This is a genomic window from Rhodococcus triatomae, assembly GCF_014217785.1.
In the GTDB taxonomy this organism is placed as follows: Bacteria; Actinomycetota; Actinomycetes; order Mycobacteriales; family Mycobacteriaceae; genus Rhodococcus_F; species Rhodococcus_F triatomae.
Genome location: NZ_CP048814.1, coordinates 805,255 through 860,814, shown reverse-complemented (window position 1 = coordinate 860,814; position 55,560 = coordinate 805,255). Strand labels below are relative to the sequence as shown.

The 55,560-nt window shown below is 69.4% G+C and carries 58 protein-coding genes (2 of these 58 cut by a window edge); 39 read left to right on the top strand and 19 right to left on the bottom strand.

The window, feature by feature from the left end:
• A protein-coding gene (gene xseA, locus G4H71_RS04045; RefSeq protein ID WP_072737871.1) for an exodeoxyribonuclease VII large subunit crosses the window boundary here: on the bottom strand, positions 1-829 show its 5' portion. The gene continues 407 nt to the left of window position 1, outside the view; 829 of the gene's 1,236 nt are visible here — the first part of the coding sequence; it begins with the start codon at positions 827-829; its stop codon lies beyond the left edge, outside the window.
• Complete coding sequence (locus G4H71_RS04040; RefSeq protein ID WP_072738045.1) at positions 826-1,416, bottom strand: lipid droplet-associated protein; 591 nt, start codon at positions 1,414-1,416, stop codon at positions 826-828. The genes xseA and G4H71_RS04040 overlap by 4 nt, the downstream gene beginning before the upstream one ends.
• An 88-nt stretch (positions 1,417-1,504) precedes the next feature.
• Between G4H71_RS04040 and G4H71_RS04035 the strand changes: the two genes are divergently transcribed.
• A complete protein-coding gene (locus G4H71_RS04035) occupies positions 1,505-2,515 on the top strand; it encodes a 4-hydroxy-3-methylbut-2-enyl diphosphate reductase (RefSeq protein ID WP_072737870.1) in 1,011 nt (336 codons plus the stop codon).
• A 35-nt stretch (positions 2,516-2,550) separates the two neighbouring features.
• On the opposite strand, the gene G4H71_RS04030 is transcribed toward G4H71_RS04035, so the two are convergent.
• On the bottom strand, positions 2,551-3,519 hold the full coding sequence (locus G4H71_RS04030; protein ID WP_074700585.1) for a DUF6542 domain-containing protein: 969 nt from the start codon (positions 3,517-3,519) through the stop codon (positions 2,551-2,553).
• A 185-nt stretch (positions 3,520-3,704) separates the two neighbouring features.
• Between G4H71_RS04030 and G4H71_RS04025 the strand changes: the two genes are divergently transcribed.
• Together G4H71_RS04025 and G4H71_RS04020 are read left to right on the top strand one after the other, a co-directional pair.
• Positions 3,705-4,877, top strand: coding sequence for an exonuclease SbcCD subunit D (locus tag G4H71_RS04025; RefSeq protein WP_072736698.1), 1,173 nt, complete (start codon positions 3,705-3,707; stop codon positions 4,875-4,877).
• Positions 4,874-7,855: an AAA family ATPase gene (locus G4H71_RS04020; protein WP_072736699.1), complete on the top strand. Its 2,982-nt coding sequence runs from the start codon at positions 4,874-4,876 to the stop codon at positions 7,853-7,855. The genes G4H71_RS04025 and G4H71_RS04020 overlap by 4 nt, the downstream gene beginning before the upstream one ends.
• 42 nt (positions 7,856-7,897) lie before the next feature.
• Here the strand turns inward: G4H71_RS04020 and G4H71_RS04015 are convergent, their stop codons facing one another.
• The gene (locus G4H71_RS04015) at positions 7,898-9,028 is read right to left on the bottom strand and encodes an AI-2E family transporter (RefSeq protein WP_083342836.1); all 1,131 of its coding nucleotides are present in this window, start codon (positions 9,026-9,028) and stop codon (positions 7,898-7,900) included.
• Between the two features lie 267 nt (positions 9,029-9,295).
• Here G4H71_RS04015 and G4H71_RS22850 point away from each other — a divergent pair, with 267 nt between their 5' ends.
• From G4H71_RS22850 to mihF, 8 genes are all read left to right on the top strand, one after another.
• Positions 9,296-9,916, top strand: coding sequence for a CD225/dispanin family protein (locus G4H71_RS22850; RefSeq protein WP_072736701.1), 621 nt, complete (start codon positions 9,296-9,298; stop codon positions 9,914-9,916).
• Positions 9,917-9,966: 50 nt separating this feature from the next.
• Positions 9,967-11,046 carry a redox-regulated ATPase YchF gene (gene ychF, locus G4H71_RS04005; RefSeq protein WP_072736702.1) on the top strand — a complete coding sequence of 360 codons (1,080 nt, stop codon included), beginning with the start codon at positions 9,967-9,969 and terminating at the stop codon, positions 11,044-11,046.
• Position 11,047: 1 nt separating this feature from the next.
• Positions 11,048-11,194, top strand: coding sequence for a hypothetical protein (locus G4H71_RS04000; RefSeq protein ID WP_246442580.1), 147 nt, complete (start codon positions 11,048-11,050; stop codon positions 11,192-11,194).
• A 150-nt stretch (positions 11,195-11,344) separates the two neighbouring features.
• The gene (locus G4H71_RS03995) at positions 11,345-11,605 is read left to right on the top strand and encodes a type II toxin-antitoxin system Phd/YefM family antitoxin (RefSeq protein WP_072736703.1); all 261 of its coding nucleotides are present in this window, start codon (positions 11,345-11,347) and stop codon (positions 11,603-11,605) included.
• Positions 11,606-11,860 (top strand): Txe/YoeB family addiction module toxin, encoded by a 255-nt coding sequence (locus G4H71_RS03990; protein WP_072736704.1) that lies wholly within the window; start codon positions 11,606-11,608, stop codon positions 11,858-11,860.
• A gap of 177 nt (positions 11,861-12,037) precedes the next feature.
• A complete protein-coding gene (locus G4H71_RS03985; RefSeq protein WP_072736705.1) occupies positions 12,038-12,367 on the top strand; it encodes a hypothetical protein in 330 nt (109 codons plus the stop codon).
• A 173-nt stretch (positions 12,368-12,540) separates the two neighbouring features.
• Positions 12,541-12,846 carry a hypothetical protein gene (locus G4H71_RS03980; protein WP_139183102.1) on the top strand — a complete coding sequence of 102 codons (306 nt, stop codon included), beginning with the start codon at positions 12,541-12,543 and terminating at the stop codon, positions 12,844-12,846.
• A gap of 308 nt (positions 12,847-13,154) precedes the next feature.
• Positions 13,155-13,466: an integration host factor, actinobacterial type gene (gene mihF / locus G4H71_RS03975; RefSeq protein ID WP_072736707.1), complete on the top strand. Its 312-nt coding sequence runs from the start codon at positions 13,155-13,157 to the stop codon at positions 13,464-13,466.
• A 239-nt stretch (positions 13,467-13,705) separates the two neighbouring features.
• Here the strand turns inward: mihF and G4H71_RS03970 are convergent, their stop codons facing one another.
• Positions 13,706-15,115: a DHA2 family efflux MFS transporter permease subunit gene (locus G4H71_RS03970; RefSeq protein ID WP_072736941.1), complete on the bottom strand. Its 1,410-nt coding sequence runs from the start codon at positions 15,113-15,115 to the stop codon at positions 13,706-13,708.
• A gap of 307 nt (positions 15,116-15,422) precedes the next feature.
• Between G4H71_RS03970 and G4H71_RS03965 the strand changes: the two genes are divergently transcribed.
• Positions 15,423-16,385, top strand: a complete 963-nt coding sequence (locus tag G4H71_RS03965) for an alpha/beta hydrolase (protein ID WP_072736708.1) — start codon at positions 15,423-15,425, stop codon at positions 16,383-16,385.
• Here the strand turns inward: G4H71_RS03965 and G4H71_RS03960 are convergent.
• From G4H71_RS03960 to G4H71_RS03950, 3 genes are all read right to left on the bottom strand, one after another.
• Positions 16,294-17,214 (bottom strand): PE-PPE domain-containing protein, encoded by a 921-nt coding sequence (locus tag G4H71_RS03960; protein ID WP_072736709.1) that lies wholly within the window; start codon positions 17,212-17,214, stop codon positions 16,294-16,296. The genes G4H71_RS03965 and G4H71_RS03960 overlap by 92 nt on opposite strands.
• A 74-nt stretch (positions 17,215-17,288) precedes the next feature.
• On the bottom strand, positions 17,289-17,927 hold the full coding sequence (locus tag G4H71_RS03955; protein WP_072736710.1) for a YdcF family protein: 639 nt from the start codon (positions 17,925-17,927) through the stop codon (positions 17,289-17,291).
• A 122-nt stretch (positions 17,928-18,049) separates the two neighbouring features.
• A complete protein-coding gene (locus G4H71_RS03950; RefSeq protein ID WP_072736711.1) occupies positions 18,050-18,991 on the bottom strand; it encodes an SMP-30/gluconolactonase/LRE family protein in 942 nt (313 codons plus the stop codon).
• 34 nt (positions 18,992-19,025) lie between these two features.
• On the opposite strand from G4H71_RS03950, the gene G4H71_RS03945 reads away from it, so the two are divergent.
• From G4H71_RS03945 to G4H71_RS03935, 3 genes are read left to right on the top strand one after another with little or no spacing between them, the layout of a single operon-like run.
• Positions 19,026-19,193, top strand: a complete 168-nt coding sequence (locus G4H71_RS03945; RefSeq protein ID WP_307718297.1) for a DUF4287 domain-containing protein — start codon at positions 19,026-19,028, stop codon at positions 19,191-19,193.
• A gap of 34 nt (positions 19,194-19,227) precedes the next feature.
• Positions 19,228-19,833, top strand: coding sequence for a mismatch-specific DNA-glycosylase (locus G4H71_RS03940; protein ID WP_072736713.1), 606 nt, complete (start codon positions 19,228-19,230; stop codon positions 19,831-19,833).
• 43 nt (positions 19,834-19,876) lie between these two features.
• Positions 19,877-20,227: a hypothetical protein gene (locus G4H71_RS03935; protein WP_072736714.1), complete on the top strand. Its 351-nt coding sequence runs from the start codon at positions 19,877-19,879 to the stop codon at positions 20,225-20,227.
• Positions 20,228-20,363: 136 nt separating this feature from the next.
• Here the strand turns inward: G4H71_RS03935 and G4H71_RS03930 are convergent, their stop codons facing one another.
• Complete coding sequence (locus tag G4H71_RS03930) at positions 20,364-22,061, bottom strand: fumarate hydratase (protein WP_072736942.1); 1,698 nt, start codon at positions 22,059-22,061, stop codon at positions 20,364-20,366.
• Positions 22,062-22,357: 296 nt separating this feature from the next.
• On the opposite strand from G4H71_RS03930, the gene G4H71_RS03925 reads away from it, so the two are divergent.
• The 4 genes from G4H71_RS03925 (at position 22,358) to G4H71_RS03910 (ending at position 25,748) form a co-directional block, all read left to right on the top strand.
• Positions 22,358-23,044, top strand: a complete 687-nt coding sequence (locus tag G4H71_RS03925; RefSeq protein ID WP_246442809.1) for a CPBP family intramembrane glutamic endopeptidase — start codon at positions 22,358-22,360, stop codon at positions 23,042-23,044.
• Positions 23,045-23,153: 109 nt separating this feature from the next.
• Positions 23,154-23,681: an OmpA family protein gene (locus G4H71_RS03920; RefSeq protein WP_083342763.1), complete on the top strand. Its 528-nt coding sequence runs from the start codon at positions 23,154-23,156 to the stop codon at positions 23,679-23,681.
• A gap of 276 nt (positions 23,682-23,957) precedes the next feature.
• Positions 23,958-24,869, top strand: coding sequence for a restriction endonuclease (locus G4H71_RS03915; RefSeq protein ID WP_072736715.1), 912 nt, complete (start codon positions 23,958-23,960; stop codon positions 24,867-24,869).
• Positions 24,870-25,034: 165 nt separating this feature from the next.
• On the top strand, positions 25,035-25,748 hold the full coding sequence (locus G4H71_RS03910) for a DUF1906 domain-containing protein (protein WP_072736945.1): 714 nt from the start codon (positions 25,035-25,037) through the stop codon (positions 25,746-25,748).
• 28 nt (positions 25,749-25,776) lie between these two features.
• On the opposite strand, the gene G4H71_RS03905 is transcribed toward G4H71_RS03910, so the two are convergent.
• From G4H71_RS03905 to G4H71_RS03895, 3 genes are all read right to left on the bottom strand, one after another.
• The gene (locus G4H71_RS03905; protein WP_072736716.1) at positions 25,777-26,268 is read right to left on the bottom strand and encodes a nuclear transport factor 2 family protein; all 492 of its coding nucleotides are present in this window, start codon (positions 26,266-26,268) and stop codon (positions 25,777-25,779) included.
• Between the two features lie 79 nt (positions 26,269-26,347).
• The gene (locus G4H71_RS03900) at positions 26,348-26,716 is read right to left on the bottom strand and encodes a hypothetical protein (RefSeq protein ID WP_072736717.1); all 369 of its coding nucleotides are present in this window, start codon (positions 26,714-26,716) and stop codon (positions 26,348-26,350) included.
• Between the two features lie 109 nt (positions 26,717-26,825).
• Positions 26,826-27,584 carry an Rv1157c family protein gene (locus tag G4H71_RS03895; RefSeq protein ID WP_072736718.1) on the bottom strand — a complete coding sequence of 253 codons (759 nt, stop codon included), beginning with the start codon at positions 27,582-27,584 and terminating at the stop codon, positions 26,826-26,828.
• Between the two features lie 283 nt (positions 27,585-27,867).
• Between G4H71_RS03895 and G4H71_RS03890 the strand changes: the two genes are divergently transcribed.
• A complete protein-coding gene (locus G4H71_RS03890) occupies positions 27,868-29,196 on the top strand; it encodes a mannosyltransferase (protein ID WP_371842143.1) in 1,329 nt (442 codons plus the stop codon).
• On the opposite strand, the gene G4H71_RS03885 is transcribed toward G4H71_RS03890, so the two are convergent.
• Complete coding sequence (locus G4H71_RS03885) at positions 29,141-29,428, bottom strand: 4a-hydroxytetrahydrobiopterin dehydratase (RefSeq protein WP_072736719.1); 288 nt, start codon at positions 29,426-29,428, stop codon at positions 29,141-29,143. The genes G4H71_RS03890 and G4H71_RS03885 overlap by 56 nt on opposite strands.
• Positions 29,429-29,474: 46 nt before the next feature.
• Between G4H71_RS03885 and G4H71_RS03880 the strand changes: the two genes are divergently transcribed.
• The 8 genes from G4H71_RS03880 (at position 29,475) to G4H71_RS03845 (ending at position 38,130) form a co-directional block, all read left to right on the top strand.
• Positions 29,475-29,906 (top strand): (deoxy)nucleoside triphosphate pyrophosphohydrolase, encoded by a 432-nt coding sequence (locus tag G4H71_RS03880; protein WP_072736947.1) that lies wholly within the window; start codon positions 29,475-29,477, stop codon positions 29,904-29,906.
• A gap of 206 nt (positions 29,907-30,112) precedes the next feature.
• Complete coding sequence (gene typA, locus G4H71_RS03875; RefSeq protein ID WP_072736948.1) at positions 30,113-32,008, top strand: translational GTPase TypA; 1,896 nt, start codon at positions 30,113-30,115, stop codon at positions 32,006-32,008.
• A 280-nt stretch (positions 32,009-32,288) separates the two neighbouring features.
• On the top strand, positions 32,289-34,079 hold the full coding sequence (locus G4H71_RS03870; protein WP_072736949.1) for an ABC transporter family substrate-binding protein: 1,791 nt from the start codon (positions 32,289-32,291) through the stop codon (positions 34,077-34,079).
• The gene (mshB, locus tag G4H71_RS03865; RefSeq protein WP_072736720.1) at positions 34,076-34,975 is read left to right on the top strand and encodes an N-acetyl-1-D-myo-inositol-2-amino-2-deoxy-alpha-D-glucopyranoside deacetylase; all 900 of its coding nucleotides are present in this window, start codon (positions 34,076-34,078) and stop codon (positions 34,973-34,975) included. The genes G4H71_RS03870 and mshB overlap by 4 nt, the downstream gene beginning before the upstream one ends.
• A 143-nt stretch (positions 34,976-35,118) precedes the next feature.
• Positions 35,119-35,277, top strand: coding sequence for a hypothetical protein (locus tag G4H71_RS03860; protein ID WP_169847116.1), 159 nt, complete (start codon positions 35,119-35,121; stop codon positions 35,275-35,277).
• Positions 35,278-35,390: 113 nt separating this feature from the next.
• Positions 35,391-35,762: a hypothetical protein gene (locus G4H71_RS03855; RefSeq protein ID WP_083342834.1), complete on the top strand. Its 372-nt coding sequence runs from the start codon at positions 35,391-35,393 to the stop codon at positions 35,760-35,762.
• A 31-nt stretch (positions 35,763-35,793) separates the two neighbouring features.
• A complete protein-coding gene (locus G4H71_RS03850) occupies positions 35,794-37,266 on the top strand; it encodes a catalase (protein ID WP_072736722.1) in 1,473 nt (490 codons plus the stop codon).
• A 24-nt stretch (positions 37,267-37,290) separates the two neighbouring features.
• Positions 37,291-38,130 carry a uroporphyrinogen-III synthase gene (locus G4H71_RS03845; protein ID WP_072736723.1) on the top strand — a complete coding sequence of 280 codons (840 nt, stop codon included), beginning with the start codon at positions 37,291-37,293 and terminating at the stop codon, positions 38,128-38,130.
• Positions 38,131-38,264: 134 nt separating this feature from the next.
• Here G4H71_RS03845 and G4H71_RS03840 read toward each other — a convergent pair whose 3' ends face one another.
• The 3 genes from G4H71_RS03840 to G4H71_RS03830 are packed head-to-tail and all read right to left on the bottom strand — an operon-like array spanning position 38,265 to position 41,049.
• Positions 38,265-39,020: a uracil-DNA glycosylase gene (locus G4H71_RS03840; RefSeq protein WP_072736724.1), complete on the bottom strand. Its 756-nt coding sequence runs from the start codon at positions 39,018-39,020 to the stop codon at positions 38,265-38,267.
• Positions 38,996-40,552 carry a PH domain-containing protein gene (locus G4H71_RS03835; protein WP_072736725.1) on the bottom strand — a complete coding sequence of 519 codons (1,557 nt, stop codon included), beginning with the start codon at positions 40,550-40,552 and terminating at the stop codon, positions 38,996-38,998. Before G4H71_RS03835 ends, G4H71_RS03840 begins: the two co-directional genes overlap by 25 nt.
• Positions 40,549-41,049 (bottom strand): PH domain-containing protein, encoded by a 501-nt coding sequence (locus G4H71_RS03830; RefSeq protein ID WP_072736726.1) that lies wholly within the window; start codon positions 41,047-41,049, stop codon positions 40,549-40,551. Before G4H71_RS03830 ends, G4H71_RS03835 begins: the two co-directional genes overlap by 4 nt.
• A gap of 140 nt (positions 41,050-41,189) precedes the next feature.
• Here G4H71_RS03830 and G4H71_RS03825 point away from each other — a divergent pair, with 140 nt between their 5' ends.
• The 9 genes from G4H71_RS03825 to G4H71_RS03785 all read left to right on the top strand — a co-directional run bounded on the left by G4H71_RS03825 (position 41,190) and on the right by G4H71_RS03785 (position 50,627).
• Complete coding sequence (locus G4H71_RS03825; RefSeq protein ID WP_072736950.1) at positions 41,190-41,372, top strand: Rv3202a family protein; 183 nt, start codon at positions 41,190-41,192, stop codon at positions 41,370-41,372.
• 106 nt (positions 41,373-41,478) lie between these two features.
• Complete coding sequence (locus tag G4H71_RS03820; RefSeq protein ID WP_072736951.1) at positions 41,479-44,037, top strand: bifunctional FO biosynthesis protein CofGH; 2,559 nt, start codon at positions 41,479-41,481, stop codon at positions 44,035-44,037.
• A 5-nt stretch (positions 44,038-44,042) separates the two neighbouring features.
• Positions 44,043-44,804, top strand: coding sequence for a hypothetical protein (locus G4H71_RS03815; RefSeq protein WP_083342760.1), 762 nt, complete (start codon positions 44,043-44,045; stop codon positions 44,802-44,804).
• A 54-nt stretch (positions 44,805-44,858) separates the two neighbouring features.
• Positions 44,859-45,182 (top strand): ferredoxin, encoded by a 324-nt coding sequence (gene fdxA, locus G4H71_RS03810; RefSeq protein ID WP_072736727.1) that lies wholly within the window; start codon positions 44,859-44,861, stop codon positions 45,180-45,182.
• Positions 45,183-45,187: 5 nt separating this feature from the next.
• The gene (dapC, locus tag G4H71_RS03805) at positions 45,188-46,288 is read left to right on the top strand and encodes a succinyldiaminopimelate transaminase (RefSeq protein WP_072736728.1); all 1,101 of its coding nucleotides are present in this window, start codon (positions 45,188-45,190) and stop codon (positions 46,286-46,288) included.
• A 125-nt stretch (positions 46,289-46,413) separates the two neighbouring features.
• Complete coding sequence (locus G4H71_RS03800) at positions 46,414-47,220, top strand: chymotrypsin family serine protease (RefSeq protein WP_072736729.1); 807 nt, start codon at positions 46,414-46,416, stop codon at positions 47,218-47,220.
• A gap of 74 nt (positions 47,221-47,294) precedes the next feature.
• Positions 47,295-48,938: an L-glutamate gamma-semialdehyde dehydrogenase gene (gene pruA, locus G4H71_RS03795; protein WP_072736730.1), complete on the top strand. Its 1,644-nt coding sequence runs from the start codon at positions 47,295-47,297 to the stop codon at positions 48,936-48,938.
• Between the two features lie 5 nt (positions 48,939-48,943).
• Positions 48,944-49,885 (top strand): proline dehydrogenase family protein, encoded by a 942-nt coding sequence (locus G4H71_RS03790; RefSeq protein ID WP_072736953.1) that lies wholly within the window; start codon positions 48,944-48,946, stop codon positions 49,883-49,885.
• A 70-nt stretch (positions 49,886-49,955) separates the two neighbouring features.
• On the top strand, positions 49,956-50,627 hold the full coding sequence (locus tag G4H71_RS03785) for a rhomboid family intramembrane serine protease (RefSeq protein WP_139183133.1): 672 nt from the start codon (positions 49,956-49,958) through the stop codon (positions 50,625-50,627).
• A gap of 48 nt (positions 50,628-50,675) precedes the next feature.
• Here the strand turns inward: G4H71_RS03785 and G4H71_RS03780 are convergent, their stop codons facing one another.
• On the bottom strand, positions 50,676-51,050 hold the full coding sequence (locus tag G4H71_RS03780) for a hypothetical protein (RefSeq protein WP_139183101.1): 375 nt from the start codon (positions 51,048-51,050) through the stop codon (positions 50,676-50,678).
• A gap of 120 nt (positions 51,051-51,170) precedes the next feature.
• Between G4H71_RS03780 and G4H71_RS03775 the strand changes: the two genes are divergently transcribed.
• Positions 51,171-52,571, top strand: a complete 1,401-nt coding sequence (locus tag G4H71_RS03775; protein WP_072736732.1) for an acyl-CoA synthetase — start codon at positions 51,171-51,173, stop codon at positions 52,569-52,571.
• A gap of 32 nt (positions 52,572-52,603) precedes the next feature.
• Positions 52,604-53,629 carry an NADPH-dependent curcumin/dihydrocurcumin reductase gene (curA, locus tag G4H71_RS03770; protein WP_072736733.1) on the top strand — a complete coding sequence of 342 codons (1,026 nt, stop codon included), beginning with the start codon at positions 52,604-52,606 and terminating at the stop codon, positions 53,627-53,629.
• A 61-nt stretch (positions 53,630-53,690) separates the two neighbouring features.
• On the opposite strand, the gene G4H71_RS03765 is transcribed toward curA, so the two are convergent.
• Together G4H71_RS03765 and G4H71_RS03760 are read right to left on the bottom strand one after the other, a co-directional pair.
• Positions 53,691-54,650: an acyl-ACP desaturase gene (locus G4H71_RS03765; RefSeq protein WP_072736734.1), complete on the bottom strand. Its 960-nt coding sequence runs from the start codon at positions 54,648-54,650 to the stop codon at positions 53,691-53,693.
• 157 nt (positions 54,651-54,807) lie between these two features.
• Positions 54,808-55,560: the 3' portion of an amino acid permease gene (locus tag G4H71_RS03760; protein WP_139183132.1), read on the bottom strand. Its footprint extends 567 nt past the window's final position; only the last 753 of its 1,320 coding nucleotides appear in the window; its start codon lies beyond the right edge, outside the window; its stop codon occupies positions 54,808-54,810.

Below are 55,560 nucleotides of genomic sequence, written 5' to 3'. Positions count from 1 at the left end.
CCTGCTCGGCGGCCGCGTCGGGGACCAGGAGCTTGGCGGCGTCCGTGGGTGTCGCCGCGCGCAGGTCGGCGACATGGTCGCTCAGCGGGCTGTCCGGCTCGTGACCCACCGCGCTGACCACCGGTGTCCGGCACGCCGAGACGGCCCGGCACAGCGCCTCGTCCGAGAACGGCAACAGATCCTCGACGCTGCCGCCGCCGCGGGCCAGGACGATGACGTCGACGTGCGGGTCGGCATCGAGTTCGCGGAGTGCCTCGAGCATCTGCGGCACCGCTGCGGGGCCCTGGACCGGGGTGTTGCGGATCTCGAAACGTACTGCGGGCCATCGTCGCCCGGCGACGCTCAGCACATCGCGTTCGGCGGCACTCGCGCGGCCGGTGATCAGGCCGATCGTGCCGGGAAGGAACGGAACGGGCCGTTTGAGCCGGGCGTCGAACAGGCCTTCCGCAGCGAGGAGCGCCCGGAGCCGTTCGATCCGGGCGAGGAGCTCGCCGACCCCGACCGCACGGATCTCGGTGACACGCAAGGAGACCGACCCGCGACCGGTGTAGAACGACAGCTTGCCGAACAGGACGACCTGGCTACCCTCCGTGAGCGGCACCGGCAGCGACTGCAACAACTGCGGCGAGCACGTCACCGACAGGGACATGTCCACCGACGGGTCCCGCACCACCAGGAACGCCGTGCGGGTTCCGGGACGGGAGTTGATCTGGGTGATCTGTCCCTCCACCCAGATACTGCCCAGGCGGTCGATCCACTGGGCGACCTTCGCCGAGACGGACCGGACCGGCCACGGATGCTCGGCCGAATTGGGAGCGGGTGAACTCACTTGGCCTTGGCGGTGGTGATCCGGTTCGTGATCATCGTCTGGAACGGTGCCCGCGCCAGCGTCGTGTCCTCGAACTCGAGCAGGGCCGTGAGGTCCTCGACGGACAGCGTCTTCAGGCGAGCCCGCAACTGCGCGAGAGTGAGTGACTCGTAGTCGAGATACGTGACGATCTCGGGCGTCTCCGCCGCGGGTGTCGCGCCGTTGCCCTCGTCCGCCGAGGGCGCGTCCTCCGGGCTGAGCGAGTAGAGCGCGAAATGGCCCGGCGACTTGTCGGTGGCCGGCTCGTCACCGCTCGTGGTGACGGACGCCGTCGCGTCGGCCGGGGCGGCGGCGTCCGCGCCGTCCTCGTCGAAGACCGCCCACTCCGGCTGCTCGGACTCGCGGGTCCAGTGCAGCAGCTCGAACGCGTGGTCGCCCTTGATCGCGAGCGCGGTCATCGTCTGCTGGACCCGCATCGTGGTCTGCAGGACCTGGCTCACGGCCGTCATCGGCATGGTGGCCGCGGTGGTGGGCAGTTTTCTGGCCTCTTCGACCGCGGTCACGGCGATACCGGCCGCGACGCGGGCCGCGAAAGGTGGACGGATCATGGTCACAGCCTGCCCGACGACGGGCGTTTTGGGTAGTTGACGGGCCGTGTGCTGCTCGGCTCCGGGGTCGGCCCGTACCCTGGGAGGCATGACTTCGGCTGTTCCCCTCAACGTCGGTATCGCCCGTACGGCGGGCTCCGGTCCCCGTACCGGTGCCAAGCGCGTTCTGCTGGCCGAGCCACGCGGCTACTGCGCGGGCGTCGACCGCGCCGTCGAGACGGTCGAGAAGGCGCTCGACAAGCACGGCGCGCCCATCTACGTGCGCAAGGAGATCGTGCACAACCGGCACGTCGTGGAAACGCTCACCGAGCAGGGCGTCGTGTTCGTCGACGAGACCGACGAGGTACCCGAGGGCGCATTGCTGGTGTTCTCCGCGCACGGGGTCTCGCCCGCGGTGCACACCGCGGCCGCCGAGCGGAACCTGCGGACCATCGACGCCACCTGCCCGCTGGTCACCAAGGTGCACCAGGAAGCCAAGCGGTTCGCTCGCGACGACTACGACATCCTGCTCATCGGCCACGAGGGCCACGAGGAGGTCGAGGGCACCGCCGGTGAGGCGCCCGACCACGTCCAACTCGTCGACGGCCCCGATTCCGTGGACGACGTGACCGTCCGGGACGAGTCGAAGGTGATCTGGCTGTCCCAGACCACGCTCAGCGTCGACGAGACGATGCAGACGGTCGCCCGGCTGCGTGAGCGGTTCCCGAGCTTGCAGGATCCGCCGAGCGACGACATCTGCTACGCCACCCAGAACCGGCAGGTCGCGGTCAAGGCGATGGCCCCGGAGTGCGATCTGGTGATCGTCGTCGGCTCACGCAACTCGTCCAACTCCGTGCGGCTCGTCGAGGTGGCGTTGGGGGCGGGAGCGAAGGCGTCCTACCTGGTCGATTACGCGCGCGAGGTGGACCTGGCCTGGCTCGAGGGTGTGCACACGGTGGGCATCACCTCCGGTGCCTCGGTGCCGGAGATCCTGGTCCGCGGCGTGGTGGATCTGCTCGCCGAGCACGGTTTCGCCGACGTCCAGTCGGTCACCACCGCGAACGAGACGCTGGTCTTCGCGCTGCCGCGCGAACTGCGCGCCGCCCGGCGTTCCGGGTAGCGGTTCCCTGGAAGAGGTTCCCGGGTGGCGGGCGGTCAGCGACCGTCCGGCTCGAACGGTGACTCGCGCCGATCCCGATACCGCACCCGGGGGACCGGATGGGCGGGGACGTCGTCGAAGGGCCGCTCGTCGAACGGCGAACGATCGGCACGGGGATCCGGTCGCAGGCGCGGCTCCGGAGCCCGGCGCGGTTCGGGCGCCCGGCGCGGTTCGGGCGCACGGCGCTGGTCCGGCGCACGACGAGGATCTCCCGGCGCCCCGGGAACCGGGGGGCGCGGTGTCCGCCGCGGCTGCGGCCTGGGGCCGGCGTCGACGGGCCGCCGAGGGTCGTCCACCGGCCGCCGGGGGGCGTCCACCGGGGGAGCGGGTCGGCGCCGCGGCCGGGCCGGTACCTCGGCAGCCGGTTCCTCCTCGCGTACCCGCCGCGACGTGCGGGTGGCCGTCGCCCGGGCGCTCTCGCGAGTGGACGAGGAGCGGGACGTGCCGCGCCGGTCCGCCGAGGAACGCCGCTGCGCCGGCTCGCGTCGATCCGAGTTCCTGCTGCCGGAGCGGCGGCTGGGCCCGGTGCGCCGCCCACCGAGCAGGAAGAGCCGGGAGCCCCCGATCGCGAGAGTGAGCACCGTGGTGACGAGCATCACCGGAAATCGGTCGACGAGCGGGTAGGCGATGTTGATCGCGAGATCCCGCAACGCGAGACTCGATCCGTCCGCGAGGACGAACTGCCCGATCGGGACGCCGGCGAAGAGGATCAGCGGTGGTTGGACCATCGCGGTGAACAGCGCCCGGTTCGCCGCGACCAGAACGGCCAGGATGCAGCCGAGCACGTAGAACGCCGAGAACGTCGTCGTCAGCTCGTTGCCCCGGACCGCGTCGATGGCGAATCCGACGGCGCTCAGGCCCGCCGCGACCGCGACCACGCCCCACCACGGGAGCCCGGGTACCCCCGGGAGCGTCGACCGGCTGTCGAGTGGCACCCCCGAACGGGCGCGTTGGTTAGCTGACACGCAAACGACAGTAGCGGCAACGAGGGCCGCTGATCCGTCGGCGTGCCGGGAGAACGGGGGAGTGTCGTCCGATTCGTCCCGACTCGGCGGCCGCGGCCGTCCGCGTTCCGGAATGCGGGAGAACCGTCCGACGCGCCCGCGCGGTCCCCGAGCCTGTCGGTCCCGTGCTCTACCGTTCTGCAACCATGAGGATCTTGCACACCAGCGACTGGCACATCGGCCGCACGTTCCACGGTGTCGATCTCCTCGCAGATCAGGAGCAGATTCTCGGGCACATCGCCGCAGTGGTGGCCGAGCGCGGTGTCGACGTCGTCGTGGTCCCCGGTGACGTGTACGACAGGTCGATCCCCAGCGCCGATGCGGTGGCCGTGTGCCAGCGTGGGTTCGAGGCGATCCGCAGGGCGGGTGCGGTGATCATCGCCACGTCCGGCAACCACGATTCGGCCACCCGGCTGGGCGCCGGTTCCGCGTTCACCGCGGCCGGCGGCCTGCATCTGCTCACCCGGGTGTCCGCCGTGGCCGATCCGGTGGTTCTCCGGGACGATCACGGGCCGGTCCTCTTCTACGGCATCCCGTATCTGGAACCGGAGATCACCCGCGCCGAGCTGGGGGTGCCCACGGCGCGATCGCACGCCGAGATCCTCGATGCGGCGATGAGCCGGGTGCGTGCCGACCTCGACAGTCGCGAGCCGGGCGCCCGCTCGATCGTTCTCGCGCACGCCTTCGTCGTGGGTGCGGAGGCCACCGGCTCCGAACGCTCCATCTCGGTCGGCGGGGTCGAGACGGTGCCCGCGTCGTCGTTCGACGGGGTCGACTACGTGGCGCTCGGGCACCTGCACTCGCCGCAGACGCTCCGTACGGGCGTCCGCTACTCGGGTTCACCGTTGCCCTATTCGTTCGGCGAGCGCACCCATCGCAAGGCGGTCCTGGTGGTCGACGTCGACCAGGAGGGCCTGCGTGGTGTCGAGCAGGTGGATCTGCCGGTGGTGCGCGGGCTCAGCCGGATCACCGGCACGGTCGAGGAGTTGCTCGCCTCAGACCGGTATGCCGCAGTGGAGGACGACTACGTCTCCGCGGTGCTCACCGACCGGCAACGTCCGGTCGATGCCATGCGTACGTTGCGCAGGCGGTTCCCGCACGCGGTGCACCTGGAATGGCAGCGACCCGAGGGTGACGACCTGCTCCGGTACCGCGAGAAGGTGCACGGGCGCAGCGATCTGGACATCGCACGGTCCTTCCTCACCGACGTGCGTGACGAGCCGACGGACGCCGACATCCGCTGGGTCGAGGAGGCCCTCGCCGCGGCGGCGCGGGTGGGTGAGGTCGCCGCGGAGTCGGCGCGGGCGGAGACGGCGTGAGGCTGCACGCGCTCGAGATCACCGCGTTCGGCCCGTTCGCCGATACCGTCCGCGTCGACTTCGACGCGCTGGGTGCGGACGGGCTCTTCCTGCTGCACGGTCAGACCGGTGCCGGAAAGACGACGGTTCTCGACGCGGTGGCCTTCGCGCTGTACGGAACGGTGCCGGGCGCCCGGCGGGAGGGCAAGCGGCTGCTGTCGGACCATGCGCCCACCGGAAGCGTCCCCACCGTGTCGCTGGAGGCGACCATCGGCGGGCGGCGGCTGCGGGTGATCCGCAGCCCGGAGTACAGCCGGCCCAAGAAGCGGGGCACCGGTTCGATCGTCGAGAACGCGAAGGCGACGCTGACCTGGTTGGACGGCGCCGGGGAGAATCTGTCCCGCATACCGGACATCGCCGAGGAGGTCGGCCGGCTCGTCGGAATGAATGCGGACCAGTTCTTCCAGGTGGTGTTGCTGCCGCAGGGGGAGTTCGCCCGCTTCCTGAGGGCGGACAGCGACGAGCGGGGGGTGCTACTGGAACGGCTGTTCGACACCACCCGTTTCGGCAGCGTGGAGGACTGGTTCGCCCAGCGCCGCAAGGACAGCGCGCGGGCCCTCGACGAGCGGTTGCGCGAGATCGAGGTGATCACCGCGAAGGTCGCGGCGACGGCGGGGCTCGAGGCCGGCGCCGATGCCGATCCATTGCGGTGGGCGGAGAAGTTGATCGACGAGTGTGGGACGGCCCGGGACGCCGCCGCAGCCGCACTCGCGGATGCGGGTGCGCACGCGCGCGCCGCCGACGCCGCGCTGGCCGAGGCCCGGCGGGTGCACGACCTGCAGACGCGTCGGGACAGGGCCACCGCCGAGCTCGAGCGGCTCGCCCGGACCAGTGACGACCGAGAGGCGATGGCGGCGGAAGCCGCGGCGGCGCGGGCCGCGGTGCCGGTCGCGAAGGCGGAGGCCGACGCCTCGCGGGTACGCACTCGCGCACAGGCGGCGCGCCGGCGAGTCGAGGAGGTCGAGGCCGAGCTGTCGGGCGTTCCCGGTGCGGGCAGTCTTCTGGGCACTCTCTCCTGGCCGCCCACGGAGGAGTCCCGGGTTCGGATCCGGCAGACGGTCCGGCAGTGGCAGGACGAGACGGTTCGCCTCGACGCTGCCGTCGCCGAGGCCGAGGAAGCCGACCGGATCGACCACGAGATCCTCGAATTGTCCTCCCGCCGTGGGAAGCTCGGTGTCGAAGCCGATCGGGTCGAGGACGGACTGTCGCGGATTCCCGACACGCTCGAGAAGGCCCGGCGCCATCTCGAGGAAGCGGAGAAGGCCGCCGCCCTCCTGCCCGGGTTGCACCGCGACCGTGACCGCGCGGCGGAGGCGGCCCGGGCAGTGGTCGAGTGGCGCACCCGGGTGGCGGAGGCCGATGCGACGAGCGCCGTAGTGGAGGAGCGTCGCCAGGGCTGGAACGACGCGCGCGAGCACTGGCTGGATCTGGTGCAGCAGCGGATCGACGGGATGGCGGCCGAGTTGGCGGCCACCCTCGAAGAGGGGTCGCCGTGCGCGGTGTGCGGGGCCACCGAACATCCGGCACCGGCGGGAGGCGACGCCGCACCGGTCACCGCGGACGACGAGAACCGGGCCCGTGCCCGGGAACGGGAGGCGGAAGCCGCGTGCACGCGCGCCGTCGACGCGGCGGCCGCGGCGCGACGCGCCGTCGATCAGGTGGCCGAGCGCGGCGGTGATCGCGACCCGGAGACCGCGCGGGAAGAGCTCGAATCCGCCACTGCCGCCTACGAGCGAGCCGAGGAGGAGGCCGCCGCTGCCGACAGCCGCGCGAACGCGGTGGCCGCGGCCACCGCCGAGCACACCCGGCTGACGGAGCGCCGAGCCGCGATCGCGGTGGAGGTCGCTGCCCTGTCGGAACAGGTCGACGCGCGCCGCGAGCGGGTCGAGGCCGTTCGTGAACGCCTCCGAGGTGTCGCCGGCGACGACCCGTCCGTGTCCGCGCGGAGGGCGCGGCTCGAGCGGCTCGCCCACCTGGCGTCGACGCTCGGGGACGCCCGCGACGACGCACATCGCCACGCGGAAGCCGCCGAGGAACAGTCCGCGCAGGTCCGCGCCGCTGCGGCGGAGTCCGGGTTCGAGTCGGTCGAGGAGGCGCTCGCCGCGGTGCGTGAGCAGGAGCGGCTCGAGCACGTCGAACACACACTCGCTGCCGCCCGCGATGCCGAGGCGGCGGCCCGAGCGGTGTTGGCGGAACCGGATGTCCGGTCCCTCACCGACATTCCCCCGGTCGACCTCGACGCGGCGGTAGCGCGGCAGAATGAGGCCGACTCCGTCGAGGCGGCGGCCATCGCCGCCGCCGCCGAGTGCGACCGCCGGCTCGCTGATCTGGAGCGTTTCGTCGCACAGTTGCGGCGCGCGCTCATCGCGGCCGAGCCGGTACGGGCTACCCACGAGCAGTTGGCGGCGTTGGCGGAGGTCATCGCCGGGCGGGGTGCGAACACCCGGAAGATGTCGTTGCGTTCCTATGTCCTGGCGGCGCGCCTGGAGGAAGTCGCCGCGTCCGCGTCGGTCCGGCTGCGCCGGATGTCCGGCGGGCGTTACGAGTTCGTCCACTCGGACGAGGCCGGTGCACGCGGGAAACGCGGCGGCCTCGGCCTGGACATCCGGGACGACTTCACCGGAGCGGTGCGCTCGGCGAAGACGCTGTCCGGCGGAGAGTCGTTCCTCGCGTCGCTCGCGCTGGCGCTCGGCCTCGCCGATGTGGTCGCCGCCGAATCCGGGGGAGTCGTGCTCGACACGATGTTCATCGACGAGGGATTCGGCACCCTCGACGCCGACACCCTCGATTCGGTGATGGGCGTGCTCGACGAGCTACGGGACGGGGGCCGTGTCGTCGGCATCGTCAGCCACGTGGACGAGATGCGTCAGCGCATTCCGTCCCGGTTGCACGTCGTCCGCGGCCGGGGCGGGTCCCACCTGGAGATGATCGCGGGCTGATGCCCCAGCCGAGCTGATGCCCCGGCCGACCGGATCCGAGCGTCAGGAGCGCTCGTCGTCCTCGGCAGGTTCCTCGTCGGAGGTGTCGTCGTCCGAACTCGGGACGGTCTCCAGCTCGTCGAGGTCGCTCATCTTCGGTTCCGAATCGGCGACGCGTTCGTCGATCTGTTCGCCGATGTAGCGCACCAGCACTGCGGCGACCGCGGCGGCCGGCACGGCGAGGAAGGCTCCGACGATGCCGAACACCGAACCACCGGCCGTCACCGAGAGGAGCACCACCACCGCGTGCAGCTTCATGCTCTTGCTCTGCAGCACCGGCTGCAGCACGTTGCCTTCGATCTGCTGCACGGCGATGATCAGCGCGAGCACGATCAGAGCGGTGGTGAAGCCGTTCGCGACGAGCGCGACCAGCACAGCCAGCGCACCCGCGACGAACGCACCGACGATGGGGATGAACCCGGCGATGAAGGTGAGGATCGCCAGTACCGGGGCGAGAGGGACGCCGAGGATCAGCAGCCCGATGCCGATGAAGAGGGCATCGATGAAACTCACCACCGCCTGGGTCCGGATGAACCCGCCGAGCGTGTCCCACATGCGGACCAGGACCGCCTCCACGTGGCGCCCCGCGCGTCCGCCGCCGACCACGTGGACCCACGGGATGAACCGCGGGCCGTCCTTGATGAAGAAGAAGGTGAGCACCAGGACGAGGGCGAGGGTGATCAGCATCGATCCCGCGGTGCTCACGCCGGTGAACACGCCGGAGGCGATGACCGAGCCGCTTTCCTGCACCTTCGTCACGACGACGTTGACGGCCTCGTCGATCTGCTCGTCCCGCAGGTTGATCGGCGGGCCCTGGAGCCAGTCCTGGACCTGCTGGATGCCCTGGCTGGCCTGGTCGGCGAGCTCCGGGGCCTGATTGACCACGGACGGGACGATGCCGGCGATGATTCCCGCACCGACCCCGAAGGCGAGTACGAGCGTGAGGGCTGCCGCCGCGGCGGGCGGGACGCCGCGCTTCATCATTCCGCGGGTGGGTGGCCACAGCACGGTGGAGACGACGATCGCGAGGAGCACCGGCAGGACGATGACCCAGAGTTCCTCGAGGACCCATCCCAGCACCCAGGCCCCGGCCGCGATGGCCACCACGATCAGCGACCACTTCGCCAGCCACATGCCGCCGATACCGATCAACTGGCCGCGATCGGGTTTCGCCGATTCGACCGGATGGGGCACGTGCTGTTGCTGCTGGGTCACAGATCATCCCTCCGTTCGCCGGGCAGGGTGTGCCCGGCTCGACCTGATGGTACTGAGGAAGGGGCCGTGCGCCGCGAGCATCTGCGGTGTGGTGTCCGACGCTCTCGGGCCGGGATGTCGGGTTAGCGGCCGGGTTGCCGATCCGCTAGGTTCGTCACGACTTGTTACGGATACGAGGGGGAATTCATGTCTGAGACACCGCAGGACCCGAAGTCGGGCTCCGGGGAGCAGTACGGGTCGAGCGGGTATCCGCAGTATCCGGCGTACGGTGCGGGCGACCAGAATACGCAGCAGTATTCGTACGGACAGCCGAGTGCGCAGCCGCAGTACGGTCAGACCGCGTCGGCCGGGCAGGACCAGACACAGGCACAGCAGCAGGAACAGGCACAGCCTCAGGCGCAGCCGCAGCCGCAGTACGGGCAGTACGGGCAGTCTGCGCAGTACGGACAGAGCGCCCCGTACGGTCAGCAGGCGTCCCAGTACGGGTACGCGTCCACCGCGACGGCATCCGTCCCGGTGTCGTCGACCGGGGTGCCGCTTCCGCCGCGCAACGCGGGATGGGCCGCGGCCGCGCTCATCTTCTTCTGGCCGGTGGCATTCGCGGCGTTCAACCACCTGCACGACATCTACCCCAAGTGGGCGATGGGGGACTACCAGGGCGCGCAGTACGCGTCCGACCGGGTGAAGACCCTCGGCAAGATCGCGCTGTGGATCTTCGTCATCGGGATGGCCTTGTTCATCCTGCTGTACGTGTTCGTGATCATCGCGATGGTGGCTTCGGTGGGATCGTCCTCGAACTCGTGGTGACCGGACGCAGGTTCGGCAGGGGCTCGCGAACGCCGTAGAATCCAACGACCGTGAGCCTTACCCTCGGAATCGTCGGACTTCCCAACGTCGGCAAGTCGACCCTTTTCAACGCGCTGACCAAGAACGACGTCCTCGCGGCGAACTACCCGTTCGCCACGATCGAGCCGAACGTCGGGGTGGTGGAGCTGCCCGACCCGCGGTTGGGCGAGCTCGCCGAGGTGTTCGGTTCGGAGCGGCTGGTGCCGGCGACGGTGTCCTTCGTGGACATCGCCGGCATCGTCAAGGGCGCATCCGAGGGCGCCGGCCTGGGCAACAAGTTCCTCGCCAACATCCGTGAAGCCGATGCCATCTGTCAGGTGGTCCGGGTGTTCGCCGACGACGACGTCATCCACGTCGACGGCAAGATCGATCCGCTCGCGGACATCGAGATCATCGAGACCGAGCTGATCCTCGCGGACATGCAGACGCTGGAGAAGGCGCTGCCGCGGCTGGAGAAGGAAGCGAAGAAGAACAAGGAACTCAAGCCGCAGCACGAGGAGGCCGTCAAGGCGCAGGCTGTCCTCGAGGAGGGCAAGACGCTCTTCGGGGCGAAGGACCAGCTCGATTTCGCGCTGCTGCGCGAGCTCAACCTCATGACGACCAAGCCGTTCCTCTACGTGTTCAATGCCGACGAGACGGTCCTCACCGATGCGGACAAGCAGGCCGAGCTGCGCGCGGCCGTCGCCCCGGCGGACGCGGTGTTCCTCGACGCCAAGGTGGAGGCGGAGCTGCTCGAACTCGACGACGAGTCGGCGCTCGAACTGCTCGAGTCCATCGGCCAGACGGAGCCGGGCCTGCACGCCCTGGCCCGCACCGGTTTCCACACCCTCGGGCTCCAGACGTACCTCACGGCCGGCCCGAAGGAAGCCCGCGCCTGGACCATCCACAAGGGCGACACCGCCCCGCAGGCCGCAGGCGTCATCCACACCGATTTCGAGCGCGGATTCATCAAGGCCGAGACCGTCTCCTTCGACGACCTCATCGCCGCCGGATCGATGGCGGCCGCCAAGGCTGCGGGCAAGGTGCGCATGGAGGGCAAGGACTACGTCATGCAGGACGGGGACGTGGTGGAGTTCCGCTTCAACGTCTGAGGTGGACGGGAACCTGCTCATGCGGGCCTCCGGGCTGATGGAGGAGGCTCGGGCGCTCTTCGGTCGGGACGACATCGACGTGTTCCCCGTCCAATTGCTCGAGCGACCGATCTCGGCCTCGGCACTCGTCGACGCAGTCGCGCTGTGAGTCGCGACCCCGCTCAGCGCGTCGCCGATGTTCTCGAAGCCATCGAACGATGCCAGCGGTACTGCTCTGGACGCGGCCCGCGATGTGACCCGACAGCGATGAGTGGTACCGTGAACACGTACCACTCGTCCGAATGGGGAGGCTCTCATCATGTCCATCAGCGCAAGCGAGGCGCGCAAGACCCTGTTCCCTCTCATCGAGCGAGTGAATGCGGACCGTGATGCCGTGGAGATCGTCTCTCGTAAGGGCAATGCCGTTCTGATGCCGGCTGACGAGTACGCCGCGTGGCAGGAGACTGCCTACCTGTTCCGCTCGCCGGCCAACGCCCGCCGCCTGCTCGATGCCTACGACCGTGCCCGCGGTGGAAAGGTCGAGGTCCACGACCTCGATCGCGTAGACCAGGAAGCCTGAGTGCGTCTGGTCTGGGACGAGTCGGCCTGGGAGGACTACAAGCACTGGCAGACCGCCGACCGGAAGATCCTGAAGCGCATCAACACGCTCATCGACGCCTGCCTGCGCGAACCGTTCTCCGGGATCGGCAAGCCCGAACAACTGAAGTACGGAGCGCAGGGCTCGTGGTCGCGGCGCATCACCGATGAGCAGCGACTGGTGTACCTCGTGGGCGACGAGGACCTCGTGATTCTTCAGGCCCGCTACCACTACTGAGTCAAATGGCCCTCTGTGTGGGCACGTGGTGGAGTTCAGATTTTCGCTCTAGCGACTGACGTGGTGGTTCCTGCGTCTCGGTGTACTCGAGTCGAGCAGCCATGGGTTCGACGGTTTCGAGGAAGCTTGCCATGCCCTCGGGTCCATCTCTGTCCCAGAGACTGCGAGAATCGGAGCATGAACCTCTTCCGTCGCAGAGCAGCCGAGCCGACCCCACGTCGTGACCCCACAGCGTTCGTTGCCGAGATCTTGCACAGGATCGGTGAGCAGTACGGAGGCTTCGACGCGATTGCCCCCTTCGTGCCGGACGCGGGCGGCCCCGGCATGGAGGTCACGATCCACATCGCGGGTCCGTCCGATCCGGAGCGAGAGTCGCTTCTTCAGGGCACGGGCATCATCCGCACGGTGCGGGTGTTCGCCGATCGTTCAGAGGTCTACGACGGAGCCCGGCTGATCGCCAGCTTCGATGACCTCACGACCGCCGACGTGTTCGGCACCGGGAGGTAGAGGACACCGGCGCTGCCCTCGACGTCGTCCACCTCGTGATCGCCGACCCTCGCGAGCACGAGCGGAGGCTCTGGCATCGCGGTTCGTGGTTCGATGACGCGGCGGGCAGATAGTCCTACGTGCGGCGGCGTGGTCGAGTTCCGCTTCGACGTCTGAGCGCGGGCCCGGCGGCGATGCCAGTGGACGATGTCACCGAGGGCGGACTCGTGACCTGGGGAGTGCTCACACCCTGGTCGGAGGTTCGTGCCGTCACCATGATTCGTCGCTCTGCGGTGGTCGACAACGGCCACGTGATCTCGCCGGCATACCGAACGATCACGTTCGACCTCGTCAACGGGCACTTCATCGACGTGGTCGAAGGAACCGAGAACTGGCAGTCCGTCGTGGAAGGTCTGCCGCGATGCCTCGAACTGGCCGTTGACCTTGCCCGGGTGACCGCGGCGCCGCGGTCCGTCGACACCGTCCTCTGGGCGCAGTAAGGGTCCCGGGAACCACGTCGCACCGGTTGTGGAGCGTCGCACGGGTTACAGCCAGTGCGACGCGCACGACGCCGTGCGACGTACGCGCACCTAGCGGTACTTCCGCGCAGTCTGCACCGTGCGCGGAAGTGCCGGAGAGTGCGCGTATCGAGAAAATGCCCGGAATGCCGGATCTGCCCGCCATTCGGGTGTGTTCAACGCCTCGACCAGCGCGAGAACTCGCGACATACCGGCGCAGGTTCGCCTGCGACGTGCGGATCTGGTCTACGTTCGCAGGTAGGACCAGTTTCCAACCACTAGGAGTTCTCATGGCATTGCCGACCTTGACGCCGGAACAGCGCGCTGCGGCGCTCGAGAAGGCGGCCGTCGCTCGCCGCGCCCGCGCGGAGCTGCGCGACAGCCTCAAGTCCGGGAGCGAATCGTTTGCCGGCGTTCTCGAACGCGCCGACAAGGACGAGGTGATCGGGAAGACCAAGGTTCTCTACGTGCTCGAGTCGCTGCCCAAGGTCGGCAAGGTCAAGGCCCGCAGCATCATCGAGGAGCTCGGCATCGCCGAGTCGCGTCGCCTCTCGGGCCTGGGTCCGCGTCAGCGCACCGACCTGCTCGAGCGCCTGTCCTGATCTGACACCACTGCACGCCCCACGGGGACGCGAGTAGCTTTCGCGTTCCCGTGGGGCGTGTAACGGTTTCCGGCAAATCGGGCGATGCTCCAGGTAGAAGCGCGCAGGGTCCTACCTCGACGTCGGGTCGGGCGAGGTCGAGTTCACCCTCGGCACCGACCTCCCGCACCTGCCGAACACCGTCGTCCACACCATCTACTGAGCCGCGCACCTGCCGCGAGGTCGCCTCGCCGCACGCGTCAGTGGCTGACCACCTGGGCGTCCGCGGGCTTGCGGACGAACAGACACGCCGCGATCAACACGAACGAGAGCACTCCGGCGACGAGGAACACGCTGCGCACGCCGTCGACGATCGCCTCCGGCGACTCGGCCGGGTGGCCCGAGCCGGCCGCGACGACGGTCATCACGGTGACGAACAAGGCCGTGCCCGCGGCACCGGCGACCTGCTGGAACGTGCCCACCACCGCGGAGCCGTGCGAGTACAGGTGTGCGTCGATCGAACCCAGTCCCGACGTCATCAACGGCGTGAACGTGGCGGCCAGGCCGAGGCACAGCGCCATGTTCGACAGCACCAGCCACCACAGCGACGTCCCGGTGCTCACGGTGGTGAGCATCCACACCCCGAGGCTGATGAGAAGCGCACCCGGGACGACGAGGACCCGCGGCCCGCGCACGTCGTAGATGCGCCCGACGATCGGCCCCGCGAGGCCCATGAGCAGGCCACCGGGCAGGGTGAGCAGGCCCGTCTGCAGCGGATCGAACAGGAGCACGGTCTGGGCGAAGTACGGGACGATGATGAACGTGCCCATCATGGTCGCCATCGCCAGCAGCATCGCCACCACGGCGACCGTGAACTGACGGGAACCGAACACGCGCAGGTCGAGCAGTGCCCTGTCCTCGCGCTGCAGCCGGATCTGGCGGGCGACGAACGCCGCCATCGCCACCGCGCCGACCAGGAACGGGGCCCACACCGGGACGGCGGAATCGGCCTCGGCCGACTCTCCGATGCCCACCAGGCCGTAGACGAGCCCACCGAACCCGAGCACGGCGAGCGGCACGGACAGCAGATCGATCCGGGAGGCGCTCGTCTCGGCCACCGGAATCACCAGTCGCGCACCCAGTACGAGGGTTGCGAGCGCGATGGGTGCGACGAATCCGAAGATCCACCGCCAGCCGAAATGATCGAGGATGAAGCCGGAGACCGTCGGGCCGAGCGCGGGGGCCACGGCGATGACGATCGAGATGTTGCCCATCATCGCGCCGCGCCGCGCCGGAGGCACGAGCGTCATGATCGTCGTCATCAGCAGCGGCAGCATGATCGCGGTGCCGGACGCCTGGACGATGCGGGCGAACAGGAGCACCCCGAAACCCGGTGCCCCGAAGGCGATCAGCGTGCCGGCCGAGAACAGCGACATCGCCAGGACGAACAGGGTCCGCGTGGGGACCCGCTGGATGAGGTAGCCGGTCAGCGGAATGACGACGGCCATGGTGAGCATGAACGCGGTGGTGAGCCACTGGCCGACGCTCGGCTGCACGCCCAGCTCGGTCTGCAGCACCGGGATGGCGATGGTCATCACGGTCTCGTTGAGGATCACCACGAAGCTGGCGACCAGGAGGACCCCGATCACCAGGAGGTGCCGGCGCTCGATCCGAGTGGCGTCGACCGGACCCGGCTGCTCGGCGACGGGTTCGTCGGTCTGTCGGACGGATTCGGTCACGGAGACGCCCTTCGGATGGGGGAGACGGATGGGGCCGCCCGGTACCCCGAGGGTGCTCGGACCGGACAGCGTCAGAACCTACCGCTCGGTACCGACACCGCGCGAACGGTTTTTTCTTCCCGTTCGCCTCGCTTGCGATCCGATGACGATCTCGTGACCCGTGCTGCCCGATAGTTATCCGGCTGTTACTCTCACCCGAGTCATTCGTGTCGGACCGGAATCTGTAAGGACATTGTCGATGTCGAAGGTGATACGCCGTGCCCGGGTGCTCGTCCTGGGTCTCGTAGCAGTACTCGCAGCGGGGCTTACCGCGGTTTTCGCCGGAGGTGGCGTCGCCCAGGCCGACTCCGCCCTGGTCTACGTGCACTCGAATGCGATGAACAAGACCGTGCCGGTCAAGGTGCTCAAGGCTGCGGGTGGCGGGCCGGCCCCGACGCTGTACCTGCTCGACGGCCTGCGCGCGCCGGACAACAACAACGGCTGGCTCATCGAGACCGATGTCGAGCAGTTCTTCGCCGACAAGCGCGTCAACGTCGTGATCCCCTTCGGTGGCGGCGGCTCGTTCTACACCGACTGGCAGCAGCCGGACCCGGTCCTCGGCGTCAACAAGTGGGAGACGTTCCTGACCAAGGAACTGCCTCCGGTGATGGCCGACCAGTTCGGCAGTGACGGGGTCAACAACGCGGTCGCCGGACTGTCGATGAGCGGCACCTCCGCGCTCAACCTGGCGATCAACAACCCCGACTTCTACAAGGCCGTGGGATCGTTCAGCGGCTACCCCGTGGTCAGCAGCCCCGGCTTCGCGCAGGGCATCCAGGTCTCCGTCGCGGAGATGGGTGGCAGCGCCTCCAACATGTGGGGCACCTGGCCGCTCGGTGATTGGACTCGCAACGACCCGATCCTCAACGTCGGCAAGCTTCAGGGCAAGGGCGTGTACATCTCGTCCGGCAGCGGCGCCCCGTCGAGTGACCCCACGGTCAACCCGGCCAGCTCGTCGTTCGACCCGGTCAAGTTCGCGCAGATGGTTCCGCTGGAAACCGCTGCCGGAATCAGCAGCCGGATGTTCGTGGCCGCTGCCCAGGCCGCGGGTGTGAACCCGCAGGTGCACATCACCTCGCAGGGCACCCACTGGTGGACCTACTGGCAGGACCGCCTGAAGGAAGCGTGGTTCGGTACGTTCGCTCCCGTCCTCGGGGCCTGAACGTCGCCTGGACCTGCAGCCACTGGGCAAGGATCTGGCAGCCGGTGAGCCCGCTCGTGTCGAGCGGCTCCGTGGCGTAGGCGACATGCCTGCCGCCGCGGCGGTTCGTGATCCGCACCCCGTGCCAGTCCACTCGTCGAGGTAGGTAGCCGAGGACTTCCTCGGCCGCCGCACGCACCCGGCGCAGATCGGTTCGCCACTGCGCCGGGTGCACTCGTGTCTTGGGGGCATTCTGGAAACCGTTGGATCGCAGCAGCGCCCAGATGTCCCGGCGCCACGTGTGCGTGGTGCGCAGCGACATCGACGCGGTGAGGTCCGCGACGTCACGGATCAGGCTGTCGTCCCCGGCATTGCAGATCATGTCGCGAGGGTGCGCGACCCAGAGCACCGGCACGGTGTCCGGCGTCGGTGGCCCGGCGCCGGCGACGCCGCTCCCGGAGCACCCGCGGACCACGTCGGCGGGCTGGTGGGGATCCGAGATCAGCCCGGCGGCGACCACCGGCCCGCGGGGGAGCCGCCCGTCCGCGATCCGGCCGAGCACTTCCCGGACGACTGTGCAGCCCTGCGAGTACCCGATCGGGAGGACGGGCGTCGACGAGGCCTCGATCCGGGCGACGAGCCGCTCCACTCCGGCGTCCACGCTGTCGCGATAGCTGAGCCCGCTCGGCGACACGGGCCCGTAGGAGGCGGGGTAGCCGACCCACCGGGCATCGAACCGCGGGTCGAGGGCGTCGACGACGCCGCGCAGAATTCCGGACACTTCGAGTCGGTCGTCGTCGGGGTAGGACTCACCGGTGCCCCCGACCGCCAGAACGGTCACCTCGGCCATACGACCATCGTGCCCGACTCCGGTGAGAGTGCCCCGCGAAGATCCTGAGAAGTTCCTGGCGATCCTGCCGAGGGTCAGTTGGCGACGACGCCGGCGATCGGGATCCTGGCGTCCACGGCCTGGCGGAAGTTGATCATGGCGCGCTGCAGATGGTCCCGGTCGGTGACGAGGACGGCGCCGGTGGCGCGGCGGGCGAGGAGCACGTCGTTGGTGAAGCGGGCGTTCTCGACGGTGGATCGGGAGGCGGGTTCCTCGATGATCCGGCCGGGGTGGACGCCGTTCGCGGTGAGCCACGCGCGCATGGCGCCGGCCTCGGTGACGCCGTTGCGGGGGACTCCGCCGGTCACGACGATCGGGGCCGTGGGGTAGCGCTGCGCAGTGGCCAGCGCGGCCCGCAGACGCTGTTCCAGGACCGGCCGAATCGTTCCGTCGTCGTGCAAACCGGCGCCGAGGACGACGATGTGTGTGCCGAACGGGTTGAGATCCAGCATGACCGGGAACGAGGGGGTGAGCAGCTCGAGATGGGTGCAGGCGATGATCAGTTCGTCGATGACGCCCTGGCAGGCGGGGGTGATCGACAGGATCCCGTTCGCGATGGTCGCCGGTGTCGGCGTGGCGGCGGCCTGTCCCGCGCCGACACCGGTGACCGCGGCGACGCCGACGGCCACGGCAGCTGTCGCCCGCCGGATCCGTTTCGTTCGAGTGTGCTTCATTCGAGTCCCCTCGCATTGGCACGGCTGATGGCATCCCGACCGCGGATCAGTGTGCCAGTCGAGGTTCCCCGCCCGCAGCAGATCGACACTCTGTGCAGGTCCACGGGACGAGGCCGGGCGAGTCAGCCGTCGAATCCGCCGGGAATCTCGTAGATCGCCCCGTCGAACCCGCCGCGGAACAGCCGCCCCTCGGAGAATCCCTCGGTGCCTGCCCCGTAGGTGACCGTGCTGGAGAGGGGAAGTCCGCCGGCGAGGGCACAGAACTGGTTCGGTCCGTCCACTCGCAGGATCTCTCCGCTCACGTCGGTCGGGACGATCGGGCGATCGCGCGAGTCCAGGATCAACCCGTCGGCCGCGGCGAACAGATCGAGACCGCCGAAGTCGACGAGCCGTTCCTGCGCTGCGGGCGCGAACACCGGGATCCGGCTGACGCCCGGGGCGGCGAATGTGTGGGCGACGTACAGGTAGCGTCCGTCGGCGCTGAGCGCCGCGCCGTTGGCGCTCGGTGTCGAGGCCCAGGCGGGATTCACCACGCCGTCCGGAGACACCTGCCCGACGAGGGAGCCGAAGTCGTTGGTGGCGTATACCCAGCCCTCCCGGCTCACGGCGATCCCGTTCGAGGCGCTCAACCCACTCGCGAACGGTCGCAGTTCCCCGGTCTCGACATCCAGCTTCGCAAGGGCGCCGGGCAGGAGTGCGTCGCCCACCAGCACGCGGGCGTCGGCACCGTATCCGACCAGCAGGGATCCGTCCGGATGCCAGGCGAGGCCACCGGCCCCGCCGTCCGGGACCGTCGCGATCGGGTAGGCGGGGGCGCCAGGGGCGTCGATGCGGTACACCCGGCCGGTGACGAGGTCCGTGGTGTACAGGCGTCCGCGCCGGTCCACCGCCATCCCCTCGAGCACCCCGCCCGGAACGGTGGCGACGAGTACCGGTGGCTGGCCGGCACCGGGGCACACCGGCGCGGCCTGCGCGACGGGGGCCTCGAGGACGGCGAGCCCGGCAGACAGGAGCAGGGCGGTGGCAAGAGCCGCGGCTCTGCGGCCGAACAGGCGTGGGCGCATGTATCGAGTGTGCTCTGCATCACCTTCTGTGGCAATGGGCGGTCGGCACCGGCCCGTCGAGCACTGGATCGAGCTGATCCGCGCGAGGGGGAAGACCAAGCACATGGAGATCGTCGCGTGGCTGAAATCCGAGCACGGGCCGGGCCACGGGCATGCCGACGCACTCGTCGCGCACACGCTGATGGCGGACGCAGCCCGGTGACGGTCCCTGCCCCCCGGGTGCTGTACTGGCGGGCATGGGATTCACTCGCGCGCACCTCGAGTCGTTCCGCGATGCCGAGGTCCCCGACCTGATCGGGCCGGACTGCCGGCTGCTCTTCGTCGGGATCAACCCGGGCCTGTGGACGGCGGCGACCGGAGCGCACTTCGCGAGGCCGGGCAACCGGTTCTATCCGGCGCTGCTGCGTGCGGGGATCATCGAGCGGCCCGTCGACCCGTCGGCGGGGATGTCCGATGCCGATCACGACCTGTTGATCGAGCGGGGCGTCGGGATCACCAACCTGGTGCCGCGCGCGACCGCCCGCGCGGACGAGTTGACGCCGGCCGAGCTCCGGGCGGGAGGCGAACGTCTACGGGCGGTGGTGCGGCGGGCGCGCCCACGGGTCGTCGCGGTCGCGGGGATCACGGCGTATCGCACGGCATTCGGCCACAAGACGGTGCCCGCCGGCCGTCAGGAGGCCGATCTCGAGGGCGCGCAGCTGTGGGTGGTCCCGAATCCGAGCGGGCTCAACGCGCACGAGACGGCAGCGAGTCTCGCCGAGAAGTATCGGTCCGCCGCCGTGGCTGCCGGGGTGGTCCGAGAGACGGATTCGCCTGGCACGGTAGGGGACAAAGGAAGGTAACACTTCGTTCGGACCGCCGAATCGCCGTCGGTAGGGTCCAGATATGTCTGTTTTGTACAACGTCTTCGTCGTCGTCCACATGCTCGGTCTCGCGGCGCTCGTCGGCGGGTACCTGGCGGTCGCGAAGGCGCCGCGAATCACCGAACTGGTGGTCTGGGGCGCACGGATCCAGTTCCTGTCCGGCCTGATCCTCGTCGGTCTCGGCGAGGGAGCCTTGGACAAGGACTACGACCACGCCAAGATCGCCGTCAAGCTGGTGGTCTCCCTGGTAGTGGTGACGCTCGCCGAGATCACCCGGGGCAAGCAGAAGCGGGACGAGGGCAACCCGACCATGGTGCACGTCGTCGGCGGGCTGGCCGTCCTCAACGTGCTCGTCGCTGTGCTCTGGACCTAGACCCGGAGAACGTCACTCGATCCGCGGACGTCGTGTGCACCGTGCTCTCGAACCTTCGGGAGCACGGTGCAACAAGGGGAGCGCCTGTGACGTCGGGTGGGGCAGGCTGATCCCGAGCCCGCCGAGCCCCGGGGCGTCAGAGTCCGGGACGCTTGCCGACCGTCAGCGTGACCTCGCCGGTGTGGGCGAAGAAGTCGTTGCCCTTGTCGTCCACGACGATGAAGGCGGGGAAGTCCTCGACGTCGATCTTCCAGACCGCTTCCATGCCGAGTTCCTCGTACTCGACGACCTCGACGTGCTTGATGCAGTCGAGAGCCAGGCGTGCCGCCGGCCCGCCGATGGAACCGAGGTAGAAGCCGCCGTGAGTGTTGCAGGCGTCGGTGACCTGCTTCGAGCGATTGCCCTTGGCGAGCATGACCATCGACCCGCCCGCGGCCTGGAACTGCTCGACGTAGCTGTCCATCCGGCCGGCAGTGGTCGGCCCGAACGAGCCCGACGCCATGCCGTCGGGTGTCTTCGCCGGTCCGGCGTAGTAGACGGGGTGATCGCGGAGGTACTGCGGCATCTCCTCGCCCGCGTCGAGACGCTCCTTGATCTTCGCGTGTGCGATGTCGCGCGCGACGACGAGTGGACCGGTCAGCGACAGTCGGGTCTTGACGGGATGCTTGGACAGCTCCGCGAGGATCTCCGGCATCGGCTTGGTCAGGTCGATCTTCACCGCGGCGCCCTTGCCGGTTCCGGAGATGCCCTCGGTGTCGGCGTCGAGCTGGGAGTCGGTCACCTCGGGCAGGAACCGGCCCGGATGGAACTCGAGCTGCTCGAGGAACACGCCCTCGGGGGTGATCTTCGCCTTCGCCTGCCGGTCCGCGGAGCATGAGACGGCGATTGCGACGGGCAGCGAGGCGCCGTGGCGGGGGAGCCGGACGACGCGGACGTCGTGGCAGAAGTACTTGCCGCCGAACTGCGCGCCGATGCCGATCTTCTGGGTGAGTTCGAAGACCTTCTTCTCGAGCTCGTGGTCCCGGAACCCGCGACCGGTGATCGCGCCCTCGGTGGGCAGCTCGTCGAGGTAGTGCGCGGAGGCGTACTTCGCGGTCTTGAGCGCGAACTCGGCGGAGGTGCCGCCGACGACGATCGCCAGGTGGTACGGCGGGCACGCCGCGGTGCCGAGCGAGCGGATCTTGGCCTCGAGGAACTGCATCATCGAGTCCGGGTTCAGGATCGCCTTCGTCTCCTGGTACAGGTACGACTTGTTGGCCGATCCGCCGCCCTTGGCCATGAACAGGAACTTGTAGGAGTTCTCGTGGCCCTGGGCGGTGTCCGCGTACAGCTCGATCTGTGCGGGCAGGTTGTTGCCGGTGTTCTTCTCGTCCCACATCGTCAGGGGGGCGTTCTGCGAGTACCGCAGGTTCAGCCGGGTGAATGCGTCGTACACGCCGCGAGCGATGGACCGCTCGTCGTCGCCGGGCGTGAGCACCTGCTGGCCACGCTTGCCCATCACGATCGCGGTGCCGGTGTCCTGGCACATCGGGAGTACACCCGCTGCGGCGATGTTCGCGTTCTTGAGGAGGTCGAGTGCGACGAACTTGTCGTTGTCCGACGCCTCCGGGTCGTCCAGGATGCCCGCGACCTGCTTCAGATGATCGGTGCGCAGGTAGTGGGAGATATCGTGCAGTGCGGTCTCGGTGAGCAGACGCAACGCCTCGGGCTCGACCTGGAGGAACGTACGACCGTCGGGGCCTGTGGTGGTGGAAACGCCCTCGGTCGTGAGCAGCCGGTACTCGGTGGGATCTTCCCCGATCGGCAGCAAGTCCTCGTAGAGGAAGTCGGCCATCATATCTCCTGAACGCGTGTCGATGTGGTGCGTCGATGTTCTGCTCAGGCTAGCGGGGCAAACCGGACCGGACCGGACCGGGGTTCGGTTTCGCAGCCGGGGGACGGGTGTCCGGTATCACCGGGGTGTACCGTCGCCGTCCGTACACTCGAGGGGGTGTATTCCGGCTGTAGAGAGTTCCCGCCCGTCCTGTCGACAGGCACGCCGAGGTGACGTCCGCCGTGGCCGTGGCAGCGGGAACCGCGTCCGGCTCGGTCGACCGTTCGGCCCGGCGGCGCAGCCGCGCGAGGACTTACATCGACATCGCGGTGGTCGTCGCGGTCCTCGTCGCCACCAATCTCGTCGCACATTTCACGACCGTGTGGGCGAGCGTCGCGGCGGTACCCGCGGCGGCCGTCGTCCTCCTTCTCCTCACCCGCCGGCGGGGCCTCGGCTGGGCTGAGCTGGGCCTGTCACCCCGGCACCTGCGCCGTGGGTCGATCTACGCGCTCGGAGCCGTCGCCCTGGTGCTCGCGGTGATCGCGATCGGAGTGGCTCTGCCGTGGACCAGGCCGTTCTTCATGGCCGACCGCTACGCGACGATCTCCGGTGCACTGATCGCGTCGATGATCGTCATCCCGCTGCAGACGGTCATTCCGGAAGAGCTGGCGTTCCGCGGTGTCCTGCACGGAACTCTCGAGCGGGCGTACGGGGCGCGGGGGGTGTTCGCGGCGGGGTCCCTGCTGTTCGGCCTGTGGCACATTGCTTCCTCGCTCGGTCTCACCACCGGGAACGCGGGCCTCACCGCCTTCCTCGGTGTGGGAGTGTTCGGCAAGGTCCTCGGTGTGGCCGGTGCCGTGCTGGCGACCGCGGCCGCCGGTTTCGTGTTCACCTGGCTGCGCCGACGCAGCGGCAGCCTGCTCGCACCCATCGCGCTGCACTGGTCGCTCAACGGTCTGGGGGCCCTGGCGGCGGCCGTGGTCTGGCACGCCACCCTCGCCTGAGTCGGAGCGCTCAGGGTCGGCCCGGCGGGCCCGTCGGTGTCCGAGGTTTCCGAATCGGACATTGCGGATACCCCGGAGGGGACCGTACGACCTCGACGAGGAGGCTCTCATGATGGGTAGAACCCGCAAGGCAGTGGTGACCGCGGCTGCGGTGTCGGCGATTGCGCTGGTCGGCGCGTCCGCGTGCGCCGACGACGATTCGGACGACGCCGCCACGACCACGACGACGCAGGAGCACACGGACCACACCACCGAGGCCGAGGCGACGACCGAGGAGACGGGTGTCGGGGACACAGCTGTGGCTGCTGTCCAGGACGCGGTGAACTCCGCGGTCGAAGCCGCACCGGTGACGTTCGATGCGGACACTGCGGAACTGTCCACGGTCAGCGGAGCCACGATTCGTGCCGTCGCTGCCGCACTGGGAACCAACGACGACACGATCGAGGTCAAGACGTATGCGAGCGGGGACGACGCGGATGCCGCCGCGCAACTCGCCGAACAACGGGCCACGGCGGTCGTCGACGCCCTCGTCGACGACGGGGTCGAGCGGGACCGGATCACGGTGACCGCAACGGCCAACCCCGAGGATCAGGACGTCGATGTCGACCGGGTGGAGTTCGTGGTCGGCGAGGAATGATCTCGCCGGCTGCTCGCCGCCTGTACGTGAACGGCGCCCGTACCTCGCGGTGCGGGCGCCGTTCACGGGCCGATCAGGACAGGCTCTGGAAGAAGCTGAGAGCCGAGAAGAGGTCGGAGAAGGCTCCGAAGAGGTCCGCGAGGAACGCCAGATCCATGGTGTGCACTCCCTGTGTGTGAGGTTCGCGGCGCCCGGTCGTGCGCCGCGAACCATTGTCGGGAAGGTGCGCGGGTGGTGCAATTCGGGGCCCTTGCCGGGCGCCCGACGCGGTCGGGCATGCTGGTCCGCATGAGTGCCCTCGTTCCGCGGTATGTCGATCTTCTCTGGCCCGCGTTGCAGGCGGCAATCGCCCTCGGCGGTTCGGCCTCGAACGACGAGCTCGACAGCGCGGTCATCGCACGCGAGGAGCTGTCCTCGCAGGCACAGGCGGTGTTGCACGGTGACGGCCCGACCACCGAGATCGAGTATCGGCTGGCCTGGGCGCGGACCTATCTCAAGGGAATGGGCCTGCTCACCAACAGTCGCCGCGGGGTGTGGAGCGTGACGGCGAAGGGCCGTGAGGTCACCGAGGAACAGATCCGGCCACTGCACGCCGAGTTCTCGGCCGAGACCCGCAAGCGCAATGCCGCCAGGAAGAACGCGGAAGCGGCCGCCCGGCCCGAGTCCGCCGGGGACTCCTCCCACGACGAGCCCGACGCGACCCTGGCCGACAACGACAACTGGAAGGACCAGCTTCTCGAGACCGTGCTCGCGATGTCCCCCGACGCGTTCGAGCGGCTGACTCAGCGGCTGTTGCGGGAGGCCGGATTCTCGAGTGCCTCGGTGACGGCCCGGACGGGGTCCGGGGACGTGGAGGGGCTCGGTCTCTATCAACTGGCTCTGCTGAGCTTCCCGGTGTATTTCCAGTGCCGCCGGAACAGTGGCAGCGTGGAGGCCCGTACCGTGCGCGATTTCCGTGGCGCGATGTCGGGTCGGGGCGAGAAGGGCCTGCTCATCACCACCGGGACGTTCACCGGCGACGCCCGGGCCGAGTCGCGGCGCGACGGGGCCCCGCCGATCGACCTCATCGACGGTGACCGGCTGTGTGAACTGCTCAAGGAGCACGCTCTCGGGGTCCGCACCACGACCAGGGTCGTCGAGGACGTGGAGGTCCGGCCCGACTACTTCCGGTCGCTCGAGCCGCGCTGACGGTCGCCGGGGCGACCGGGGAGTTGCCGGAGTCGGACCCGGACCGCTCGCGTCTGTGGTGCAATCGGTGTGCGAAGCGACCGGTGTGGTTGCAGTGACACGGGTGCCGTGGACGGCACGGGTGGAGCGCACAGACGCGAAGAAGAAGTGGAACGGGGAGGTTCGGTGCAGATCTCACGGCGAGAGTTGTTCAAGTACGCCGCGGCGGGGTCGGCAGTGGCCGGTGTCGCGGCCTTCACCACCGGTACGGGGGTCGCGCCCGCGCAGAGCCTCGGAACCCTCATCGACTACTCGGCCGACGTCCCGAGTGCCTCGGCGATCAAGGACGCCGGATACGCGGGCGTGATCCGCTACGTCTCCGATCGTCGGCCGGGAGCCGAATGGATGCTGGGCAAGCCGTTCCGGGCGAGCGAGGCCGAGGCCCTGCTCGCGGCCGGGCTGGCGGTGGTGTCCTGCTACCAGTACGGCAAGGGCCCGACCGCGGACTGGCGCGGCGGGTACGACGCGGGAGTGAAGCATGCGCGTCGTGGTCTGGAACTGCATCGCGCCGCGGGTGGACCGGAGGGTCGACCGATCTATGCCTCCATCGACGACAATCCGACCGAGATCGAATTCGCCACGATGATCGCGCCGTTCCTCCTCGGGTGGCACTCGGTGCTCGGCCGCGAGAACGTCGGTGTCTACGCGAACTCCAAGACGATCGATCTGGCACTCGTCGCCGGCCTCGGATCCTGGTACTGGCAGCACAACTGGGGTACGCCGCAGGGCTACGTGCACCCCGCGGCGCACCTGCACCAGTTCGAGATCGACAAACGCACCGTCGACGGCGTCGGTATCGACCGGAACTCGATCCTGAAGGCCGACTACGGCAGGTGGTGACCGCAGGCAGAGGCCGGCCCGGGATCTCTCAGCGCCGCACCTTCTCCAGCCAGGCCCGGGCGTCGTCGGGCAGTGTTCCCGCCGCTTCCGCGGCCCTGCACCATCCGCTCGCCATGCGCAGGAACTCGAGCGGGTTGTAGACGTCCTCCTCGCGTGACCACAGGCCGTCGCCCGCGTACTCCAGGATCGTCACGTTCGCGGCCGCGTGCGAGGACCCGTCGCCCGGATCGGCCATCGGATTGTCGATCTCGCAGATCGCCCATCCCCGTTCGGTGTCGAACACCGACCAGTTGGCCGGGAACGAGGTCATGACGCGGCCGGGGAACGAGGACATGGTGCGCGTGACCCAGGCGCGGATCTCGTCACGCCCGGTGAAGGTGCCGTAGGCATGCTCGACGTACCGCGCGTCCTCGGTGAACATGTCCGCGTAGGTGCTCCAGTCCCCGGCCTCGACGCACTTCTCCACGGTGCGCTGGTATCCGGCGAACGCCTCGGCCAACTCTTCTCGACTCCAGGTCATACGTCTCTCCCACTCGTCGGTTCGTACTCGTTCCGACGAGAGTAGAACACGTTTCAATTCGAGGGGAAGGGAATGCCGGTCAGCACTGGCAATGGGCCGCCAGATGATCCTCGGTGTCGTGTTCGTCCGCGATCACCACCAGCGGGGGACGCTGATCGGCGGGCGAGGAATGGTTGCCGCGCCAGGACAGCAGCGACCACCGGGACACGGCCGAGAACGCGGAGCCGAGACTGCCGAAGGAGAAGCTGCTGAGGACCGAGCCGAACGAACCCATCGACCCCACGGACAGAATCGATCCGACACTGCCGATCGACAGGATCGAGTACGCGGAACCTATCGAGAGAATCGATCCTTCCGAGCGGATCGACAGGATCGAGCGCTGCGGCCCCGCTGCATCGGAGACGTGACGGGTGGGGGTGGCGCGGTCGGGAGCGTGGAGGTGCGGCATGCAGGTGGGCTACCACGGCCCGGGGGAGGGTAAACCGGGCGGACGAACAGGGGAAGCACGAAGTGGGGGCCGCCGGTGACACCGGCGGCCCCCACTTCGTGCGGTCGGGTCAGGCGACGTGGAACATGCCCACGGTCGGCAGGATCATGCAGGAGATCGGCGCTTCACCCTCGGGGACGGTGGTGATCCCGCCCGAGATGACGGCGAGAACGCGTCCCGATCCGGTGTCGGCGATCCCGGACAGGGTGGCCGGGCCGTCGGGGTTGATCCGGGCCTGGTTGGTCAGGTCCACATCCCCGCGCCAGCCGTTGTCGATGTTGATCCAGGTCGCGGTGAGCGGCTGGGCCGGGTGATCGGCGGCGGGAGCGGTGCCGAGAGCGGTGAAGACGAAACCGGCCTGGCCGACGCCCGGTCCGGGCGGAGGCAGGTGAGCGGGGCCGGGAACCGCGAGGGCGGTGGCCACGGCATCCGACTCGGGGCCGATGCATCCCTGACCGATGGTCGGGTAGAGGAACTGGGCGATGACCGGGCCGTCCTCCGGGATGTCGGGGCCGCCGCCGCCGCTGCCGTCGAGGAAGGTGATCACGCGCTCGAGCGTCGACTTGAGCTCGTCGGACAGGGGCGCGGTCTCGAGCAGGATCCGGGCCTGTGCCAGCAGGTCGGCCTGTGGGTTGTCGGCGATGTCCGCGGGACCGGCGGCCGCGCCGATGATGGCGGGCACGAGGGACGCGAGCGCCTCCACGGGCACGCCCTCCGGAACGGGCGGCGGGATCGGCTGGGCACCAGCCTGAGACGGCACCACCAACGCGGCGGCCGCGGCGATCGCGAGAGCGGTGAAGCCTCTCCGCAAACCTCGGGTTCGAAGCACGGTTTCCCCATCCTTGTCATTCTGCGCGGGCCGACAGTGGGCCGCGTTCGACGGTTCCGGGAGTCACTTCGGTGCAGCACCCCCGGGGTGCGAAGCCGCCGGACCGTGACCCGTCGGCTACATCACTCGGTGGAGTGTATGGCATAGGGGCGCCGATAGTGACCTCCCGGTGACCATAACCTGTGACAGGTGGGGTGCAAGAGGGTGGTGATTCAACTGTTACGGGGTCGAGACGGGGCGGACGCACTGCCGGTCGCGATCGGGACCACGCCCGGCGTCTAGGCTGTCCCGGTCCCGAAGGCCACCCGACGAGGGAGCGTCACCCGTGCCCGACCGCAACACCGTCGCTCCTCGCAGGGCGGACGCCGCTCGCGTGACCAGGGCGTTCGGCAGTCTCTTGCGATGGGCGTTGCGTCGGGCGCCGATTCTGCTCGCGGTGTCGGTCGTCCTCCGGCTGGCGTGGACACTGTTGAGCCCGAACGGCATGAACTTCGTCGATCTGCACGTGTACGTCGACGGCTCGGCCTCCCTGCTCGACAGCGACCTGTACTCGTACACCTACGCCGAGGTGACCCCGGACTTTCCACTTCCGTTCACCTACCCGCCCTTCGCGGCGCTGGTCTTCCTGCCCCTGCACTTCCTGCCGTTCGCGGTGGTGGCGGTCGCCTGGCAACTGGCCACGATCGCGGCGCTGTACGCCGTGGTGCGGATGACCTTCACCCTGCTCACCGGCTCTGCAGTCCTGACGCCGCGACGGCACGGGTTCGTCCTGCTGTGGACGACGGTCGGGGTGTGGTCCGAACCGGTACGCACGACTCTCGACTACGGCCAGGTGAACGTCTTCCTCGTCGCGCTGGTGATGGCAGCGGTCTCGAGCCCCCGGTGGTGGGTGGCCGGCGGGCTCGTCGGTCTGGCCGCGGGCGTGAAACTGACTCCCGCCGTCACCGGGCTCTACTTCCTCGCGCGGCGACAGTGGAAGGCCGCGGCCTTCTCCGCTCTCACCTTCGCGGGAACCGTCGCGGTGAGCTTCCTGCTGATCGGTTCCGAGGCCCGGCAGTACTTCACGACCCTGTTCGGGGACGCGGACCGGATCGGCCCGGTCGGCTCCGTGTGGAACCAGTCGCTGCGCGGCACGATCAGCCGGATCCTCGGATACGACGTGGAGACGGGGCCGATCTGGATCGCCTCGGTACTGGTCGCCGCGGCCCTGGCCTTTGCGGCGTGGCGGGCGATCGGCCGAGACGACGCCCTGGGCACGCTGGTCATCGTGCAGTTGTTCGGACTGCTCGTCTCGCCGATCTCCTGGTCGCACCACTGGGTGTGGCTCGTTCCGATGGCGATCTGGCTGCTGCACGGACCGTACGGGCGGATGCTCGGCACCCGGGTGGTGGCGGGATTCTGGCTGGTCTCGATGCTGGTCGGGGTCCCCTGGGTGCTCAGCGCATTCCAGGAGTCGATCTGGGTGATCCCGCGGCCGGCGATCCTCGCGTGGCTCGGTGCGGTCGACGTGATCGGGGTCGTCGCCGTGTTGCTCTGGGTGATCTACGCGGCCCGGGTCACTCGCGGGTCAGCGAGTCGATCTCCGCGGCCAGATCCAGGTCCAGTGCGGTGATGCCGCCCGCCGAATGGGTCGTGAGGGTGTAGGTCACCTTCCGCCATCGGATGTCGATGTCCGGATGGTGGTTCTTCGACTCGGCGATCTCGGCGACCTTGCCGACGAGTGCGATCGCTTCCGGGAACGTCTCCGACGTGATCGTGCGGACCAGGGTCTCGCCGGTGAGCTGCCAGCCCGGCAGTTCGGCGAGTGCGGACACGATCTGTCCGTCGGACAGCAATTCGGCCATACCCCATGATGGTGCAGTGTCCGGTGAACCTGCAATGCGTGACGGAATGACGGCGCGTGACGAGGCGGAGGCGCGTGACGAGGCGAAGGCCGAGCGGGAGGTTGTCGCCGCCGCGTTGATCGTCGACGGCAGGCTGCTGCTCGCCCGTCGCGGACATCCGCCCGAACTCGCCGGGCAATGGGAGTTGCCGGGCGGAAAGGTCGAGCCCGGGGAGCAGCCGCGCGCGGCACTGCGCCGCGAACTGCGGGAGGAACTCGGAGTCGAGGCCGATGCGGGGGAGCGGATCGGTGTCGATGTGGAGCTCCCGTCGGGACTGGTGCTGCGTGCGTACCGGGCCACGCTCGTGTCCGGCACACCGGAGCCGCTCGAACACACCGGCCTGTGCTGGGTGGACGCGGCGGGGCTACGGCGGATGCAACTGGTGGCCGCGGACCGGGTCTGGGTGCCGGCTCTGTGCGACGCGCTGACCGCCGGGTGAGCACTCTCGCAGCGCGCGCGTGAGAGGTGGGCGGGGGATCCGGGTAGTATCTGTATGGCCGCGGCACCTGTGCCGGCGATTCACGCCCCCTCGCACGAGGGGTCGAAGTCAGTGGATCACAGCCAGTGGAGATCACAGCGGCCACCAATGCGCCGTGCGATGCACCCTTCGTGTGGCCGAATCAACTCAGCCAGGAGAGCCATCGCGTGTCCACCACCAGCTTCCGTAACGTCGCCATCGTCGCGCACGTCGACCACGGAAAGACCACCCTCGTCGACGCCATGCTGCGCCAATCGGGGGCCTTCGCGGAGCGCGCCGAGCTGGTCGACCGGGTGATGGACTCCGGCGATCTCGAACGCGAGAAGGGCATCACCATTCTCGCCAAGAACACCGCCGTGCACCGGCACAACGCCGACGGCACGGTCACCGTCATCAACGTCATCGACACACCGGGTCACGCCGACTTCGGCGGCGAGGTCGAGCGCGGCCTGTCCATGGTCGACGGCGTCGTGCTGCTCGTCGACGCGTCGGAGGGACCGCTCCCGCAGACCCGCTTCGTGCTGCGCAAGGCCCTCGCCGCGTCGCTGCCGGTCATCATCGTCGTGAACAAGACGGACCGGCCCGACGCCCGGATCGAGGAGGTTGTCACCGAGTCGCAGGACCTGCTTCTCGACCTCGCCTCGGATCTGGACGACGCGGCCGCGGAGGCCGCCGAGGCGCTGCTCGACCTCCCCGTGCTGTACGCCTCGGGCCGTGAGGGCAAGGCATCCGTCGAGCAGCCCGAGAACGGCCAGGCTCCCGCCGCCGAGAACCTCGACGCGCTGTTCGACGTCCTGATGAACAACGTCCCCGCGCCCAAGGGCTCCGTGGACGCGCCGCTCCAGGCGCACGTCACCAACCTCGACGCCTCCGACTTCCTCGGCCGCCTCGCGCTGGTGCGCATCCACAACGGTGAGCTGCGCAAGGGTCAGACCGTGGCGTGGATGCACGGCGAGGGCGTCAAGACCGTGAAGATCACCGAACTGCTCGCCACCGAGGGCGTCACCCGTAAGCCTGCCGAGTCCGCCGTGGCCGGCGACATCGTCGCCGTCGCCGGTTTCCCGGAAATCATGATCGGCGACACGCTCGCGGACGTGGAGAACCCGGTGGCTCTGCCGCGGATCAGTGTCGACGAGCCGGCCATCTCCATCACGATCGGTACCAACAGCTCGCCGCTGGCCGGGCGCGTGAAGGGACACAAGCTCACCGCGCGCATGGTCAAGAACCGGCTGGATTCCGAGCTGATCGGCAACGTGTCGCTGCGCGTGGTCGACATCGGCCGCCCGGACGCGTGGGAGGTGCAGGGCCGTGGCGAGCTGGCGCTGGCCATCCTCGTCGAGCAGATGCGTCGCGAGGGATTCGAACTCACCGTCGGCAAGCCGCAGGTGGTCACCCGTCAGGTCGACGGCAAGGTGCACGAACCGTACGAGGAGCTGACGATCGACAGCCCCGAGGAGCACCTCGGCGCGATCACCCAGCTGCTCGCCGCCCGCAAGGGCAAGATGGTGCAGATGAACAACCATGCCGCCGGTTGGGTGCGCATCGAGTTCATCGTCCCGTCGCGTGGCCTGATCGGCTTCCGCACCGACTTCCTCACCGAGACGCGCGGCACCGGCATCGCCAACGCCGTCTTCCACGGCTACGCCCCTTGGGCGGGCGAGATCCGTGCCCGCCACACCGGATCGCTCGTGTCGGACCGTCAGGGCACGGTCACGCCGTTCGCGATGATCCAGCTCTCCGACCGCGGCACGTTCTTCGTCGAGCCGGGTTCGGAGACCTACGAGGGTCATGTCGTCGGGATCAACCCGCGTGCGGAGGATCTCGACATCAACGTCACTCGCGAGAAGAAGCTCACCAACATGCGGTCCGCGACGGCCGACGTGATGGAGACCTTGGCGCGCCCGATGGTGCTCGGCCTCGAAGCGGCCATGGAGTTCTGCGCCGGTGACGAGTGTGTCGAGGTGACGCCCGAGATCACTCGGGTGCGCAAGGTGCACCTCAACGGCACCGAGCGGGCTCGGGAGCGTTCGCGCGCCAAGCAGCGCGACAAGGCCGCTCTCTGAGGGTCCCGCCCACCGCTCCGCTCCGAAACCGGATGAATGTGCCGTTCATCGCTGTAGTGGCGATGAACGGCACATTCATTGCCGCGGCGACCGGTACATTCGCGTGGGCGGTCCGAGGGCTGTGACGGGTGTGCGGCAGGGATGCAGGCCCAGCGGCGGTAGGAGTGCAGTGACAGGGAAGGACGGTGCCGTGGGGGCCGATCGACGGCAGGTGACCCGGGAACGCGGAGCCGGGACGCGGGGCGAGTACGGGGCCCGGCTGGCCGGCGGAATCGCGATCATGGTCACCGCGGTGTCCCTCGCGGCGTGCACGGCGAATCCGCCGCCGCCGGTGGAGAGCACCGACACTCCGCGCACCACGTCCGCCCCGTCGACTCGTCTTCCGGTGGTCGTCGCGATCGACGACATCGGTACCGGGTTCAATCCCCACCTGCTGGCGGACCAGTCACCGGCGAATGCGGCCGTGAGCTCGCTGGTGTTCCCCAGCCCGTTCCGTACGGTCCCCTCGCCGGACCGGCCCGGCTTCGCCGACCACGTGCTCGACCCGTCGCTGCTGGTCACGGCCGAGGTCAGCTCCCAGGAGCCGTTCACCGTCACCTACCGGCTGCGCACCGACGCCCAGTGGTCGGACGGGGCGCCCATCGCCGCCGAGGACTTCCGGTACCTGTGGCAACAGATGATCACGGTCCCGGGTGTGGTCGATCCCGCCGGATACCGCCTGATCCGGGACGTCAACTCCTCCGGCGGGGGCAAGACGGTGAATGTCGTCTTCGACGCCCCCTACCCGGCGTGGCGTGAGCTGTTCACGGACCTCCTCCCGGCGCACCTGGTGAAGGACTCGCCGGGAGGATTCGCCGGCGCCCTCGCCGAGAACATCCCCGTGTCGGGGTCCCGATTCCACATCAAGTCGATCGACCGCGGCCGCGACGAGATCCTGCTCGAGCGCAACGACAGGTTCTGGGACACCCCGGCCGCGCCCGATCAGATCCTGCTGCGTCGCGCGGGCTCGTCGGCACAACTGGCGGACTCGATCCGTACGGGCGACGCGCAGCTCGCGCAGACGCACGGCGGCACTTCGACGGCCGCTCAGCTCGCGGCGATTCCCGCCGTCCGCACCGGCTCGGTGTTCCAGCCGCGCACTCTCGAAGTCACCCTCAACGGCCGCGTGCCGGAGCTGGACGACATCCGGGTCCGCCGCGCGGTGCTCGGGGTGCTCGACGTCGAGTTGCTGGCCACCGTGGGCTCGGGGAGCGAGTCGACGGCGGTTCCCGCCCGGTCGCTGGTGTTCTCCCCGTCGGATCCGGGATACGCGCCGAGCGCGCCGGACCCGATCGGTCCCGAACAGGTGCAGGCGTTGCTCGCCGAGGCCGGATACGAGCGGCAGCCCGAGGCTGCGGTGCCCCCGGGAGAGGTGCCCGAAGGTGGCCTCCTCGAGCGCAACGGATTGCCGTTGACCCTGGTGATCGGTGTTCCGTCCGGAGACGCGACCGCCGCCGCGGTGGCGGCGACGGCTGCGGACCAGCTTCGCGGGGCGGGCGTGGACGCGAGCGTCGAATCGATCGAGGCGGAGGAGCTGTTCGGCGAGGCGATCACGTCCGGCCGGGTCGGTGCGGTCGTCGCCTGGGCGAGAGCGGGCGGCGACGCCGCCACCGTCGCGGCCTCCCGTTTCGGCTGTCTGCCCGCGCCGCAGGAGTCGGACGACGAGGATGCTGCCGACACGACCCGCGCGCCCGAGCCCACGGAGGACGGCGACGGCTCCGACCCGGAGACGGACACCGAGACGGATGCGGAGAAGATCGACGCCGAACTCGCCTCCCCGTCGAACCTCTCCGGGCTGTGCGATCCGGCGCTCCAGCCCGCGATCGACTCCTCCCTCCGCGGAGTGGGAGACGTTCCGACGATCCTGTCCGACGTGGATCGTCGACTGTGGGACCTCGAGGTCGTCCTCCCGGTGGTGCAGGATTCCACGCTGGTCGCCGCAGGGCCCGGCGTGCAGGGTGCCTCGCTCGGCGGTGTACTCCCCGCCGGCATCTTCGACGACGCCGCGCAGTGGACGAGAGCCGTCCAGTGACGGCAGGTCAGGCAGCCCCGTCCGTCCCGCGTCTGCTGTTCGTCCACGCCCATCCCGACGACGAGTCGATCACGACGGGCGGGACCATCGCGCGGTACGCCGCGTCCGGTGCCGATGTCACCGTGCTGACCTGCACTCTGGGCGAGGAAGGCGAGGTGATCGGCGATCGCTGGGCGCGGCTGGTCGCCGACGAGGCCGATCAGCTCGGCGGATACCGGATCGGTGAACTGGCGGCTGCCCTCGTCGCACTGGGCGTCCCGACCGGTCCCCGCTTCCTCGGGGGCGGCGGACGCTACCGGGATTCCGGGATGGCGGGGACCGCTTCCGCCGCACACCCCCGGGCCTTCGTCAACGCGGACCCGGACGCGGCGGTCGGGGAACTGGTCGCCGTGATCAGGCAGCTGCGTCCGCACGTGGTGGTCACCTACGACGCCGACGGCGGCTACGGGCACCCGGACCACATTCAGGCGCATCGGCTCACGCGGGAAGCGGTCTCCGCGTCGGCGAGCGCGCGGTTTCCCGAGGCCGGCATGCCGTGGCGGGTGCCGAAACTGTATTGGACCGTCGCCGCCGCGAGCGCGGTCGAGGACGGTGTGTGCCGGATCGGGGAGATCCCGGGCGGCTGGCGCCTGCCGGAACCCGGGGAACTGCCGGCGGTGGACGACTCCGTGGTGACCACGGCCGTCGACGTCTCCGCCGTCCTCGACGCGAAGCGCGCGGCCCTCGCCGCGCACGCCACCCAGGTCTCGGTGTCCCCCGGTGGGGGCGAATTCGCGCTGTCGAACAACATCGCCCAGCCGATCCTGGCGGCCGAGCACTTCGTGCTCGCCGACGCGCCGTCGACGACACGAGAGACCGATCTGCTCGCCGGGATCGATCCCACGGCGCTCGCCTGACCCCTCGGTGTCGGAGTCCCTCTCCGAGAGGCGCAGACGCATACCCGAGGGTGGGTGTGGCGCGCGACACGTTCAGCGTTAGACTATGGCGCACATCACTGGCGCCGAGGTCGGCCTGAATTGTCGGGGGACGAGGAGGGGACATGTACAACTGGGACCTGCAGAACGCGATCGCGGCGTTCGTGGATTCGCAGAAGCCGTTTTTCGGAGAGCAGCGCGAGCTCTACTACAGCGTGCTGTACGACTTCGTGGGCGCGTCGAGCCACCTGTTCACCCTGCTGGGTTTCCCCCCGGTCCCGTGACTCGGCGTTCGGTGAGTCACCATTGACGGATGACGAACACAGCCGCACCGAGCCCGGGCCGGCCGCCGTCGGAGCAGGGCCCGCGCCCGGATGATCCGCCGGCGGGCGCGACGATGGCGCTGCTCGTCTTCGACGGGTTCCTGTGCGCCGTCCTGTCCGTTCTCTTCCTGCCTCTGTGGCTCGGTGCGACACCCTTTCCGATCAGCATCCTGTTCGCCGCCGTCGTCAACGTGCTCCTGGTGATCGCGGCCCGATCGGTGACGGGAAGGGTGTCGTCCGGCCTGTTGCCGCTCGGCGGCTGGTTGGTCGGGTTCGTGCTGTGCATGTTCGGTGGGCCGGGTGGCGACATCCTCCTGTTGCCGTCGGTGTGGACCGTTCTGCTGCTGGTGGGCGGCCTGGTTCCCGCGGCCGTCTACCTGTGGACGGTGGGTCTGAGGACCGCGCTCGGGTCAGTTTCGGCGGGGACGGCCGGGGGTATGCGGTAGGGGACCAGTTGTCTGCTGAAGGAGCCCCGACATGGCAGATCAGACAGGGACCGATCACCCCTTCACCACCGACGACGCCGGAATCCCGGTAGTCAGCGACGAACACTCGCTCACCGTCGGCCCGGACGGGCCGATCCTCCTGCACGATCACTACCTGATCGAACAGATGGCCCAGTTCAACCGCGAACGGATCGCGGAACGCCAGCCGCACGCGAAGGGCGGCGGCGCGTTCGGGCATTTCGAGGTGACCGAGGACGTCAGCAAGTACACGAAGGCGGACCTGTTCCAGCCCGGCAAGAAGACGGATCTGGTGATCCGGTTCTCCACCGTTGCGGGAGAACGAGGGAGTCCGGACACGTGGCGGGATCCTCGCGGATTCGCGATCAAGTTCTACACCGAGCAGGGCAACTACGACATGGTCGGGAACAACACGCCGGTCTTCTTTCTGCGTGACCCGTTGAAGTTCCAGCACTTCATCCGTTCGCAGAAGCGCCGGGCGGACAACAACATGCGGGACCACGACATGCAGTGGGACTTCTGGACACTCTCGCCCGAATCGGCGCACCAGGTGGCCTGGCTGATGGGTGATCGCGGTATCCCCAAGGACTGGCGTCACATGAACGGCTACTCCAGCCATACGTACATGTGGGTGAACGCGTCGGGCGAACGGTTCTGGGTGAAGTACCACTTCAAGACCGACCAGGGCGTGGACTATCTGCCCCAGGACGAGGCGGACCGGCTGGCCGGCACGGACGGCGACTACCACGTGCGGGACCTGTGGCAGGCGATCGAGGGCGGCAACTACCCCACCTGGACGCTGAAGATGCAGATCATGCCGTTCGAGGATGCCAAGACGTACCGGATCAATCCGTTCGATCTCACCAAGGTGTGGCCGCACGCGGACTACCCGCTGATCACCGTCGGGAAGATGACCCTGGACCGTAACCCCACCGACTACTGGTGTGAGATCGAGGAAGCCGCGTTCGAACCGAACAACTTCGTTCCCGGAATCGGCCCGAGCCCGGACAAGATGCTCCTCGGCCGGGTGTTCTCCTACGCCGACGCGCACCGCGCCCGGATCGGGGCGAACTACAAGGAGATTCCGGTCAACGCGGCCAAGGTTCCGGTGCACTCGTACTCCAAGGACGGCGCCCTGCGCCACCACAACCCCGGCGACCCCGTGTACGCGCCCAACTCGAAGGGCGGTCCGGCCGCCGATCCGGCGCAGACCGGCGCCATGGCGGTGTGGGCCTCGGACGGCGACATGGTCCGTTCGGCCTACACCCTCCGCCCGGACGACGACGACTGGTCGCAGCCGGGCACGCTCGTGCGGGAGGTGTTCGACGACGCGGCACGAGACCGGTTGGTGAGCAACGTCGTCGGGCATCTGCTCGACGGGGTCACCGAGCCCGTGCTGGGGCGTGCCTTCGAGTACTGGACCAATATCGACAAGGAGATCGGCGGCAGGATCGAGCAGGGAGTGCGCTCCGGCAAGAGCGACTGACGCCGGTACGTCACACTTGCGGGTATGGGAAACGACGAACTCGCCGGGGTCACCGTGGCAGTGACCGCGGAGCGGCGGGCCGCCGACTTCATCACCGTGCTCGAAAGGCACGGAGCGACGGTGATCCACACGCCTGCGATCCACGTGTTGCCGCTGTCGGCGGACGACGATCTGCGCGGTGCGACCGAGGCGATCGTGGCGCAGCCGCCGGAGTTGTTCGTGGTGAGTACGGCCATGGGTTTTCGCGGCTGGCTCGAGGCGGCGGACGAGTGGGGACTGCGCGACGAGTTGGTGCGCACCCTCGACGGATCCCGGGTGATCACCCGCGGGCCGAAAGCGAAGGGCGCGGTGCGCGGTGTCGGGCTGCGCGAGGAATGGTCACCGGAGACGGAGTCGTTCGAGGAGGTCCTCGCTCATCTGACGTCGGAGGGGGTCGCGGGCACCCGGATCGCGGTGCAGCATCACGGCACGATCACCGAGTGGGAGCCGCTCACCGACCTCGCCGCGGGCCTGGCCGACCTCGGCGCGCAGGTCCGGGAGTTCTCCGTGTACCGGTGGACCCGGCCGGCCGATCAGGCTCCGATGCGCGAGCTGGTCGACGCGATCGTGCACCGACGGGTCGACGCGGTGACGTTCACCAGTGCGCCGGCGGTCGCCTCGCTGCTCAGCACGGCGAAGGACGTCGGGCGGATTCCCCAACTACTCGAGGCACTGTCCGGGCCGGTCGCGGCGTTCTGCGTCGGGTCGGTGACCGCCTCGCCGCTCGAAGCGCTCGGTGTCCCGACTCTCCAGCCCGCGCGAGCACGCCTCGGCAGCCTGGCGAAGTACGTCATCGAGGTGCTGCCAGTCCGGCGGGTCTCGTAGTCGAGGCCCCGTCCCGACAGCGCCCGTCCCGCTCCTTGCACCCCGTCCCGCCCCCGGCACCCCGTCCGGTCAGCACGTGGAGGTGCCCGGAACTGGACGGGGTGCACACGCATGGCGCGGGGTCGGTGCGGGATCTACGAGGGCCTCCGGGCCGGGTGACCGTCCGGAAGGATTCCGGCGGTACGCCCGGCGGTGCGCAGCAGGTCCTCGAGCATGGCCGGGGTCAGGCGGCCGGTGAAGGTGTTCTGCTGGCTCACGTGGTAGCAGCCGTACAGGTGGAGCGGCGTAGGGCCTTCCAGGACGACGTGTGTGCCGTGTCCGAACTTCGGTCGTGGTGTCGGGATCGTCCAGCCCGCACCGGCGAGAACCGGGAGCAGGGCCTGCCAGCCGAAGCCGCCGAGTACGACGATGGTGCGGAGCGTCGGCAGGAGCAGGTCGAGTTCGGACACCAGCCAGTGGCGGCAGGTGTCCCGCTCGGCGGGGGTGGGTTTGTTGGCGGGCGGGGCGCAGTGCACCGGTGAGGTGATCCGGGTGCCGAACAATTCGAGGCCGTCGCCGAGCCGGGCGGCAGTGGGCTGGTTCGCGAGTCCCACCTCGTACAGGGCGGCATACAGGAAGTCGCCGCTGCGGTCGCCGGTGAACATGCGACCGGTGCGGTTGGCGCCGTGTGCGGCCGGCGCGAGCCCGACGATCACCAGCGACGCATCGGTCGGGCCGAAACCGGGTACCGGCCGGCCCCAGTACGTCCAGTCCCGGAACGCGGCGCGCTTCTCGGCCGCGACCTGCTCCCGCCACCGCACGAGACGAGGACATGCGCGGCACTCGATCAGGTCGGCATCGAGCGCGGCGATGTCCGGGTACCCGGTCACGCCGGTCCTCGGTCGGCCCATCTGTCTCCCGCGCCGGGAGTGACGGCCTCGACCAGCGTCCAGGCCAGGTCGGCAGGCATGTCCACCACCTCGTATCCTCCGGTTCCGGCCGGGGTGGCGGCGACCACGGTCGCCACCCCCGCCCGGCGCTGGAAGTACGTCTGCCGCACGGTCCACCCGATGATGCCGTCGGCCGCGAGCGTGTGCCGTGCCCGGTCGAGGGATCCGCCGCGGGTGATCAGCCAGCCGGGTGGTGCGGCGTGCCCGAGCCCCCGGTAGCGGTCGTACGCCAGCCCGACCGCGGCGACGACGAGGAGTATCGCGCCCGCCCAGGCGATCACCGGCAACGGGCGGATCGCCACGCCTACCACGGCGACGGCGACCAGAATCAGCACCGGCAGCAGCAGGGCCCTGGTGTATCGGCGGCGGCGGGCCGCCGGGCCGTGCGCGAGCAACGGTATCTGCGACAGCCGGGGGTCGCCGACGACCGTCGACATGACACGTTCGGCCTCGGCGCGGGGACTCTGCGGGAGCAGCAGCGAGGATTCGCCCTTCTCGGCACTCACCCCGGTCATGATCGCGTCGAGCCTGGCTCCGCCCGCCATCCGCAGCAGCAACGGTTCCTTCAGCGTGGCGCCGCGCAGCCGGGCGCGGTCGAGGGTGGTCTGCCGCGTCTTCGACAGTCCGTGGCTCACGTGCAGGGTGCGGCCGTTGTCGGTGACCCGGAGATTGCCGAACGTGACGAGATAGCGCACGCAGGCGACGAGGCTGGCGACGACGAGCAGGGCCACGACCGCGCCGGCCAGGAGCAGGGCGATTCCGGCCCGCTCGGCCGATTCGACGCTGCCGCGCACCCGTTCGGAATCGACGAGCTGCTCACCGAGCCCGTATTGGAACAGCACGCCCACCAGCGCGGCGATCGCGAGGACCCCGGTCGCGGAGAAGGGCGCGTAGCGCACCCATGACGGTCGCCAGTGCGCGATCTCGATCTCGGGTGCGGGCTGCGTCGGCACGGTGCCCGCGGCGGCGGCGGGCGCCGCGCCGAGCGCGTCGGCCAGCAGCGCGGAGCGCAGTGCCGGTACGACCGAACTGGACAGGGCATCGAGTTCGAACCGATTGGAGTCCGTGCTGCCCGCGGCCTGCTGGCCGGTACCGATGCGAACGATCGACAGGCCGAGTACCCGGTGCAGAATCCCGGACTCCACGTCGACGGAACGGATCCTGCTCCGCGGGATCGACAACAGGCGGCGCTGGAGGAGGCCCCGTCGCAATTGCACGTGGACGGGACCGATCCGGTAGCTCGTGGTGTACCAGCGGGCCGCGCCGATCGCCACCAGCCCCACGACGGCGGCCAGAGCCCAGAGCGGGTTGCCACTGCGGGTGCCGACGATCAGCGACACCGCCAGAACCGGGAGCAATTTGACCGCCGTGTCCACCGGATGGACCAGGAGCATTCGTGGGTCCAGCCGCAGCCACGGCTGTTCCTCCTCGGCGGCGACGGCCGCGGCGGAATCCTCCGCCCGGGGCGGCACCGGCGGTGGCACCGTGCTCACGTGGCGTCTCCGGCGTTGTGCCCGGCGATCTCGGTGAGCCGGGCCACCGTGAGGTCGGCGACTTGCTGGTCGAGCGCGGTGATCTGCACGGCCCCCGCGGACGACGCCGTCGTCACGGTCACGGTGGCGAGGGAGAGCATCCGGTCGATCGGGCCGCGTTCGGTGTCCACCGTCTGTACCCGCGAGATCGGGGCGATGCGCCGTTCCTGGGTGAGCCAGCCGCTGCGTGTGTACACGGCGGTGTCGCTGATCTCCCAGCGGTGTACCCGGTAGCGCCAGAAGGGCACCACCGCGACGTGCACCGTGCCGGCCACCACGGCGACGGCGAACGCCGTGAAGTAGACCCAGGCGGGCCACCAGCCGATCGCGGTGAGCACGACGATCACGATCACCACCGGGAGCCAGAACAGGGCGGCGTTGATCGCCCAGAGCGCCTTCGCGCGCGGGCTCGGCCGCCAGGCCGGGTCGGCCATCGTCACCGCTGCCGGTGTACTCATTCGCGTCACCTTCGTCCGAGCGATTCGCCCCGGTCTTCCGTCGGGACTGCGCTGCTTCCTGGCCCTGCTCGTCTTCCCGCAGTCGCCACCTCTACCGGAACGCTATCGTGGAGGCACACCGGCAACGGAAGGAGCACGCGATGACTCGCCCGGAAGTTCCCGAGAACGACGAGATCGAGCAGGAAGTCACGATCGATCCCCAGGACGACGGCGCCCCGAGCGCCGACGAACTCGCCGACCTGACCACCCTGGAAGCTGCCGAGGCCGACGCACTGGAACAGCGTCTCGCCGTGCCCCTGGACGAGGACTACCCCCGAGAGTGAGCCGCCCGGCCGTCCGCGGACCGGGTGCACCGGGTGGCGGCACGGTCCACGCATGGCGCATGATCGCTGAGTGAGCCATTCAGGTGAGGAAATCCGTCGGCCGACGATACTGCCCGCCCCACAGTTCCCGGGTGGCACGGATCCGGTGCCGCCGTCCGACTCTGCGATGCGCCGGGCCCTGCGTCGCGCCCGGGACGGCGTCACGATCGACGTGTCCGAGGCGACGACGCTGTTGCAGGCCCGTGGCGATGCGCTCGACGACCTGTGTCGGTCGGCGGCGAAGGTGCGCGACGCGGGTCTGCTCGCCGCCGAACGGCCCCGCGCAATCACGTACTCGCGCAAGGTCTTCATTCCCCTGACCAGACTTTGCCGGGACAAGTGCCACTACTGCACGTTCGTCACCGTTCCCGGCAAGTTGCGGGCCGAGGGGCACGGCATGTTCCTCGAACCCGACGAGGTGCTCGACATTGCCCGTCGAGGCGCCGAACTGGGCTGCAAGGAGGCCCTCTTCACACTCGGCGACCGCCCCGAGGCGCGGTGGCCGGAAGCCGCGCAGTGGCTGGACGAGCGAGGGTACGACTCGACGCTCGACTATCTGCGTGCGATGGCGATCCGTGTCCTCGAGGAGACGGGTCTGCTCCCGCACCTGAATCCGGGCGTGATGAGTTGGGAGGAGTTGTCCCGGCTCCGCCCGGTGGCGCCGTCGATGGGGATGATGCTCGAGACGACGTCCACGCGCCTGTACACCGAGAAGGGGCAGTGCCATCACGGCAGTCCCGACAAGGATCCGGCCGTGCGGCTGCAGGTTCTCACCGACGCGGGCCGGCTCAACGTCCCGTTCACCACCGGCATTCTGGTGGGGATCGGCGAGAACTACACCGAGCGGGCCGAGTCGATCATGGCGATCCGCAAGGTGCACAAGGCGTTCGGCCACGTCCAGGAGGTGATCGTCCAGAACTTCCTGGCCAAGTCGGACACCGCCATGCGGGATGCGCCGGATGCCGACCTCGACGAGTTCCGGGCCGCGATCTCGGTCACGCGACTGCTGCTCGGGCCGTCCATGCGGATCCAGGCGCCACCCAACCTGGTGTCCGCCCGTGAATGCGCCGCGCTGATCGGTGCCGGCGTCGACGACTGGGGCGGGGTGTCGCCGCTGACCCCGGATCACGTCAATCCGGAACGGCCGTGGCCGAATCTCGACACGCTCGCCGAGATCACCGCGGCATCCGGTTACGAGCTCACCGAACGCATTGCGGCGCAACCACAGTACGTGCTCGCCGGGTCGGCGTGGATCGACCCGAGAATTGCCGGTCACGTCCAGGCACTGGCCGATCCGGTGACCGGCCTCGCGTTGCCGGACACCCGTCCTGTGGGCCGCGCCTGGCAGGAGCCGGACGAGTCCTGGGAATCGTCCGGCCGGGTGGATCTCGACAGCGAGATCGACACCGCAGGCCGCTACACCGAGACCCGGTCCGACCTCGGCAGTGCTTTCGGGGACTGGGACACCGTGCGCGAACAGGTGCTCGAGCTCAGTGCACCGGTACGGGTCGACACCGACGTCCTCGCGGCGCTGCGCAGCGCCGAACGCGACCCGGCGGGCTGCACCGACGACGAGTACCTGGCACTCGCGACGGCCGAGGGCGCCGGGCTCGAGGCGATGGTGGCGCTCGCGGACCAGTTGCGCCGCGACACCGTCGGCGAGGACGTCACGTACGTCGTCAACCGGAACATCAATTTCACCAACATCTGCTACACCGGTTGCCGGTTCTGCGCCTTCGCCCAGCGCAAGGGCGACGCCGACGCCTTCACCCTCTCGGCGGAGGAGGTCGCGGACCGGGCGTGGGAGGCACACGTCGCCGGTGCCACCGAGGTGTGCATGCAGGGTGGGATCGACCCCGAATTGCCGGTCACCGGCTACGCGGATCTCGTGCGGGCGGTGAAGAAGCGTGTGCCGACGATGCACGTACACGCGTTCAGCCCGATGGAGATCGTCAACGGTGCGTCGCGCGGCGGTCAGAGCGTGCGGGACTGGCTGACCGAGCTGCGGGAGGCAGGTCTGGACACCATCCCGGGTACGGCGGCCGAGATCCTCGACGACGAGGTCCGGTGGGTACTCACGAAGGGCAAGTTGCCCGCCGCCACCTGGGTCGACGTGGTGAGCACGGCACACGAGCTCGGGATCCGGTCGAGCTCGACGATGATGTACGGCCACGTGGACAATCCGAAGCACTGGGTCGGCCATCTGCGGGTGCTGCGCGACATCCAGGACCGGACCGGCGGATTCACCGAGTTCGTGCCGTTGCCGTTCGTTCATCAGAGCTCGCCGTTGTACCTCGCGGGCGCCTCGCGGCCGGGCCCGACCAACCGGGACAACCGGGCGGTGCACGCGCTCGCACGGATCATGCTGCACGGCCGTATTCCGCACATCCAGACCAGCTGGGTCAAGCTCGGCGTCACCGGTACCCGGGTGATGTTGCAGGGCGGGGCCAACGATCTGGGCGGCACGCTGATGGAGGAGACGATCTCCCGGATGGCCGGTTCGGAGCACGGTTCGGAGAAGACGGTGGCCGAGTTGCAGGAGATCGCGTCGGGCATCGGTCGCCCGGCGCGCGAGCGCACGACGACACATGCGCGGCGCGCGGTCCCGATCGTGAAGGCAGGGTAGGAGCCGTGGCTGCACGTATCCCCGATGCGACGGTCGTCACCGCACTCGATCGGTCGGCGCGCGGAGTTCGCCCGGTCCTGGACCTGGTGGCCTCGGATCCGTTCGGAGTCAAGGCCAGGACCTTCGAACCCACCGCGGCCGACCGCACGGTGATCGAGGCCGTGCTCGACGCCGCGGCCTGGGTGCTCGACACGCTCACCGTGCCCGGCACGGCGGCCTGGGAGCAGGCCGGACCGGATCAGCGCGCACGCTGGTGGGTCACCCGGATCGGTGCCCTGAACACGGTCGCGGTGGCGGCACCGAGCCTGTTCGGCATCCTGCTCAACAGGCTTCCGCTGCAGGATCTCCTGGGGTTCGCCAACCAGACACTGGTGCTCGTCGCGGTGGCCCGGGAGTACGGCGTGGACAGCCGTGAGGACCAGGTGGACCTGCTGGCCGCCGTCCTGTGCGGTCGGGACACGGACGCTCGTGCCCTGCTCGCCGGGACGACGCCGGGCGGAGGCGACGGGAACGGGGACGACCGGTCCCGGTGGCGTCCGTTCGCGCTGCTGGGGTCGCTGTGGCAGACCGCGGGGATCCTGCGCGGCGTGGGCGACGAACTCCACGCGCGACCGCATCCGGGTGGCGTCAGTAGCCTGCTGTCGAACATCCCGGTCGTCGGTGTCCCGGCCCGGTACCTCGGTGAGCGTCTCGCGCTGCGGCGTGCCGCGCGAGCGGGCGTCGAGTGGATCACCACACATCGCGACCGCCGTGTCGTCGGGGTGTGAACGGCGAGGACTAGACTGCCTGCCGACCAACGAGACGGGCAGGAGAACACAGCGGTGACGTACACGATTGCCGAGCCGTGCGTCGACGTCATGGACAGGGCATGTATCGAGGAGTGCCCGGTGGACTGCATCTACGAGGGCGGGCGGATGCTCTACATCCACCCGGACGAGTGCGTGGACTGCGGTGCGTGCGAACCGGTCTGCCCCGTCGAGGCGATCTTCTACGAGGACGACGTTCCGGACGAATGGAGCGACTACGTCAAGGCGAACATCGACTTCTTCGACGACCTCGGGTCGCCGGGCGGCGCCGCGAAGACCGGCAAGGTCGATTTCGATCCCCCGTTCGTGAAGAACCTGCCACCGATGGCCGAGGAGTGAGTGAGATGACCCGCGTACCGGTGGCGAGTTCGCTGCCCGATTTCCCCTGGGACTCGCTGGCCGAGGCCAAGGCGACTGCCACAGCTCACCCGGAAGGGATCGTCAACCTGTCCGTGGGTACGCCGGTCGATCCGGTGGCGCCGGTCATTCGTGCGGCATTGGCGTCCGTGTCGGCGGTTCCGGGATATCCGACGACGGCGGGCACGGCGGAACTGCGCGCGGCCGCGGCCGACGCGCTCGACCGGCGCTACGGACTTGCCGGGCTCGCCCCGTCCGCGGTGTTGCCGGTGATCGGCACGAAGGAACTGATCGCCTGGCTGCCCCGGCTGCTCGGGCTGGGCCGTGACGACCTGGTGGTGATTCCCGAACTCGCCTACCCCACTTACGAAGTCGGCGCGAAGCTGGCCGGGGCGCGGGTGTTGCGTGCGGACGGGCTCGCGCGGCTCGGTCCGGAGCGGGCGTCGCTGGTGTTCGTCAACTCGCCGTCCAATCCCACGGGGAAGGTGCTCGGCGTCGATCACCTGCGCAAGGTCGTCGACTGGGCCAGGGAGAGGGGGGCGATCGTCGCGTCCGACGAGTGCTACCTCGGCCTGTCCTGGGATGCCGAGCCGGTGTCGATTCTCGACGAACGCGTCCACGGAGGCGATCTCACCGGGCTGCTCGCCATCCACTCGCTGTCGAAGACGTCGAACCTGGCGAGCTACCGCGCCGGATTCGTCACCGGGGACCCGTCACTCGTCGCCGAACTGCTCGAGGTACGCAAGCACGCCGGGATGATCGTGCCCCTGCCGGTCCAGGCGGCGATGACGGCGGCGCTCTCGGACGACGTGCACGAGGACGAGCAGCGCGAGCGTTACCGGCGACGGCGGGACGTGCTGCTCACCGCGGTACGCGGGGCCGGATTCACCGTGGAGCATTCCGAGGCGGGGTTGTACCTGTGGGCCACGCGCGGCGAGCACGGCCGCAAGACGGTGCAGTGGCTCGCCGAGCGCGGCATCCTGGTGGCCCCGGGAGACTTCTACGGCCCGGACGGCACGGACTTCGTGCGGATCGCGCTCACCGAGACCGACGAGCGGATCGAGACCGCGGCCGCCCGGCTGCGCTGACCGAGCGTCACTCCTCGCCGCGCTGCGGGAACTGGTGGCACACTGCCGATCGGCGTTCACCGTCCGTCCGGCGGCGCCCTGGCGGACTCGGACGTGCCGACGCCGCTGCCGATCTAGTCTGGGAAGTGAGCCCCGCACCGCAGGGGTCGGGGCCGCTCGACGAGGGCGAGGAGGCCGCGGTGCGTGCGCCCACCCGGAGACACCTGCTCGCCGTGCTCCTGCTCGTCCCGACGCTCGCGCTGGTGGCGGCTCCTCCCTCGGGAACCGCGCCGTCCCCACGCGTCACGATCTCGGCCGGCGTGAAGGTGACCACCGACGGCGTCCGATGGTGCTCGCTCGGACCGGTCGGGCACGATCGCGCCGACCGCGCCGTCGCCCTCCTCGCCGGTCACTGCATGGACCGGCTCGGTGATCCCCTGTTCCTGTGTGCCGACCAGACCCAGGGTGCCACCGCGTGTGGGCGGGCAGCCGAGCCGGGAGTGATCGGGTCCTACGCCACCGTCAGCAGCGGGTTCGATGCCGAGGCCGGCGAGATCGTCGACTGGAACATCGACTACTCGGTGGTGGCACTGGACCCGGCGGTGACCGCGCTCGACGCGGTGACTCCGAACGGTCTGGTCGTCGAGCGCATCGGCGAGTGGCCCGCGCTCGGGCGGGACATCGCCTGCAAGGACGGCCGGCGCACCGGCAAGACCTGCGGGCTGACCCTGTCGCTGGACCGCAACGTGATCGGTACCTGGGGCGCCGCCTGGTTCGGGGACAGCGGATCCCCACTGCTGGTGGGCACCGGCGTCGTCGCGATCACCTCGACCATCGACCCGAACCCGGCAGGCCCGTTCTCCTACGTCGGGCTCGCCGGAATACTCGAGGATCTCGAGGCCCGCGGCGGCGACCCCGTCGGTGCCGGATTCGTGCCGGTACCGCCTCGGTGAGAGCTAGCCTGGGCAGAAGATGCCGTGCTCTCCGCCGTACCCGAACCGGTGGAGGCGACAGCGCAGGAGGCACCATGGACGCCGTCACCGAAGTCCCGTCACCTGTCAACGAGCCGGTACACGGCTACGCGCCGGGAAGTCCGGAACGGGTACGCCTGAACGCGAGACTCGACGCGTTCCTCGCCGCGCCCACCGATGTCCGCAACGTCGTCGACGGGCAGCACCGGCACGGCGGCGGCCCGAGCACCGACATCGTCGAACCGCACCGCCACAGCCACGTCCTGGCCTCGTTCCGCGCCGCGACCGGCCAGGATGCCGCCGCCGCGATCGTCGCCGCCACCGAGGCGGCACCGGGCTGGCGGTCGGCGTCGTTCGACGACCGGGCGGCGATCATCCTGCGCGCCGCGGAACTGCTCGCCGGCCCCTGGCGTGAGCGCATCGCGGCGGCGACGATGCTCGGCCAGTCGAAGTCGGTGCAGCAGGCCGAGATCGACGCGCCGTGCGAACTGGTCGACTTCTGGCGGTTCAACGTGCACTTCGCCCGGGAGATCCTGGCGCAACAGCCGATCTCCTCGCCGGGAGTGTGGAACCGCACGGACTATCGCCCGCTCGAGGGATTCGTGTATGCCGTCACCCCGTTCAACTTCTCCGCGATCGCCGGCAACCTGCCGACCGCTCCCGCGCTGATGGGGAACACGGTGGTGTGGAAACCGGCACCGACACAGACCCTCGCCGCCTACGAGACGATGCGGCTGCTCGAAGCCGCGGGCCTGCCGCCGGGCGTGATCAATCTGCTCACCGGGCCCGGGCCCGAGATCTCCGACGTCGTGCTCGCCGATCCGCGACTTTCCGGAGTCCACTTCACCGGATCTGCCCCGACGTTCCAGTACCTGTGGCGGCAGGTCGGCGAACACATCGACCGCTACCACGGCTATCCCCGGGTGGTCGGCGAGACCGGGGGCAAGGACTTCGTTCTCGCCCATCCGTCCGCCGATCCCACGGTCCTGCAGACCGCACTGATCCGCGGTGCATACGAGTACCAGGGGCAGAAGTGCTCGGCTGCCTCACGAGCGTATCTGCCGCGATCACTGTGGACCCGGATGCGCGACGAGTTCCTCTCCGAGGTGTCCGGGGTGCGTTACGGCGACGTCCGGGACTTCACGAACTTCGGTGGGGCACTGATCGACCGGCGCGCCTTCGACAAGAACACCCGGGCGATCGAGCGAGCCCGCGGCGCGGGCATCGAGATCGCGGTCGGCGGCACGGCCGACGACAGCGTCGGCTACTTCGTCGACCCCACGGTCCTGCTCGTCGAGGATCCCTCGGACGAGGCCATGCACACCGAGTACTTCGGCCCGATCCTCGCCGTCCACGTCTACGACGACTCGTCGGCGGGAGCGTTCGAGGACGTTCTCACCGCGGTCGACGTCGCGGCGCCCTACGCGCTGACCGGCGCGATCGTCGCCGAGGACCGGGCCGCCGTGGCCCGGGCGGCCGAGGCACTGCGTTTCGCGGCAGGGAACTTCTACGTCAACGACAAGCCGACCGGTGCCGTCGTGGGCCAGCAGCCGTTCGGTGGGGCGCGCGCGTCCGGGACGAACGACAAGGCGGGGTCGGCGCTGAACCTGCTGCGGTGGACGTCGGCCCGCTCGATCAAGGAGACGTTGGTACCGCCGACCGATCATCGCTATCCGCACATGCGGGAGGATTCGTCGTGAATCCGATGCGCCCGGCCATCCTCGCCGCGGCCCGGTCGGCCTGGCTCGAGGACGCGGTCACCCACACGCGGGCGACGCGAGCGCTCGTGGACCGGTTCGTCGCCGGCGAGACCCGCGCCGATGTGCTCGAGGTCACGCGTGAACTCCTCGATTCCGGGCGTGCCGTCACGGTCGATTTCCTGGGGGAGGACACCACCGACCTGATCACCGCGCGCGACGTCGTCCAGGAGTACCTCGAACTGATCGCCGACCTCACCGAACTGGTACCCGATCGGGGATCGGCGATCCGGCCCGTCGAGGTGTCGGTCAAACTCTCCGCGCTCGGTCTGCACCTGGAGCGGGACGGCACCAAGGTCGCCACCGAGAACGCGCGCACGCTCTGCGCCGCGGCCGAGGCGTCGGGGCTGTGGGTGACGATCGACGCGGAGGATCACACCACCACCGATCCGAGCCTGGGGATCGTCCGCGAACTGCGACGCTCGTACCCGTGGCTGGGGGCAGTCCTCCAGGCCTACCTGCATCGCACCGAGCAGGACTGCCGGGCGCTGGCCACACCGGCGTCGCGAACCCGGCTGTGCAAGGGCGCCTACGCCGAGCCCGCGTCGGTGGCCTACACCGGCCGGGACCAGGTGACCGACTCGTATCTGCGGTGCCTTCGGGTCCTGATGTCCGGTGCGGGGTACCCGATGGTGGCCTCGCACGACCCGGCGGTGGTCGAGGCCGCCGCCCCGTATGCGGCGCAGGCGGGGCGCGGTGTCCGGGACTACGAGCACCAGATGCTCTACGGCATCCGGGACATCGAACAGACCCGGCTCGTCGCGGCGGGCCGACAGGTCCGGGTGTACGTCCCGTACGGCAGGCAGTGGTACGGATACTTCATGCGTCGCCTCGCCGAACGGCCGTCCAACCTGCGGTTCTTTCTCCGTTCCGTGCTCACCCGGACGTGATCGCCGTCCGGCTGAGCCTTCGCGCGGTCACTGGTCGATTGCTACAGTCGCGCGATGGGTGAAGTTCGCGATGGGTGAGATGGTCACGGGGACGGTGAGCGGGGTGCTCCTCGTCGCGGTACTCGTCGGGTCGTTCACCCTTGCTCGTGAGCGGGTGCCCGGACCGCTGTTCCGGCTGCCCCCACCGCGGGCGGCAGTGGTCCTGTGGGCGGTCGTGGCGGTTCCCTCGCTCGTCCAGATCCCGGCGCCGGTGGTCCTGCACGCATTCGAGCGGGACCCGGCCCTGCTCCGCGACGGCCACTGGTGGCGCATCCTCACGTCCGGGATGGTGCAGGACGGCGGTGTGCTCGGCACCGTGGTCAACCTGGGCGTCCTGGCTGCGGTCGCGCCGATGGCCGTTGCCGTGTGGGGCACGTGGCGGGCGGTCTTCCTGCTGGTCGCGAGTCAGATCATCGTCGGCCTCACGATGGCATTCCTGTTCCCGTCCTCGGGTGCCGGCAATTCCGGTGCTACCTGGGCGCTCGCCGCCTCGGTCGTCGGTCTCGTCGTCATGTCGGCGGCGGGCCGCCGAGAGCTGACGATCGGTGTCGCGGTGTTGGGTGGGGGAGTGGTGCTGGTGTCGCTGGGCGACGTCCACGGCTTCGGAGTGCTGACCGGGGCACTGCTCGGCGCCGCGGTCGCCACGGTCATTCCGCCGGTGCCGGTTCGGCGTCCGGTCGGTGCCGGTCGTCGTGGATCGTGACCGTACGGCCGAGCGCCGTCACCGTGTCCTGGGCGTCCACTCCCGCGGTCACCAGGGGCAGTTCGTGTAGATCGTGGACTGGGCGACCTGGAAGCCGGTGTCCGAGCGCAGGAATGCCACCTTGACGCACCCGTTCGGCAGGGCGGCCGCTTCGTCGACGGACTCGGCGAGCAGGCCGGCCGGCCCGTCGATCACCCGTTGCCAGCCGTGAATCGGGACGAGGAGGTTCGCGTCGGCGAGGGCGCGGGCGATCCCGGTGTCCCTGGCGGCGACGGTGAGACCGCGATCGAGCGGGATCTCGTAGACGACGTGGAGCGGGATGATGTCCGGCTCGGCCGACGCGGCGGGCGCGGTGGCCACGGCGGTTCCGGTGGCGAGCGCTGCTCCCAGGGTGGCGGTGACTACTGCACGACGGACGAGCATGGAGGACTCCCTCTCGATCGACACGGTCTCGATGCCGGCACGACGTGCTGGCAAACTTCAAGCTAACACAAGTTCCCTCGTCGCGGAGGACCGACGGCGGCGGTGTGAGAAGGTGGGGGCGTGCTGCTCCGCTCCCTGAATCCGCTGGCCGTCGCGCGCGGCGACGACATTCCCGACGCGGTACGCATCGGAGACACCCGGCTGTCCCGCAGTGACATCCTCGGTGCCGCCACGTCGGTCGCCGAGCGGGTCGCGCGGGCCGAGCGGGTCGCGATCCTGGCAACGCCCACTCCGCAGACGATCCTCGCGGTGGTCGGGTGCCTGATCGCCGGCGTGACCGCGGTTCCGGTACCGCCGGATTCCGGTCCGGCCGAACGCGCGCACATCCTCGCCGACTCGGGAGCTCAGGCCTGGCTCGGTGACCACGACGAGAACACCGGTGGCCTGCCGGTGATCCCGGTCCGCATGCACGCCCGGTCCTGGCACAGCTACCCCGAACCCGGCGAGGACTCGATCGCCTTCGTGCTCTACACGTCCGGCACCACCGGCCCGCCCAAGGGCGTACTGCTGAGCCGGCGTGCGATCGCCGCCGGTATCGACGCACTCGCCGAGGCGTGGGAATGGACCTGGCGGGACACACTCGTCCACGGGCTGCCGCTGTTCCATGTCCACGGACTGGTTCTCGGTGTGCTCGGCGCGCTACGCATCGGCAGTCCGCTGGTCCACACCGTGGCCCCCACGCCGGAGGCATACGTCCGCGCCGGCGGCTCGCTGTACTTCGGTGTGCCGACGGTGTGGAGCCGGATCGCGGACGATCCCGACTCCGCCGCGGCGCTGGCAGGGGCCCGGCTGCTGGTCTCCGGCAGCGCCCCGTTGCCGGTGCCTGTGTTCGAGAAACTGCGGGCGCTCACCGGCCTGGCGCCGGTCGAGCGATACGGGATGAGCGAGACCATGCTCACGGTGAGCACGCGCGCCGACGGTGAGCGCCGGCCCGGCTGGGTCGGGCTTCCCGTGCGCGGGGCGCAGACCCGGCTGCGGGACGAGCGAGGCGAACCCGTACCGCACGACGGCGAATCCATCGGTGTCCTCCAGGTGCGCGGCCCGATGCTCTTCGACGGCTATCTGAACCGCCCGGAGGCCACCGCCGACACCTGGACCGAGGACGGATGGTTCGTCACCGGCGACGTCGCGGTGATCGACCCCGACGGGTTCCATCGCATTGTCGGGCGCGAGTCGACGGACCTGATCAAGTCCGGGGGTTTCCGGATCGGCGCAGGCGAGGTGGAGACGAGCCTCCTCGGCTTCCCCGGGGTCCGGGAGGCCGCGGTGATCGGGGTCCCGGACGAGGACCTGGGGCAGCGCATCGTCGCGTACGTCGTCGGGGACGTGCCGGAATCGTCGGCGCTGATCGCGCACGTCGCCACGGAGTTGTCGGTGCACAAGCGTCCTCGGGAGATCCGGGTGGTCGACGCGCTGCCCCGTAACGCGATGGGGAAGGTGCAGAAGAAGCTGCTCGCCTGACGGGCGGTGTCCAACCAGCTGAGGAGTGTCCGATGGTGCAGAGTACGCAGATCGTGTTGGCGTCGCGTCCGGAAGGAGCCCCTACCGGGGCGAACTTCCGCCTCGAGACGGTGAACCTGGCGGAACCTCGCGACGGCGAGTTGCTGTTGCGCATCGTCTATCTGTCGCTCGACCCGTACATGCGGGGACGGATGAGCGCGGCGGAATCGTACGCACAGCCGGTGGAGATCGACGAGGTGATGGTCGGCGGGACCGTCGCCCAGGTCGTCGAATCCCGCGATTCTCGCTTTTCCACAGGTGATTTCGTGCTCTCGTACTCGGGTTGGCGTACCCACGCCGTCGCCGCGGCCGACGAGGTGCGGCGGCTCGATCCGTCGACGGCGCCCCTGTCGGCGTATCTCGGGGTACTGGGTATGCCCGGGTTCACCGCGTACTCGGGACTGCTCCGGATCGGCGACCCGAAGCCGGGGGAGACCGTGGTCGTGGCTGCCGCGACCGGCCCTGTGGGTTCGGCGGTCGGCCAGATCGCGCGGCTGAAGGGCGCCCGGGCGGTGGGAATCGCCGGTGGGCCGGAGAAGGTCGCCGCGCTGACCGACGAGTTCGGATTCGATGCCGCGATCGACCACCGTGCCCCGGACTTCGACGAGCAACTGCGTGATGCGGTACCGGGCGGGATCGACGTCTACTTCGAGAACGTCGGTGGCCCGGTGGCGGCGGCGGTACTGCCGCTGCTCAATCTGTATGCGCGAATTCCGGTGTGCGGTCTGGTTGCCCAGTACAACGCGACGAGCGCGCCGTCCGGGATCGATCGTCTGCCCGGATTCATGAACCGGGTCCTGGTCAAGAGCCTGACGGTGCGGGGGTTCATCCAATCCGAGTTCGTCCCGACCATGTACCGCGACTTCCTCACCGACATGTCCGGCTGGATTCGTGACGGTGCGGTGCGCTACCGCGAGGACGTCGTCGACGGCCTCGAGAACGCTCCCACCGCCTTCGCGGGCCTACTGGAAGGCCGCAACTTCGGCAAGCTCGTCGTCCGGGTCGCCGAGGAGTCCTAGGCCGGTGACCCACCCCGGGGTGGGTCACCGGGCACGTGTGGTGCGAGTAGTGCGTGTGGGGTCAGCCGGCGGCGCGGGCGGCGTCGCGGGCCAGGGCGCGGTCCCGTGAGGCCTCGAACTTCGTGGCCTGGGCGTCGAGGTCCTCGAGGAACGTCGCCATCCGGTCGCGGACCTGCTCGCCCTCGGGTCCGAAATCGGTGCGGTCGAAGAAGTTCCACTTGCGTAGCACCGGTGAGATCACGTCGTCGAGGTGCTGCCGCAGGTCGTAGATGCCGTGCTTGGCCATGAGCACCGCGTTGCGCCGGAAGTTGGGCTGCGTGAGCCCCGGCATCTGGAAGTTCATCACCACGTCGCCGATCGCCTTGGCCGTCTGGTCGGGCGCGATGTCCAGTGCTGCGCCACACAGGTTGCGGTAGAAGATCATGTGCAGGTTCTCGTCGGCGGCGATGCGGGCGAGGATCCGGTCGGCCACCGGATCGCCGCAGGCGCGGCCGGTGTTGCGATGGGACACCCGGGTCGCCAGTTCCTGGAACGTGACGTACGCGAGGGAGTGCAGGAGGTTGGCGCCTTCGAGCGGCGAATCGATCCCGACGGTCATGTGCTGCATGCGGGCCTGCTCGAGCGCCACCGGATCGACGGCTCTGGTGACGACGAGGTAGTCCCGCAACACGATTCCGTGCCGGTTCTCCTCGGCCGTCCAGCGTCCCACCCACGTGCCCCAGGCGCTGTCGAGAGTGAAGTTCTCCGCGAGCTCGCGATGGTAGGACGGGAGATTGTCCTCGGTGAGCAGGTTCGTGATCATCGCTGCCTTGGCCGTCTCGCTCAGCCTCGATTGCGAGGGGTCCCAATCGGTTCCGCCCATCGCGGCGAAGTTGCGTCCCTCGTCCCAGGGGATGTAGTCGTGCGGGTTCCATTCCTTGGAGATGGACAGGTGCCGCTCGAGATTCTGCTCGGCGGTGGGCTGCAACTCGCGCAGGAGCTGTAGTTGCGTCAGGGGATGTCGGGCCACCGGCGTCGTCATTGTTACTCCGATCCGAGTCCGGGAGGAGAGGACCACGACGCTAGGCGTGGTCCGCGGTCCCCGGACAGGGGGAAAGATCGACGTTGGGTGAACTGGCAGTGCTTCCCGGACCTTCTTGTCGGTAGTCACAGCTGCCGGCGGACGGTGCCGGAACGCGTCAGTGGCCGGCGGTGTGCGGGTGGGTGCGGTGGTACCGCCGGTTCAGATACCCGAGGACGCACAGCACGAGGAAGAGCCCGGCCGTGGAGATCAACTGGTTGCGGGCAGGCGCGTCGAAGAGCATCAGGATCACGAAGGCACCCAGCATCGCCAGGGTGAGGTAGCTCAGATAGGGGTACCACCACATGCGCACCGTGAGAGTGCCCGCGGCCTCGAGTCGCGGCCGCAGCCGCAGGTGCGAGATCACGATGAACACCCAGATCACGAGCAGTGCCGCACCCACCGCATTGAGCAGCAGACCGAGGAGCTGATCCGGGAGCCACCAGTTGAGCAGCACGCTGACGAAGCCGAAGAACACCGACAGCAGTACCGCGTTGACCGGCACGCCGGACCGGGACAACCGTGCCATGAAGGCCGGGCCGTTCCCCTGCCGCGACAGCGAGTAGACCATCCGGGACGTGGCATAGATGTTGGCGTTGAACGCCGACAGGAGGGCCACGACGACGACCAGTTCCATGAAGCCGGACACGTACGGGATGTGCGCGCGGTCGAGTACCGCGATGAACGGGCCGCTGCCGTCGTTCGCCGACTCCCAGGGCAGCACCAGCACCATGATCGCCACGGAACCCAGGTAGAAGACACTGATCCGCCAGACCACGGCGCGCACCGCGGTGGCGATCGACCGGCGCGGGTTCTCGGACTCCGCGGCGGCGATGGTGACGATCTCGATGCCGCCGAACGCGAAGGCGAC

Excerpts from the sequence above, each read along its gene's own strand:
- G4H71_RS03965 (WP_072736708.1), top strand. The coding sequence starts at position 15,423 with ATGTCGAAGGTGATACGCCGTGCCCGGGTGCTCGTCCTGGGTCTCGTA.
- G4H71_RS03995 (WP_072736703.1), top strand. The coding sequence starts at position 11,345 with ATGTCCATCAGCGCAAGCGAGGCGCGCAAGACCCTGTTCCCTCTCATC.
- G4H71_RS03880 (WP_072736947.1), top strand. The coding sequence starts at position 29,475 with ATGACGGCGCGTGACGAGGCGGAGGCGCGTGACGAGGCGAAGGCCGAG.
- G4H71_RS03780 (WP_139183101.1), bottom strand. The coding sequence starts at position 51,050 with ATGCTCGTCCGTCGTGCAGTAGTCACCGCCACCCTGGGAGCAGCGCTC.
- G4H71_RS03850 (WP_072736722.1), top strand. The coding sequence starts at position 35,794 with ATGGCAGATCAGACAGGGACCGATCACCCCTTCACCACCGACGACGCC.
- G4H71_RS03870 (WP_072736949.1), top strand. The coding sequence starts at position 32,289 with ATGGTCACCGCGGTGTCCCTCGCGGCGTGCACGGCGAATCCGCCGCCG.
- G4H71_RS22850 (WP_072736701.1), top strand. The coding sequence starts at position 9,296 with ATGTCTGAGACACCGCAGGACCCGAAGTCGGGCTCCGGGGAGCAGTAC.
- G4H71_RS03945 (WP_307718297.1), top strand. The coding sequence starts at position 19,026 with ATGGGCGGTCGGCACCGGCCCGTCGAGCACTGGATCGAGCTGATCCGC.
- G4H71_RS03855 (WP_083342834.1), top strand. The coding sequence starts at position 35,391 with ATGGCGCTGCTCGTCTTCGACGGGTTCCTGTGCGCCGTCCTGTCCGTT.
- G4H71_RS04015 (WP_083342836.1), bottom strand. The coding sequence starts at position 9,028 with ATGTGGCTGGCGAAGTGGTCGCTGATCGTGGTGGCCATCGCGGCCGGG.
- G4H71_RS03960 (WP_072736709.1), bottom strand. The coding sequence starts at position 17,214 with ATGGCCGAGGTGACCGTTCTGGCGGTCGGGGGCACCGGTGAGTCCTAC.
- G4H71_RS03930 (WP_072736942.1), bottom strand. The coding sequence starts at position 22,061 with ATGGCCGACTTCCTCTACGAGGACTTGCTGCCGATCGGGGAAGATCCC.
- G4H71_RS03825 (WP_072736950.1), top strand. The coding sequence starts at position 41,190 with ATGACTCGCCCGGAAGTTCCCGAGAACGACGAGATCGAGCAGGAAGTC.
- G4H71_RS03845 (WP_072736723.1), top strand. The coding sequence starts at position 37,291 with ATGGGAAACGACGAACTCGCCGGGGTCACCGTGGCAGTGACCGCGGAG.
- G4H71_RS03900 (WP_072736717.1), bottom strand. The coding sequence starts at position 26,716 with ATGCCGCACCTCCACGCTCCCGACCGCGCCACCCCCACCCGTCACGTC.
- G4H71_RS03840 (WP_072736724.1), bottom strand. The coding sequence starts at position 39,020 with ATGGGCCGACCGAGGACCGGCGTGACCGGGTACCCGGACATCGCCGCG.
- G4H71_RS03985 (WP_072736705.1), top strand. The coding sequence starts at position 12,038 with ATGAACCTCTTCCGTCGCAGAGCAGCCGAGCCGACCCCACGTCGTGAC.
- curA (WP_072736733.1), top strand. The coding sequence starts at position 52,604 with ATGGTGCAGAGTACGCAGATCGTGTTGGCGTCGCGTCCGGAAGGAGCC.
- G4H71_RS03885 (WP_072736719.1), bottom strand. The coding sequence starts at position 29,428 with ATGGCCGAATTGCTGTCCGACGGACAGATCGTGTCCGCACTCGCCGAA.
- G4H71_RS03940 (WP_072736713.1), top strand. The coding sequence starts at position 19,228 with ATGGGATTCACTCGCGCGCACCTCGAGTCGTTCCGCGATGCCGAGGTC.
- G4H71_RS03830 (WP_072736726.1), bottom strand. The coding sequence starts at position 41,049 with ATGAGTACACCGGCAGCGGTGACGATGGCCGACCCGGCCTGGCGGCCG.
- G4H71_RS04025 (WP_072736698.1), top strand. The coding sequence starts at position 3,705 with ATGAGGATCTTGCACACCAGCGACTGGCACATCGGCCGCACGTTCCAC.
- mihF (WP_072736707.1), top strand. The coding sequence starts at position 13,155 with ATGGCATTGCCGACCTTGACGCCGGAACAGCGCGCTGCGGCGCTCGAG.
- pruA (WP_072736730.1), top strand. The coding sequence starts at position 47,295 with ATGGACGCCGTCACCGAAGTCCCGTCACCTGTCAACGAGCCGGTACAC.
- G4H71_RS04040 (WP_072738045.1), bottom strand. The coding sequence starts at position 1,416 with ATGATCCGTCCACCTTTCGCGGCCCGCGTCGCGGCCGGTATCGCCGTG.
- G4H71_RS03955 (WP_072736710.1), bottom strand. The coding sequence starts at position 17,927 with ATGAAGCACACTCGAACGAAACGGATCCGGCGGGCGACAGCTGCCGTG.
- G4H71_RS04035 (WP_072737870.1), top strand. The coding sequence starts at position 1,505 with ATGACTTCGGCTGTTCCCCTCAACGTCGGTATCGCCCGTACGGCGGGC.
- G4H71_RS03765 (WP_072736734.1), bottom strand. The coding sequence starts at position 54,650 with ATGACGACGCCGGTGGCCCGACATCCCCTGACGCAACTACAGCTCCTG.
- G4H71_RS03920 (WP_083342763.1), top strand. The coding sequence starts at position 23,154 with ATGATGGGTAGAACCCGCAAGGCAGTGGTGACCGCGGCTGCGGTGTCG.
- dapC (WP_072736728.1), top strand. The coding sequence starts at position 45,188 with ATGACCCGCGTACCGGTGGCGAGTTCGCTGCCCGATTTCCCCTGGGAC.
- G4H71_RS03785 (WP_139183133.1), top strand. The coding sequence starts at position 49,956 with ATGGGTGAGATGGTCACGGGGACGGTGAGCGGGGTGCTCCTCGTCGCG.
- G4H71_RS03935 (WP_072736714.1), top strand. The coding sequence starts at position 19,877 with ATGTCTGTTTTGTACAACGTCTTCGTCGTCGTCCACATGCTCGGTCTC.
- G4H71_RS03950 (WP_072736711.1), bottom strand. The coding sequence starts at position 18,991 with ATGCGCCCACGCCTGTTCGGCCGCAGAGCCGCGGCTCTTGCCACCGCC.
- G4H71_RS03915 (WP_072736715.1), top strand. The coding sequence starts at position 23,958 with ATGCTGGTCCGCATGAGTGCCCTCGTTCCGCGGTATGTCGATCTTCTC.
- G4H71_RS03860 (WP_169847116.1), top strand. The coding sequence starts at position 35,119 with ATGTACAACTGGGACCTGCAGAACGCGATCGCGGCGTTCGTGGATTCG.
- G4H71_RS03905 (WP_072736716.1), bottom strand. The coding sequence starts at position 26,268 with ATGACCTGGAGTCGAGAAGAGTTGGCCGAGGCGTTCGCCGGATACCAG.
- G4H71_RS03980 (WP_139183102.1), top strand. The coding sequence starts at position 12,541 with ATGCCAGTGGACGATGTCACCGAGGGCGGACTCGTGACCTGGGGAGTG.
- G4H71_RS03790 (WP_072736953.1), top strand. The coding sequence starts at position 48,944 with ATGCGCCCGGCCATCCTCGCCGCGGCCCGGTCGGCCTGGCTCGAGGAC.